Source organism: Paenibacillus sp. R-74696 (assembly GCF_055814915.1).
Window position 1 is genome coordinate 1 of sequence record NZ_JBPULM010000050.1, and the last position, 57,671, is coordinate 57,671.

Annotated in this window: 48 protein-coding genes (1 of these 48 running past the window's edge); 13 read left to right on the forward strand and 35 right to left on the reverse strand. The window is 49.1% G+C overall.

Features of this window, described 5'->3' with window-relative positions; all coding sequences use genetic code 11:
- Positions 1-48: 48 nt before the first annotated feature.
- Complete coding sequence (locus ACSR9A_RS28505) at positions 49-1,119, reverse strand: BMP family lipoprotein (RefSeq protein WP_473761603.1); 1,071 nt, start codon at positions 1,117-1,119, stop codon at positions 49-51.
- A gap of 238 nt (positions 1,120-1,357) precedes the next feature.
- On the opposite strand from ACSR9A_RS28505, the gene ACSR9A_RS28510 reads away from it, so the two are divergent.
- Complete coding sequence (locus ACSR9A_RS28510) at positions 1,358-2,740, forward strand: hypothetical protein (protein ID WP_473761605.1); 1,383 nt, start codon at positions 1,358-1,360, stop codon at positions 2,738-2,740.
- A gap of 236 nt (positions 2,741-2,976) precedes the next feature.
- Here ACSR9A_RS28510 and ACSR9A_RS28515 read toward each other — a convergent pair whose 3' ends face one another.
- Complete coding sequence (locus tag ACSR9A_RS28515; RefSeq protein ID WP_341281829.1) at positions 2,977-3,447, reverse strand: MarR family winged helix-turn-helix transcriptional regulator; 471 nt, start codon at positions 3,445-3,447, stop codon at positions 2,977-2,979.
- 191 nt (positions 3,448-3,638) lie between these two features.
- Between ACSR9A_RS28515 and ilvD the strand changes: the two genes are divergently transcribed.
- Positions 3,639-5,324 carry a dihydroxy-acid dehydratase gene (gene ilvD / locus ACSR9A_RS28520; protein ID WP_341281828.1) on the forward strand — a complete coding sequence of 562 codons (1,686 nt, stop codon included), beginning with the start codon at positions 3,639-3,641 and terminating at the stop codon, positions 5,322-5,324.
- Between the two features lie 616 nt (positions 5,325-5,940).
- Here the strand turns inward: ilvD and ACSR9A_RS28525 are convergent.
- From ACSR9A_RS28525 to ACSR9A_RS28535, 3 genes are all read right to left on the reverse strand, one after another.
- Positions 5,941-6,948, reverse strand: coding sequence for an anti-sigma factor domain-containing protein (locus ACSR9A_RS28525; RefSeq protein WP_473761607.1), 1,008 nt, complete (start codon positions 6,946-6,948; stop codon positions 5,941-5,943).
- Entirely contained in the window at positions 6,945-7,523 is a 579-nt protein-coding gene (locus tag ACSR9A_RS28530; protein WP_473761610.1) for an RNA polymerase sigma factor, read from the reverse strand. The genes ACSR9A_RS28525 and ACSR9A_RS28530 overlap by 4 nt, the downstream gene beginning before the upstream one ends.
- A gap of 118 nt (positions 7,524-7,641) precedes the next feature.
- Positions 7,642-9,036, reverse strand: a complete 1,395-nt coding sequence (locus tag ACSR9A_RS28535) for a polysaccharide deacetylase family protein (protein ID WP_473761613.1) — start codon at positions 9,034-9,036, stop codon at positions 7,642-7,644.
- A 168-nt stretch (positions 9,037-9,204) separates the two neighbouring features.
- Between ACSR9A_RS28535 and ytvI the strand changes: the two genes are divergently transcribed.
- Positions 9,205-10,353 carry a sporulation integral membrane protein YtvI gene (ytvI, locus tag ACSR9A_RS28540; protein WP_473761616.1) on the forward strand — a complete coding sequence of 383 codons (1,149 nt, stop codon included), beginning with the start codon at positions 9,205-9,207 and terminating at the stop codon, positions 10,351-10,353.
- A 23-nt stretch (positions 10,354-10,376) separates the two neighbouring features.
- Here ytvI and ACSR9A_RS28545 read toward each other — a convergent pair whose 3' ends face one another.
- Positions 10,377-12,209, reverse strand: coding sequence for a peptidoglycan D,D-transpeptidase FtsI family protein (locus ACSR9A_RS28545; RefSeq protein ID WP_473761619.1), 1,833 nt, complete (start codon positions 12,207-12,209; stop codon positions 10,377-10,379).
- A gap of 176 nt (positions 12,210-12,385) precedes the next feature.
- Here ACSR9A_RS28545 and ACSR9A_RS28550 point away from each other — a divergent pair, with 176 nt between their 5' ends.
- Positions 12,386-13,345, forward strand: a complete 960-nt coding sequence (locus ACSR9A_RS28550; protein WP_473761621.1) for a phosphodiester glycosidase family protein — start codon at positions 12,386-12,388, stop codon at positions 13,343-13,345.
- 6 nt (positions 13,346-13,351) lie between these two features.
- Positions 13,352-14,365, forward strand: a complete 1,014-nt coding sequence (locus tag ACSR9A_RS28555) for a GtrA family protein (protein WP_473761624.1) — start codon at positions 13,352-13,354, stop codon at positions 14,363-14,365.
- 156 nt (positions 14,366-14,521) lie between these two features.
- On the opposite strand, the gene ACSR9A_RS28560 is transcribed toward ACSR9A_RS28555, so the two are convergent.
- The 11 genes from ACSR9A_RS28560 to ACSR9A_RS28610 form a co-directional block, all read right to left on the reverse strand.
- Positions 14,522-16,573, reverse strand: a complete 2,052-nt coding sequence (locus ACSR9A_RS28560) for a methyl-accepting chemotaxis protein (protein WP_473762368.1) — start codon at positions 16,571-16,573, stop codon at positions 14,522-14,524.
- Between the two features lie 377 nt (positions 16,574-16,950).
- Positions 16,951-18,237 carry a peptidase U32 family protein gene (locus ACSR9A_RS28565; protein ID WP_473761627.1) on the reverse strand — a complete coding sequence of 429 codons (1,287 nt, stop codon included), beginning with the start codon at positions 18,235-18,237 and terminating at the stop codon, positions 16,951-16,953.
- Positions 18,238-18,264: 27 nt separating this feature from the next.
- Positions 18,265-19,197, reverse strand: coding sequence for a peptidase U32 family protein (locus tag ACSR9A_RS28570; protein ID WP_473761630.1), 933 nt, complete (start codon positions 19,195-19,197; stop codon positions 18,265-18,267).
- A 14-nt stretch (positions 19,198-19,211) separates the two neighbouring features.
- Positions 19,212-20,309 carry an endolytic transglycosylase MltG gene (gene mltG / locus ACSR9A_RS28575; protein WP_473761633.1) on the reverse strand — a complete coding sequence of 366 codons (1,098 nt, stop codon included), beginning with the start codon at positions 20,307-20,309 and terminating at the stop codon, positions 19,212-19,214.
- 89 nt (positions 20,310-20,398) lie between these two features.
- The gene (locus tag ACSR9A_RS28580; RefSeq protein ID WP_473761637.1) at positions 20,399-20,713 is read right to left on the reverse strand and encodes a DUF1292 domain-containing protein; all 315 of its coding nucleotides are present in this window, start codon (positions 20,711-20,713) and stop codon (positions 20,399-20,401) included.
- Positions 20,713-21,009: a DUF1292 domain-containing protein gene (locus ACSR9A_RS28585; RefSeq protein WP_338555341.1), complete on the reverse strand. Its 297-nt coding sequence runs from the start codon at positions 21,007-21,009 to the stop codon at positions 20,713-20,715. Before ACSR9A_RS28585 ends, ACSR9A_RS28580 begins: the two co-directional genes overlap by 1 nt.
- Positions 21,010-21,063: 54 nt before the next feature.
- Entirely contained in the window at positions 21,064-21,480 is a 417-nt protein-coding gene (ruvX, locus tag ACSR9A_RS28590; RefSeq protein ID WP_341281815.1) for a Holliday junction resolvase RuvX, read from the reverse strand.
- A gap of 21 nt (positions 21,481-21,501) precedes the next feature.
- A complete protein-coding gene (locus ACSR9A_RS28595) occupies positions 21,502-21,765 on the reverse strand; it encodes an IreB family regulatory phosphoprotein (protein ID WP_056040153.1) in 264 nt (87 codons plus the stop codon).
- Positions 21,766-21,824: 59 nt separating this feature from the next.
- Positions 21,825-24,458 carry an alanine--tRNA ligase gene (gene alaS / locus ACSR9A_RS28600; RefSeq protein ID WP_473761641.1) on the reverse strand — a complete coding sequence of 878 codons (2,634 nt, stop codon included), beginning with the start codon at positions 24,456-24,458 and terminating at the stop codon, positions 21,825-21,827.
- Between the two features lie 496 nt (positions 24,459-24,954).
- Positions 24,955-26,025 carry an AI-2E family transporter gene (locus ACSR9A_RS28605; RefSeq protein WP_473761644.1) on the reverse strand — a complete coding sequence of 357 codons (1,071 nt, stop codon included), beginning with the start codon at positions 26,023-26,025 and terminating at the stop codon, positions 24,955-24,957.
- Positions 26,026-26,223: 198 nt separating this feature from the next.
- Entirely contained in the window at positions 26,224-28,203 is a 1,980-nt protein-coding gene (locus tag ACSR9A_RS28610; RefSeq protein WP_473761647.1) for a methyl-accepting chemotaxis protein, read from the reverse strand.
- A 329-nt stretch (positions 28,204-28,532) separates the two neighbouring features.
- Here ACSR9A_RS28610 and ACSR9A_RS28615 point away from each other — a divergent pair, with 329 nt between their 5' ends.
- On the forward strand, positions 28,533-29,891 hold the full coding sequence (locus tag ACSR9A_RS28615; protein WP_473761650.1) for an Nramp family divalent metal transporter: 1,359 nt from the start codon (positions 28,533-28,535) through the stop codon (positions 29,889-29,891).
- Positions 29,892-29,918: 27 nt separating this feature from the next.
- Here ACSR9A_RS28615 and ACSR9A_RS28620 read toward each other — a convergent pair whose 3' ends face one another.
- From ACSR9A_RS28620 to cymR, 6 genes are all read right to left on the reverse strand, one after another.
- The gene (locus tag ACSR9A_RS28620) at positions 29,919-30,434 is read right to left on the reverse strand and encodes a HEAT repeat domain-containing protein (RefSeq protein WP_473761653.1); all 516 of its coding nucleotides are present in this window, start codon (positions 30,432-30,434) and stop codon (positions 29,919-29,921) included.
- A 96-nt stretch (positions 30,435-30,530) separates the two neighbouring features.
- Positions 30,531-30,728: a hypothetical protein gene (locus ACSR9A_RS28625; RefSeq protein WP_046234401.1), complete on the reverse strand. Its 198-nt coding sequence runs from the start codon at positions 30,726-30,728 to the stop codon at positions 30,531-30,533.
- A gap of 3 nt (positions 30,729-30,731) precedes the next feature.
- On the reverse strand, positions 30,732-31,277 hold the full coding sequence (locus ACSR9A_RS28630) for a PRC-barrel domain-containing protein (protein ID WP_473761655.1): 546 nt from the start codon (positions 31,275-31,277) through the stop codon (positions 30,732-30,734).
- Between the two features lie 14 nt (positions 31,278-31,291).
- Positions 31,292-32,437, reverse strand: a complete 1,146-nt coding sequence (locus ACSR9A_RS28635) for a cysteine desulfurase family protein (RefSeq protein ID WP_473761657.1) — start codon at positions 32,435-32,437, stop codon at positions 31,292-31,294.
- Positions 32,438-32,632: 195 nt separating this feature from the next.
- Positions 32,633-33,904, reverse strand: a complete 1,272-nt coding sequence (locus ACSR9A_RS28640; RefSeq protein ID WP_473761660.1) for a Kelch repeat-containing protein — start codon at positions 33,902-33,904, stop codon at positions 32,633-32,635.
- 197 nt (positions 33,905-34,101) lie between these two features.
- Positions 34,102-34,521 carry a cysteine metabolism transcriptional regulator CymR gene (cymR, locus tag ACSR9A_RS28645; RefSeq protein WP_341281803.1) on the reverse strand — a complete coding sequence of 140 codons (420 nt, stop codon included), beginning with the start codon at positions 34,519-34,521 and terminating at the stop codon, positions 34,102-34,104.
- 218 nt (positions 34,522-34,739) lie between these two features.
- Here cymR and mnmA point away from each other — a divergent pair, with 218 nt between their 5' ends.
- Entirely contained in the window at positions 34,740-35,876 is a 1,137-nt protein-coding gene (mnmA, locus tag ACSR9A_RS28650; protein ID WP_473761662.1) for a tRNA 2-thiouridine(34) synthase MnmA, read from the forward strand.
- Positions 35,877-36,029: 153 nt separating this feature from the next.
- On the opposite strand, the gene ACSR9A_RS28655 is transcribed toward mnmA, so the two are convergent.
- Positions 36,030-37,412 (reverse strand): hemolysin family protein, encoded by a 1,383-nt coding sequence (locus ACSR9A_RS28655; RefSeq protein WP_473761663.1) that lies wholly within the window; start codon positions 37,410-37,412, stop codon positions 36,030-36,032.
- 270 nt (positions 37,413-37,682) lie between these two features.
- On the opposite strand from ACSR9A_RS28655, the gene ACSR9A_RS28660 reads away from it, so the two are divergent.
- Both ACSR9A_RS28660 and ACSR9A_RS28665 read left to right on the forward strand, forming a co-directional pair.
- Positions 37,683-38,285, forward strand: a complete 603-nt coding sequence (locus ACSR9A_RS28660; RefSeq protein WP_473761665.1) for a copper resistance CopC family protein — start codon at positions 37,683-37,685, stop codon at positions 38,283-38,285.
- The gene (locus ACSR9A_RS28665; RefSeq protein WP_473761667.1) at positions 38,282-39,367 is read left to right on the forward strand and encodes a copper resistance D family protein; all 1,086 of its coding nucleotides are present in this window, start codon (positions 38,282-38,284) and stop codon (positions 39,365-39,367) included. The genes ACSR9A_RS28660 and ACSR9A_RS28665 overlap by 4 nt, the downstream gene beginning before the upstream one ends.
- A 93-nt stretch (positions 39,368-39,460) precedes the next feature.
- On the opposite strand, the gene ACSR9A_RS28670 is transcribed toward ACSR9A_RS28665, so the two are convergent.
- Positions 39,461-40,366 (reverse strand): fumarylacetoacetate hydrolase family protein, encoded by a 906-nt coding sequence (locus tag ACSR9A_RS28670; RefSeq protein WP_473761670.1) that lies wholly within the window; start codon positions 40,364-40,366, stop codon positions 39,461-39,463.
- Positions 40,367-41,059: 693 nt separating this feature from the next.
- On the reverse strand, positions 41,060-42,379 hold the full coding sequence (locus tag ACSR9A_RS28675; RefSeq protein ID WP_473761672.1) for a replication-associated recombination protein A: 1,320 nt from the start codon (positions 42,377-42,379) through the stop codon (positions 41,060-41,062).
- A 318-nt stretch (positions 42,380-42,697) separates the two neighbouring features.
- Between ACSR9A_RS28675 and ACSR9A_RS28680 the strand changes: the two genes are divergently transcribed.
- Entirely contained in the window at positions 42,698-43,351 is a 654-nt protein-coding gene (locus ACSR9A_RS28680; protein WP_473761674.1) for a FusB/FusC family EF-G-binding protein, read from the forward strand.
- 374 nt (positions 43,352-43,725) lie between these two features.
- Positions 43,726-44,490, forward strand: coding sequence for a response regulator transcription factor (locus ACSR9A_RS28685; RefSeq protein WP_473761676.1), 765 nt, complete (start codon positions 43,726-43,728; stop codon positions 44,488-44,490).
- Positions 44,491-44,580: 90 nt separating this feature from the next.
- On the opposite strand, the gene ACSR9A_RS28690 is transcribed toward ACSR9A_RS28685, so the two are convergent.
- From ACSR9A_RS28690 to ACSR9A_RS28705, 4 genes are all read right to left on the reverse strand, one after another.
- Positions 44,581-45,336: a tRNA threonylcarbamoyladenosine dehydratase gene (locus tag ACSR9A_RS28690; protein WP_473761678.1), complete on the reverse strand. Its 756-nt coding sequence runs from the start codon at positions 45,334-45,336 to the stop codon at positions 44,581-44,583.
- A 78-nt stretch (positions 45,337-45,414) separates the two neighbouring features.
- Positions 45,415-47,235, reverse strand: a complete 1,821-nt coding sequence (gene aspS / locus ACSR9A_RS28695) for an aspartate--tRNA ligase (protein WP_341281793.1) — start codon at positions 47,233-47,235, stop codon at positions 45,415-45,417.
- A 93-nt stretch (positions 47,236-47,328) separates the two neighbouring features.
- Positions 47,329-48,579 (reverse strand): histidine--tRNA ligase, encoded by a 1,251-nt coding sequence (gene hisS / locus ACSR9A_RS28700; RefSeq protein ID WP_473761680.1) that lies wholly within the window; start codon positions 48,577-48,579, stop codon positions 47,329-47,331.
- An 847-nt stretch (positions 48,580-49,426) separates the two neighbouring features.
- The gene (locus tag ACSR9A_RS28705) at positions 49,427-49,600 is read right to left on the reverse strand and encodes a hypothetical protein (protein ID WP_473761683.1); all 174 of its coding nucleotides are present in this window, start codon (positions 49,598-49,600) and stop codon (positions 49,427-49,429) included.
- A 357-nt stretch (positions 49,601-49,957) separates the two neighbouring features.
- On the opposite strand from ACSR9A_RS28705, the gene ACSR9A_RS28710 reads away from it, so the two are divergent.
- Positions 49,958-50,515, forward strand: coding sequence for a M57 family metalloprotease (locus ACSR9A_RS28710; protein ID WP_473761685.1), 558 nt, complete (start codon positions 49,958-49,960; stop codon positions 50,513-50,515).
- 18 nt (positions 50,516-50,533) lie between these two features.
- A complete protein-coding gene (locus ACSR9A_RS28715) occupies positions 50,534-51,214 on the forward strand; it encodes a hypothetical protein (RefSeq protein ID WP_473761688.1) in 681 nt (226 codons plus the stop codon).
- 36 nt (positions 51,215-51,250) lie between these two features.
- On the opposite strand, the gene dtd is transcribed toward ACSR9A_RS28715, so the two are convergent.
- From dtd to ACSR9A_RS28740, 5 genes are all read right to left on the reverse strand, one after another.
- Complete coding sequence (dtd, locus tag ACSR9A_RS28720; protein WP_473761690.1) at positions 51,251-51,697, reverse strand: D-aminoacyl-tRNA deacylase; 447 nt, start codon at positions 51,695-51,697, stop codon at positions 51,251-51,253.
- 425 nt (positions 51,698-52,122) lie between these two features.
- Positions 52,123-54,303: a RelA/SpoT family protein gene (locus tag ACSR9A_RS28725; protein WP_473761692.1), complete on the reverse strand. Its 2,181-nt coding sequence runs from the start codon at positions 54,301-54,303 to the stop codon at positions 52,123-52,125.
- A 241-nt stretch (positions 54,304-54,544) separates the two neighbouring features.
- Positions 54,545-55,057, reverse strand: a complete 513-nt coding sequence (locus ACSR9A_RS28730) for an adenine phosphoribosyltransferase (protein WP_338556641.1) — start codon at positions 55,055-55,057, stop codon at positions 54,545-54,547.
- A gap of 55 nt (positions 55,058-55,112) precedes the next feature.
- Positions 55,113-57,146: a single-stranded-DNA-specific exonuclease RecJ gene (recJ, locus tag ACSR9A_RS28735; protein WP_473761695.1), complete on the reverse strand. Its 2,034-nt coding sequence runs from the start codon at positions 57,144-57,146 to the stop codon at positions 55,113-55,115.
- 31 nt (positions 57,147-57,177) lie between these two features.
- Positions 57,178-57,671, reverse strand: the 3' portion of a protein-coding gene (locus ACSR9A_RS28740) for a cation diffusion facilitator family transporter (RefSeq protein ID WP_473761698.1). It continues 436 nt past the right edge of the window; only the last 494 of its 930 coding nucleotides appear in the window; the start codon falls outside the window, past its right edge; its stop codon occupies positions 57,178-57,180.

The following is a 57,671-nucleotide window of genomic DNA, read 5'->3' on the forward strand; positions in this document are numbered from 1 at the left end:
TTTCAAAAACAAGCAAACCGGCTGCCCGCTGGCAGCCGGTGCATCTTCTTATTTCGCCGCTGGAAGCTCTACGACGACTTTGCCTGAAATAATATCTTCAGCAATGGCTTTCACTTTAGTAATTGTGTCTTCGCCAACAAATGGGCTAAGTGCTGATTTGCTGTCTTGGGTTACGAATGTAAGACCTACACCTTTTTCCTTCAAGCCGTAGTCAGTTGCTGTAAAGTCGAATTGGTCGTTTGCGAATGCTTTAACGGTTTCATACGCTACTGCATCTGTACCTTTCAATTGGGAGAGGACGATGTGCTCAGGATCAAGCTCCGTACGGTCAACGTCTTGACCCGAAGCGTACAGGCCTTTTTCCTTCGCTGCTTCAAATACGCCAAGATCGCCTACTGCCGACATGCCGGCTACAAAATCTGCACCTTGCGAGTATTGCAGCAGTGCAAGCTCCTTGCCTTTTGCCGAATCATTGAAATTACCTACATAGTTAGTCAAAAATTTTGCATCTGGGTTTGTGCTTTTAAGCCCTTGCTCAAAACCAAATGTGTATTTCTTAAGCAGCGGTGTATCCATCGCTACTACTGCGCCAACTACATTCGTTTTAGTGGAAAGGCCAGCTGCTGCGCCTAGCAGGTACGCTGCTTCCTGTTCACGGAACACGACGCTGCGAACGTTCGGCTGATTCACGATTGTATCGATAATCGCGAACGGCTTGTCCGGATTTTCTGGAGCTACTTTATTAAGTGCATCCTCCGCTTGGAAGGTTGCTGTAATGATCAGATCGTAATTGTCTGCTACCGCTGCGCGCAGGTTTTGCTCGAATGCAGCAGGGTCTGTAGACTCAATCGTTTTCACTTCTACATTAAATTCTTCACCAGCTCTTTTGAAGCCTTCATCCATCGATGCGAAAAACGGGTTAACACCGATTTGCTCAGGAAGCACGAGCGCAACGCGTTTTTGCTTTTCATTTTCAGGAGCAGCTGTTGCCGTTCCAGCATTTGTAGCCGTACCGCCATTCGTACCGGTGCTGCTGTTATTTGTTCCATTCGAGCCGCAGGCCGCCAGTATAACGACAACCATCAATAATGAAATTGTTAACGCCAGTGTCTTTTTCATCTGTGTACGTTTCTCTCCCTTAAATAGCTTGTATTTTTCTCTTTATCCTAGTAAGCTTATCGGATTTTGTCAATAGTGAATATTCGACAAAACTCTCGTTTATTCTACATTATTTTCATGAAAGTTAGTTATAAAAATACGATGTTGACACAAAATTGTAACAATGCTAGTATAATCGTACTATTCCGAGTCATTTAATATGTTTTGGAAAATAATATCCAATACCGGAGGGAACTTTATGAGCACAAAATATCCTGCACTAACCAGATCCTTATTGTCCGCATCTCTGGCCCTATCCATCGCTTTATCATCGGCTGTTCCTATTTATGCAGCTACTTCTACTACTACAGCAACAAGCACGGCAACGACTGCCGCTTCATCCGAAGCTAAGCTGTTCCTTAAAGAGAAGTTCGGCATCACCTTCACTACCAGCACGATTACAAAAGGACAATTCATTCAAGCTGTAGCGGGTGCGCTTAAGCTGGAGCAGCCGGAAGAGCTTCCTGCCTTCACCGATTTGACGGAGACCAGTCCTTATTATACCGCAGCAGCTGCCCTTCATAAACAAGGAATTCTCACATCAACAACCGTAAACGCCGAGCAAAAGCTGACAGCAGCTTCCGCTTTGTATATCGCCGTTAAAGCAGCTGGACTGCAAGAGCTGGCCCATACATACCCGCAGGCGAAAATTACAGCTGGACTGAAGAAGCTGAATATCCCTGCGTCCTCTCTTGGAACAGCAGCAGCGCAAGAGCTCGCTGCAGCCGTTGATACAGGCTTGCTGCCAGCCTCCCAGTACAATGCCATTAAAGGCAAAGGACTGACGCCGCAGCTTGCCGAAACACTGATCGTGCAAATTCTTTCCTTTAAAGGAGAATACAAGCACTTCATCGGCAACATCAGCGACAGCACTATTTACGCCCAATTGAATGATGCTTTCAAAACGTCCAACATTATTCAAGCACCTGAGCTGCAAACGATTGTAGATGCGGCGCTCAAAAATAATTTGGTGACGGGCTACAACCTGAAGGACGCGCGATTTGACGCCAACTTCACGCCATCGCTATCCCTTACTTATGGACATAGTGACCTCAAGCATGTCATCCAGCTTATCGGGCTGCTGCGCAGCGAAGGCATTGACGCCAAAGTTCAACTGGAGCCTAAAACATCCGCCTTCGTCTTCATGAAGGAATGGGGCGAGCCGCCGACAAAGGATACTGAAAATTATAAAGTTGTCCAAATCGAGAACGGCAACTATATTACGTATGCGAAGGAATTCGACATCGCCTTTGAATTCAAGAATTCAGCGGATAAAGCCCGCTTCCAGCCTATTATTTTGCAATATGCGAAAAAAGATAAAGACGATCAGCCTGGCCTCATCTATGGCTCATGGTTCCAGCCGCTTTATTATTCCTCGACTAAGCTCGATGAATACGAGGTCATTACGAATAATAAAATTACAGGCAGCGGCTATTTTTATGCCCAGTCCTTCTCGCTGAATGATCAATCGAAAGACATTGTAGAAGGCTTCCGCAAGCTCGATCCAGCGGTCAACATTGATTCCTATACGTTCTGGGTAGACAAGCCATTCCATAACTACTTGAATGGCGAAGGTCTATAAGCTTTAGAACAAACCAGCTATTGTTAAAAAAGGGATTCCTTCGTGCAAACGAAGCGAATCCCTTTTTTTGAAATATAGGAAAGGATATAATTTTCTCATCCTTTCTCTATATTTCTCTATATTTCTCGGACTGAAACGCGCCTCGCCACCAAAGGACGGCGATAGCCGTTTCACCTTGATATGAACGCATTGGAAGCTTACTGGGCAAAGGCAGCACCAAGGGCCAGTAAGCAGGACTAAGCCTCGCTGTTGTCCTCGCGCTTGCGTTCCAAATTTTCGCTCATTCTCGTGAACATGCTCACGGTAATATCCATATCCTCCAGCGAAAATCCTTCATAGAGCCTGAGCATGAGATCTTCGCGAACACGCATAATGCCATCCACCAATTTGCGCCCCTCATCCGTGATTGTGAGCAGCACAATACGGCGGTCCTCTTCACTGCGCTCGCGGTCAATGTAGCCAAAATTAATTAATCGGTCTGCGATGCCAGTGACCGCGCCGCTCGTGATTTGCAGCAGCTCCGCCATAACCGACGCTTTCTGTGGGCCATGCTCCGATAGCAGCAAAACCATCTTTGCATCTGTCATGCCGAGCCCTTGAACATTAAACCGATTCCATTCAGCATGGATTAGACGTCTGAGCTGGCGAAAGGCCTCGTCCATCTCACGCATTTTTTCTATTCTTTTCTCCGTATTTTCCTGATTCATTTATACCCCTCGCGATACTGGATTTCTTCACGGCACGATAATTATACTTTTCCTACTACTATACCGTGTTTTTCCTTGATAGCCAAGCCAGAAGCCGTATTAAGCATATAAGTCCATCAACATTACTAGCCAATGCTTGTCCTCTGTGTTAAACTCAAAGGTATCGACTTTTCATACTGGAGGGATTTTTAATGGCACCTAAGAAGATGCGTTCCGACATGATAAAAAAAGGATTTGACCGTGCACCGCACCGCAGCTTGCTGCGTGCAGCAGGAGTTGCGGAGGAAGATTTCGACAAGCCCTTCATTGCTGTTTGTAATTCCTATATTGATATTGTACCTGGTCACGTTCATTTGCAGGAGTTTGGCAAGCTGGTTAAGCAAGCAATTCGCGATGCTGGCGGCGTTCCTTTCGAATTCAATACCATTGGTGTTGATGATGGGATTGCAATGGGACATATCGGCATGCGCTACTCGCTGGCGAGCCGTGAAATTATCGCCGACTCCGTAGAAACCGTTGTAAATGCGCACTGGTTCGACGGTATGGTTTGCATACCAAACTGTGACAAAATTACTCCGGGCATGATGATGGGCGCCCTGCGCGTCAACATTCCGACGCTGTTCGTCAGCGGCGGACCAATGAAGGCGGGTAAAACATCTGACGGCCGCTCGATCTCGCTCTCCAGCGTTTTTGAAGGTGTCGGCGCTTACCAAGCAGGCATCATCGATGATAAAGACTTGCTGGAGCTTGAACAGTTCGGCTGTCCGACTTGCGGCTCATGCTCAGGCATGTTCACTGCCAACTCGATGAACTGTCTTGCTGAAGGCCTTGGCCTCGCGCTTCCAGGCAACGGCACGATTCTTGCCGTAGCACCTGAGCGTAGAGAATTCGTTAAGCAATCGGCTACCCAGCTGATGAAGCTGATTGAGCTTGGCATCAAGCCTCGCGACATCGTAACGAAAGATACGATTGATAATGCTTTTGCCCTCGATATGGCAATGGGTGGTTCCACAAATACCGTTCTGCATACGCTGGCACTTGCACATGAAGCAGGCATTGACTACCCAATCGAGCGCATCAATGAAATTGCTGAGCGCGTGCCGCATTTGGCTAAAATCGCCCCGGCTTCCGATTACCACATCGAAGATGTGCATCTGGCTGGCGGCGTAAGTGCCGTACTGAATGAAATGTTCAAAAAAGAAGGCACTCTGCATGGCGATTGCATCACCGTAACAGGCAAGACGCTGCGTGAAAACGTAGAGGGCTGTGAAATTCAAAATACCGACGTTATCCGGACGATTGACAATCCGCATAGTGAGCGTGGCGGACTTGCTGTACTGTTCGGCAACCTTGCTCCAGGCGGCGCAATCATCAAAGTCGGCGCGATCGACAAATCGGTTAACGGCTATCATAAAGGTCCTGCTATTTGCTTTGATTCCCAGGATGAAGCTCTTGCGGGCATCGCTAACGGCAAAGTTAAAGAAGGACATGTTGTCATCATTCGTTATGAAGGACCTAAAGGCGGTCCAGGCATGCCAGAAATGCTTGCTCCTACTTCGCAAATCGCTGGTATGGGCCTAGGCGCTAAAGTCGGTCTCGTAACCGATGGACGCTTCTCCGGCGCATCCCGCGGAATCAGTATCGGCCACGTTTCACCGGAAGCGGCTGAAGGCGGTCCAATCGCTTTCGTACAAGACGGCGACATCGTTGAGCTGGATATGAACAACCGTGGAATGAACGTTTTAATCAGCGACGAGGAGTTCGAGAAACGCCGTGCCGCATGGCCAGGCTTCGAACCAAAAATCAAACGCGGTTATCTCGCGCGTTATTCCCACCTCGTTACTAACGCCAGCCGTGGCGGCGTAATGAAAATGTAGTCTAACATCAAGCAGCGCTTCGGCGCTGCTTTTCTTTTTGCCCTAGGTGTTTATTCTAATCAGAATCGAGCTGCTTGTTCTTACATTACGTTAATCCTAAGCCAAGCCAATCTAATCTGACGTTTCAAGGCTCATGGAGCCGCGGCATGCGAGTGGTGCAGGAACAACACAGCTCGACGCGCTGCCTCCTTTTTGAAGGACTGAGGTTCCGCTATTGTGTCATTTTAGACGATTTGAGGCTGTACGCGGACAGGAAATTCGCTATCGTCCTCATTATCCCCCGCAAAATAACGTTTGGCGGCAATTAGTGTCTCCGGAGTCCGCCGACTCTACCATAACCCGTGATTCGAATGAAATAGCGGCTGCTGTGTCCACCAAGCTTAAAGACCTTGCACGAAGCGACCTTTCAGTAAGCAAGCTCCTTTACTTGTGCGCTAAATTCAATCAGAAACAGCAGCTGGCTAGACTAGCGGGTGAATGAAAGAAGAAAAAGCACGCTCAACCGCGTTAACCGCGAGCAAGCGTGCTTTTTTGCATGGTCTTTCCTATCTACCGCTAAAATGAGTTAATAACAAGCAGATTAGCAAACAGGCTTGCCAGCAAGCTAAACATGCAATTAAGAGTTTGATTTCACGCTTTGGCTTAATGCCCCGGCAAGCACCATCGAGCCTCTTGGCTCTACCCCATTGGCATCCGGCTCTTGCGTAATGGCTATTTGATCGTAGTCATCCGGATTAAATGTAAAATACAGCGCTCCTACGCCTTCATTTGGTAGGAACGTCCCTGCATTAACCGGCTTGCCATCTTTAAGCAGCCACACCTGAAAGGCTTCATCGCCTTGAAGCTTAGGCAGCTGCTCGACCTGAACGATCAAATGCATGCCTTTGCTGTCTACGCTAATCGTTGCGCGGCCCTCGGCTACAATGCCTGCTTCCGCCGGCTTAAGCGATACAACACCGTTTACCTGTGAAGCAGCAGCTGGACTGTCGGAGGCCGCAATCTGCTGCTGCAGCTGCTCCAGCTGGCTCGTTAAATCAGCCGTTTCATTGCTAAGCTGGTTAACCTGCTGCAATAAAAAGCCGGAAAGAATAACAAACGAAGCCGCAACACCCGTCATCACACGAGCAACCCAGCGTTTGCGCAGCTGAGCCTGTAGAGCTGCTGTCCGCTGCTCTGTTTGGCTTGGAGACGAATTCTTGTCCGCCGCGCCTGCTTCCCCTGCTGCTGCTAGTAATGGGACTACCCCCGGGCGATGAGCGGATTTTTCACTGCCAGCCTTGTTTTCACTGTTAGAATCGTTAGGACTGCTCGCCTGATTATCGCTGCTCTCTTGGCGTTCTGGGCGAATGCTTTCATCAGCGGCTGTTAATGTCGACATCGGTACAGGCGTTGGCGCAGACTGCAATACAGCAGCCAGTATACGCTGCTTCATACCAGCTGGCGGTTCTACCGAATCAACTGCAAGGGGAAAACGAGTGATAATAGGCTGCAACTCTTCCACCATCTCTCTGCACTGCTGGCAATGCGACAAATGATGTTCAAATTGCTGCGTTGCTTCAGCATCAAGGCCTCCAAGTGAATACATCTCCACGTCATCACAAAGTGAATCATTAGGTTTAATCATTGCCGCACTCCCTCCTTCCATGTATGCTCGAATCGTTTGCGCAGCTGGCCTAGCGCAAGCCTTACCCTGCTTTTAACGGTACCAAGCGGAATTTGATGCTTGTCCGCCACCTCCTGCTGCGTATAACCCATATAATAGATCCATTCAACAATCTGCTTCTGGTCATCACTCAGCTGTCCAATGGCCTCTTTCATCTGTTCGCCGAGCATTCGGTCCTCCACAACCTTCTCAGTTGTATGCGGATCGACCGTTCGCTCTAAGATCATCTCTGCCTGAACCTGCTGCGGACGTCTGCCCTGCTTTCTGATCCAATCAATGGCAAGGTTGCGGGCAATTGCAAAAATCCAGGTGCTAATTTTTCCTGAGGCTTCTTCGGTTTCAACTCTAGAAGCCGCATTCCATATCCGCACAAACAGCTCCTGCACCACTTCCTCCGATGCCATCTCATCTTTCAGCATTCGATAAACGAATGAGTAGACGGGCCGTTCATAGCGATCGTACAGCTGCTCAAGCGCCGATGCATCCTGCCGTGCGATCAGTTGAATTAAATATTCATCAGATGTCGGTTCCCCCATGCTGGGATAGCCTCCTCTATAATTAAGTGATCTTTATTATGATAGCAATGCTGTCCTTTGAATGCCTTTTTTTCTATTTTAAAACTCCGGCCGCCTGTAAACAGACGCCGGAGTTCGATTATATGGTGGAAGTACTGCCCTCCATCGGAACAGCATCCACAGCACCTGCTGGCGCCGCCTGCAAGCTCGCCTCTTGTCCTATGCTTACCCTCAGCAGTGCTGCTTGCGTATTTTGAAAAGCTTGTATTTTGCTCATGGGATATAGCAGCATACATGGATCAATCGCTTTCCTGCGCTCCTTGCTTTTCGCATTCCTCGGTTTCTTCGTCAACACGCGCATAAGCAGCCGCAAGTAAATTCGGGTCGTACGAGCAAATAAGCCGTCCGGCAATGGGATCACCTCAAAGCCAAACCGATCCGCTCCTCGATGAATCATTGTAACGCCGTATAATGCTTTCGCATCAGCCGCCGCAGGATCATGCGCCAATTGATGGGCAAGCATAGGCAATGCCGCTTCTACTTCCCGCAGCATTCTAATTCCAGCAGCTAATGGCGATGCCGCTTCTGCCGCAATGCCAGACAGCTTGCGGTTGTCAAAATGCAGCTCCACCACCCGGTCTCCCTTGCTTAAACGTTCGCCCTCTGCCAGCTCGATTGGCTGGCCGCTGTAGGAAATCATTCGATAATGCAGCGCCGGCGACTCCACTCCTACCTGCTTAAGCTGAAAAGCGAGATGGAACAAACGCTCATACTGCAGCCATAGCGTTATAAGTGATTTTTTAAACCATGACAGCTGGCGTTCCTTGGCTCGCTCTGTCAGCTTTATCATCTCTTCTATCGTAACAAAACGATAGCCTTGCCTTACGCCTTCCTGCAAATAAGCCTCAAGTGCGATTAGCATATTAGCAGGAGCATCCTGATGGGCGCCAGGCGTTTGCCCGCAATCATGAAGCAGCAGCACCTCGCCGGGGCGGAGCTTCTTCAGCATTTTTCGCTTAAGGCGCTCCGCCCCCAGCCTCTTGTTCCAATCTCCGAACATTGACGACCATAATACGATTTGCAAATGGCCAATGCCAGCAAAATCAAACACATTGATAATGCCCCAAGGAGGCCGATAATAATTGGAACGGCTCCCCGTCGCCTCTCGTATTATTTCGCATGTACGCTCGATCTGACGCTTGACGGACCTTGGCCGCATGAACCAATTGGTCTTGTGAACATAATTGTGTATGCCAAGCGTATGGCCTTCCTCATGTATTTTGCTCAATAGCTCCGGCTGCGCTTCGCCATGTGCACCAACGATGAAAAAAGTCGCTTTCGCATCATAGCGAGCCAGCAACTCAAGCAGCTTTGGCGTATAGACAGCATCCGGGCCATCGTCAAAGGTAAGAGCAATTTCCTTCTTTACCAGGCCTTTCTTAAAAACCCTAAATCCGAAAGTACGACTGATAAACGCAGGGAGGAAAGCGTAGAACGAGAAAAAATAAAGAGTCCAGACAACTAAGTTCTCCATTTATGTTTTCCCCACCGTTATTAAAATTTTTAGCTGGATGTAATCGGCGATAAACAAACAACGATAACTTTAATTGTATCATATGGCTACAAAAAATAGGCAGCAAAATTAAAATTATAGTACAATCAAAACGAGATATACGAAATTGGAAAAGAGAGGTTTTCAGCTATGCTACCCTTTTATAAAAAATATTGGCGAACCGCATTTGACATTGCACTGATCGCGCTAACGGTTTATTTAATTATGTTTGCCTTTAGTCATTTTTATCAATTGGCTACACCTATCATTTTCTCCTTTGTTATTTTCATGTGCATTGAGCCGCTGGCACGAAGGCTGAACAAGATTGGCATTAAAAAATCCATCGCGTCAGGCATATCGATTTTATTGTTTTCCATCCTTATTCTATCCGCCTTCTCCGGGCTCGGTTACATTATTTCGAAGCAGGGCTCCGAGTTTCTGGACAAGCTGCCGGAATATCAGGCTATTCTCGTGGAGCAGGTGGAGCTTAGCACGTCACAGGTGCAAAATAAAATTCAGGCCCTCCCGCCTGAGCTCGTCGCGCAAATTACGGAATACATCCAGGGTGCTGCCGAATATGTGCCGAATTTGGTCAAAATGATTTTTGCTGGAACCGTCGGCTACGTGTCCTCGTTCTCCAGCTTTATGTTTAACTTTCTGGTCGGTATTATATTAGCTTATTTCCTAAGTATTGAAATTAATGACTGGAAAAAAACAGCGGCGGATAAAACGCCCAAAACGTTTAAAAAAGCCTTTTTCTTCTTGCGTGAAAATGTATTAAAGGGCATTTCCGGCTACCTGAAGGCGCAAGCCAAGATGATTACGATTACGTTTTTCGTCATCTTCATCTCGCTGCTGCTGCTCGGTGTCAAAAATGCCCTTGTAGTCGCCGTCATCTCGGCTATTTTTGATGTGCTGCCGCTGCTTGGGGTAGGAACGATCTTTATCCCTTGGATCATTTATTTGTTTATCGTGGGGCATACTTCCCTTGCGGTATGGCTGTCCGTATTGTATATCGTCGTCGTATTGGCCAGACAGCTATTGGAGCCAAAAATTACCGGAGACACGCTCGGCGTATCTGCATTTACGATGCTGGCATTTATGATTATTTCGCTCAAGCTGTTCGGCATTGCCGGCGTCATCTTATCGCCCGTGCTCATCATTTTGCTCAAAACCTTGTATGACCAAGGTTTTTTCCATCGCTGGATCAGAGCGCCGCAAGGCGAATTCGACAGCCAGGTGCCTCCTCCAGGTGCCGGAGAAGGCACAGGCAACCCGCCAGCTCCTCCAAGCGTATAAATCTGCTTTCGTTTAAAGCTGTTTTATCGCTTCGCTATAATATCCATGACGCCGCGAAACAGCTTCGTCGCCTGATTGCTTGTACCGGGACTCCTGCTCTCGGCAAGCACGGCGACGGCGTATCGCGGCGTATTTGTCGGTCCGTAGCCGATGAACCATTGGTGAACGCGCTCCTTGCCGCTGACCAGCGTCTGCGCCGTACCGGACTTACCGGCAATCGGCCATATGCCATCACGAATGGAGCGTCCCGTTCCGTACTCAGTGACCGCCTTCATCCCTGCCAGCAGCGTGCCAGCGGTTCTCGCATGTATCGGCGTTCCCGCCTGCCGGGCTTGCTGGGGCTCCAGCTCCACCATCAGCTGTCCGTTCGCATAACGAATTTCACTTACGATTCGCGGCTCCAGCCGTTGACCGCCATGTAAAATCGTCACGACCAAATTCGCCGCCTGCAGCGGCGTCATCCTGACATCCCGTTGGCCGATACCGCTTTGAGCCATAATTCCCCCGTCTACGTCAAGAGTAGGCTTGTCCTGCAATTGCTGCCAAATGCTCGCAGCAAACAACTGTCCGCCTTCTTCCTCGCCAAGCAGCCGCAAACGTCCGGCAAACGGGCCAAATGCTGATTCGGCATGCCAGCCAGATCGATCACCAATGCCAAGCGCCGTAGCAGTCTGATACAGCTCATAGCCGCTCAACCGCTCCGCAAGCGTTGCAAACACAATGTTGCAGGACTGAGCTAATCCTTCCTCAAGCGTCAGACTTCCATGGCCATCCTGCTTCCAGCATGTTAAACCATATTTTCCGTATTGCCCCCTGCATGTGAACACTTCTTTTTCGTCTACAACACCAGCCTCAAGCGCCGCCGCTTCTGTTACAAGCTTAAAAATCGAACCTGGGGCAACCGCTTGGAGCGCATGATTTGACCAATCGGTTTCTTCATTCCGATCCAGCTGCTGCGGGTTCATCTGCGGTCTGGACACCATGCTGACGATATCCGCATTTTGCGCATCCAGCACGACGATTGCTCCAGCTTTCAAGCCATTTGCATCTGCGTACAGCTCAAGCTGCTGCTGGAGCTGTACATCCAGCGTCGTCTTTACTTTCAGCGGATAGTAGGCGCTATCCGGCTGAAAAACCCGCAGACCCAGCCCCTGAAGCGGATGCCGCTGCCCATCAACATAAAAAGATACCGACGTTGGCCCATTGCCTCTTAGCAGCGTATCCAGCGATTTCTCAAGTCCAGCACCGCCGATTTCATCTGTCAGCTTGCGCTTGCCTGACGCCAGATCCGCTCCATAAGCCTGCTCCAGCCATTCCGGATGCTGGCTTATAAAACCAATGGCTTGCCTGGCATTAAGCTGCGGCAAATACCGGTTGTGATAGGGCAGCACCTTGACTCCATTTATATGGAGCTGCGAAAGTCCTGCCAACTGGCTCGCAGAAAGGCTCAAGGGTGCCTTCTGCCTTTCCTCCCGCCAAAAATCAGCACTCTTGAGCGCATCCCATTTTTCCACCAGCTGCTCGTAAGACACCTGCAGAAGCTTCGCCAGCTTGCGCAGCTCCGTCGTCTCTCCCCGTGCCTTGCTCTCTACTGGAAATAGTGCCAATGCTGAATAGCTTTCCCCCGTAATGGCTCTCCCGTAACGATCAATAAAATCGCCGCGCCCTGAATCCAGCACCAAATTTCGCTGCCGCTGAATAGCTGCCTTATGCTGCCAGTCGATATGCTTGCTGAGCATCTGGGCAGCGGGCTGACCCAAGCTTGGCATCAGCTGCAGCGTCGCCAGCCTAATCAAATAACCTGCCATTATAACCGTTAAAAGTATTGCTACAATTGCTGCACGCCGCCTGATCATTTCAGCTAGCCTCCTTCCCCTCAGTATGGCCTTAATGCCAACGTATAAACCGCGTCGCCCTTCCCTTAAGCCCTTCAACACTCGTTCCAGCTGCCCAAAAAATAGTTCAGTTTCATTTAAGGTAGCCCAAGTATGATAACCCTCAAGAACCTATATGAAGAGGTGATGCTTCCATTATGAAGACGCACAAGAAGGCAGCCAAAAAAACGAAACGGATATGGATGATTGCAACGATCGCAACGCTCTTAGGCCTTGGCTCATTGACATATGGTCTCGCAGACCGTTATTTGATCAAGCACGTCGAAGTCGTCGTAACTGACCAAGCGGCAACGTCCAACAGCTCAAGCGATACAGCTGCTTCAACTGCTGAAGTTCAAGCAGCATCAGATGATTGGAACTACAGCAGCGACGATATACAAATTAAAATTGAGCAGGTTCAGACAGGATCTGGCTCAGATCTGATCAACTATTTTGTCGCAGATGTCACAGTTAAAGATGCCAGCAGCCTGCGCTCTGCATTCGCCGAAAACAGTTTTGGAACGAATATTATAGAGGATACCTCAGTCATCGCTTCCAGCAATAATGCCATTTTTGCAATCAACGGCGATTATTATGGCTTCCGTGATGATGGCGTCATTATTCGCAACGGTACCGTATACCGCGATGATCCGGTGCGGAATGCGCTGGCACTGTTCGATGACGGAACGCTCCAAACGTATGATGAAACAGAGATTTCCTCCTCCGATCTGCTTGCTGACGGCGTCACCAATACGTTGTCATTCGGCCCCATACTGATACAAGATGGCAAAATCACAAGTGATTTCAGCAGTGTCAAAATCGATACTAATTTCGGAAACCGCTCGATCCAAAATGCGAATCCGAGAACCGCGATCGGAATGATTGCTCCAAACCATTATGTATTTGTCGTAGTAGACGGGCGGAAGGAAGGCTACAGCCGCGGAATGACACTGACCGAGCTTGCCGATGTCATGGCTGGCCTCGGAGCTACAGAAGCCTACAATTTGGACGGCGGAGGCTCATCGACGATGTATTTCATGGGCAGAGTTGTCAATAATCCGCTTGGTAAAAATCAAGAACGCGGCGTCAGCGACATCTTATATATTGGGGAGGAGTAATTCATCATGACTATATTAGTTCCGGCCTATGAGCCTGATAATCGGCTGCTTGATTTGATCCAGCAGCTGCATGCGTTCCAGCTTGAGCCCATCGTCATTGTCGATGACGGAAGCGGGCCAAGCTACCGTGACATTTTTGAAGCGGCTGAAGCCTCCGGCTGCACCGTTCTGACCCACGAGGTCAACCTCGGGAAAGGACGTGCCTTAAAAACGGGGTTTGGCTATATACAAAAAGCCGGTATGCCGGGCCACGTCGTCTGTGCAGATAGTGACGGGCAGCATCTGCCCCATGACATAAAGCGGATTTTCGAGAAGCTGCTCAGCCAGACAACGCCAGGCATTGTGCTGGGCAGCCGCCGTTTTAGCGGAACCATCCCACTGCGAAGCCGCTTTGGCAACTCGGTCACTCGGTCAGTCTTCTCTCTCACTACGGGCACTAAAATTTATGATACGCAAACCGGTTTGCGCGGCTTTTCACTTTCCATGCTGGACTGGCTGTGCCAAATTCCTGGCGAGCGGTTCGAATATGAAATGAACATGCTGCTGACCGCTCACCGGGATGGCTTTAAGATTACCGAGGAATATATTGATACCGTCTATTTGGATCATAATAAATCATCCCATTTTCGCCCGCTGATCGACTCTTTCCGCATTTATTTGCCGATTATAATGTTCAGCACCTCTTCCCTGCTGTCAGCAATACTAGACTTCACGCTATTATTCCTTATTCAAAGCATTAGCCACAACCTGTTCTTGTCCGTAGTAGCCGCAAGATTGTGCAGCTCCATCTTCAACTATACAATGAACAGAAAGTACGTGTTCACGGGCGGCAAAGTATCCAGGGTACACCAATCGCTGCCAAAATATTTCTCGCTGGTCATTCTTGTGCTGCTCTTAAATTATGGACTTCTGTACTTTTACAATGAAACCCTTATCCTTCCCCTTGTTATCGCCAAATTGCTGACCGAGGCATCCATCTTTCTTTTCAGTTATTGGGCCCAGCGCAAATATGTGTATTAGGGTGAAATATGGCTTCACTGCATGAAAAGCTTGGCTTCCGATCGCCATTAATCCAGCACAAGCTTTTCATTTTCGTTACGCATTTTTCACCATGTTTGAAAAAAAGCCGTTTGAACGGGGAAGTACCCCGTTCAAACGGCTGAATGAAAGTCGATATTATTCGATTTTAAATTTCGAAAGAGAATCTTTCAGCTCACGCGATACGCTGCCCAGCTCTTCCGACAGGCTGACGAGACCGTCACTTATGCTAAGCTGCTCGCTGCTGAGGGAAGCTACCTCTTCTGATGTTGCCGAGGATTGCTGTGCTACTGCGCTGACATTCGTCATTGCCTCGGACAACACTTCCTGCGACTTGTCCAGCTCGCCGATGGAGTCCGTTACTGAATCCAGCTTGTGTACAAACTGTACCATCTGCTCCTGAACACCTACGAAAATATCCGTCGCCTGCTTCACAGAAACAATTTGCTCTTGGAATAAAGGATAAGCATCCGACAATACGCTAACCGTATTGTCAATTTCCTCTTGGATTTTTTCCGTGATTTGTCCTACCACATCAATCGATTGACGGGATTGATCGGCCAGCTTGCGAATTTCATCGGCCACGACCATAAAGCCTTTGCCCGCTGCACCTGCACGCGCTGCTTCAATCGCCGCATTCAGGGAAAGAATGTTGGTCTGCTTCGTCAAATTGTTCAATACATCCAATATTTTAACGATAGAGCCTGTGCTGTCTTTAAGGCTGTCTACCTTTTCAACCATAGAGCGTGTCATTTGCTCGGTCTGTCCCGTTTTGTGGCTCAGCTCGCCCATGTAGGCCGCTCCACGCTCACTCGCTTTCTCTACCTCTCCAGCTGCACGTACAATTTCCGCATTCGCCTGCTTCACTGTTTCCATTTGGGTCGAAATATTGCCGCTCAAGTCGCTGCCGCGCTCTGCTTCAACAGCAAGGCTTGAAGCTCCATTTGCGATTTCTTCAGTTGCGACTGATATTTCCCGTGAGGAAATGGCTGTTTTCCGCGATACATCCGTCAGCTCGCCTGCCGTATGCAGCACAGTATCCGCAGATTGTGTAGCCTGCTTCGCCAAATTGGTAATTTGCGTCATCATATCGTTAAAGCTGTCGCTCAGCTCACCGATTTCATCGGAACGTTTCTGAATCGTAGAACGCACCGTCAAATTGCCCCGTTGTCCCTCGTTCATTAAATTGCGCAGGTTCGTCAGTGGCTGTGCAATCGTTCTAATGACAAGGAAGCCAATCGCAATTGCAATGAATACAGCTACAATCGCTGTAATAATGGTCATATTGCGAATAACTTTTGCATCCTCGACCAACGTATCTACCGGAATAAGACCGAGCAGCTTCCAATCTACGGAATCAAATGATTTATAGACCGTCAGCATGGATTCGCCATCGCTAGTATTCAGCTTTTCCGATCCTTCTATTGCAGCGTCTCCTTCAGTCGGAAGAGCTACTGGAGCCGGCTGACCAATCAGGTCATTGTTAGGAGGCAAAATATAGTTGTTTTGACCATCTACGATCGAAAGCTCACTGCCTAGTCCCAAGGATACATCCTTTATTGAATCTTGGAGGCTAGCCAAATTAATTTCAATTAGCAGCATATAGGAAACTTCATTCAGCGTGCTGTCCTTCAGAAGACGGCTGATACCAACCGTTGGCGCACCGTTCGCACCGCCGAAGCCCTTCGGCTGGGTCCCAATCCATAGCGCCTTGCCATTTGCTTCTTGCACCTTGCTGAACCACTCTTCCTGCTTCATCGCAGCGGTTGCAACAGAAGAAGCATTTCCTGCTGTTACGACTGGCAGCTTGTCGTCCAACGGCAGCAAATAGATTGCCTTAATGCTGGAGTTGCCTAGCGCGTAATCCTGCATTTTGCTAGACAGCTCGCGGCTTGCTTCAAACCGGGTATAATCGTCCTCGCCGTCACGCATTTTACCGATCAACGTATGTAAGTCTTTATTAATTAAAATTTGCATCGTCATTTCTTCATAGTTGTCCAAAATAATGTTCAAATTCGTCGTTACTTGGCTGACTGTCTGAAAGCTAGCCCCGGAAACTTTGCGCTCGACAATCGTTTTCGTCTGTGAATATGAAATGAGACCTACTGCCAAAACACAGGTTACGATGCTGGCAAAAATAATTAAAAACAGCTTCGTACCTACCGATTTATTGACCTGGTTCAGCTTCATTTCCTTCGTCAGCGCGAGCAGCTGCTTGGAGGAGCTTTTCCCGTATTTGCCCGTATTAGAGGCGATTTTTTTTATAATCGGTTTAGAGCTGCCCCAAAGTCCAGAAAGGGCTTTCATAGATTTCCCTGCTTCTGTTTTTTTCATCGTAATTTTCTTCGACTGAGTTTTGTCCTCATTTTTTTTCAATGATGACACCGCCTTTTTTATTTGTTACAGACTAGGTCTCTAGAAGCGTTCAATATGTTGTCAATGAATCCTTGTACTCTCTTTTCTTATGTAGCCCCTAATTCTATATATCGGTTTTCAACTCACAAATAATTAATAAATAATAAAAAAAACACTGTTATCGAAAAACGAAAACAGTGTCGTGGTCCTAGTTATTTTTTTATCATTAGTTTACGCAGCATATCCATTGGTTCAACAGGTGCAAAAGTCTTAATGTGGATGCGCTGAAGCGGGTGTCTTGCTGCATCCAGCTCTTGTCCCTTGTCATCGGTCATCCGCGTAATCGTCTGCTTGAAGAAGCGGCCGCCGGGTCCTACAAACTCAACTTCTTGTCCCAATTTGAAGTGGTTGCGCTGTTGTACAACCGCAATGCCCGTCTCTTCATTGTATTCCAGAACAACTCCGGCAAAATCATAAGGAGCTGGCTTATCTTCCGGCTCATAAATATGATCCTCTGCACCCGGTGTATCGAGGAAAAATCCCGTGTTGAGCGGACGGTTCGCCGCTTTGAAAATTTCATCCAGCCATTCTTGCTTCAGTACAAAATTTTCCGGGTCCTCAAAATAGGAATCAATCGCTTGACGATACACATTCACAACAGTAGCAACATAGTGAATACTCTTCATGCGGCCTTCAATTTTGAAGCTATCTACGCCAACATCAATCAGCTCTGGCAAATATTCAATCATACACAGGTCTTTAGACCCCATCGTGAATTGATCTTCGCCTTCGGTGTACATTGGCATATCATCAACGAACAAATCGTATTTCCAGCGACACGACTGCGAGCAGCCCCCACGGTTGGAGTCCCGATCGGTAAAGTGATTGCTGAGTACACAGCGGCCAGAAAATGAAGAACACATCGCGCCATGAATAAACGCTTCAATTTCAATATCTACATGCTTTTTAATTTCGGCGATTTCTTCAAAGCTTGTTTCTCTGGCCAGAACGACGCGTGGCAGTCCTTCTTCCTTCCAAAACTGTACCGCCTGCCAGTTGAGCGTGGATTGCTGGGTGCTCAAATGCGCTTCCAGCTTAGGAGCTACTCGCGCAGCCGTCTCTATAATAATCGGATCTGCGACAATAATCGCTGAAATGCCGACTTCCTCCAGATTGCGCAAATACTCCTCAAGCCCGCCGATATCCTCATTATGCGCGTAAATATTCGTAGCCACGAATACCTTAGCGCCATAACGATTGGCAAACTCGACGCCTTCTCGCATTTCCTCAAAGCTGAAATTGCCTGCGTTGGAACGAAGGCCGTATTTTTGTCCGCCAATGTATACGGCGTCAGCGCCATAATGGATGGCGAATTTCAGCTTTTCCAAATTGCCTGCCGGGGCAAGCAGCTCGGGACGATCGAGTCTATGGCGTTTTCCCTGATAGCGGGTTTTCACCGGGCTCGTCGCCCCTGAATACGTGTTTTCTGCAACTGTCATAGTTGCTGCACCTCCTGCTCCCATACCTCAATACACCTGTTCTTTATAAAAGAAACCAAAGCTCAGCTCACGCTGCGGATCTTGCGCTTCTTGAATCGGCTCCAGCCACTCATCCTGAAAACGGTAGCCCTCCGGATCAGCCATATAAGCGTCAATGACATTGCGATAAGCCCTTACTATGATTTCATTGTATTCTATCGACTTGAGCAGCCCTTCAATCTTCAAGCTCTCCACGCCGATTTCCATCAGCTCATGCAGGTTTTCCAGCATGCAAATATCATCCGAGCTCAAAATATGCGTGCCGTTGGCATCCTCAAAAATAGGGAAACGCTCATCTTTACGCTCAGCTTCCATTACGTATAGCCCTTGCTCCTTGCTGGCGCTGCCAAGCTTGCCGGAGTCTTCCTGATGATCCAAATAGCTGTTCACAAGCGAACGCTTGGAATGATAAATATTCGTCAAGCCATGAACCTGCACCTCGATTGGCATCGTGGAGTTTTCTTTGATTTCAATGACCTGATCCATATTCAGCTCGCGGGCAAGCACAAACCGCGTAGCCCCGCGCTTTCTCCAATATTCAGCTGTCGCATAATTCGTTGAAGTCATCTCGGCATTCCAATGCAGCGGCATGTCAGGAGCGGCACTCCGTGCAGCCATCAATACAGCGGGGTCACCGAACATTACGCCGTTTACACCAGCTTCGGCCAGTGCCTGCAAATAGCCTGGCAAAGATTCCACGACTTTGTTTTCGATCAAATTATTTACCGATACATAAATGTTTACGCCGTGAGGCGCCGCCAGCTCCACCGCTTGCCTGATCATTTCCAGATCAAATTGTCCAGCAAGACGCATGCCGTAGCGTGCTTCTCCAATTAGGAAAGCATCAGCCCCGGCAGCAATTAGGCGCTCCAGCTCCTCCAAAGATGAAGCTGTCGTTAATAATTCTGGCTTTACTGCCATGCTCCTTACACTCCTTACTTAGACTGCGCAGTCTTGTTGCTGTTAGCAATATTATTGTTATGCTCGCTAAAGGTTTTAGCAAACAGATGCTGTCCCGTTCCATCTTTCTTGGTTACATAGAAAAAATATTCCGTTTCCTGCGGATAAAGTGCCGCTTTGATCGAGCTAAGGCTTGGGGCTGCAATCGGTCCCGGCGGGAGCCCATCTACCAAATAGGTGTTATAAGGGCTATCTATCTTGAGATCCTTATTATATAAACGTTCCTTTGGCTTATCGAGTGCATATTGCACTGTTGCATCTATTTGAAGCTTCATCGGCTTGTTCAAGCGATTATATATAACGCTCGCAACGATCGGACGCTCCTCGTCAACGACCACCTCGCGCTCAACCAGGGATGCAATCGTAAGCAGCTGATGAATCGTCAGCTTGCGTTTTTCCAGCTGAATCGTCCAATCATTGGGAAGCTGGGCAAGCTTGACATCAAGTTCAGAAATCATACGGTTCAATATTTCCTGCTCCGAACTGCCCTTCTTCATTTCATAGGTTTCAGGAAACAAATACCCTTCTAGCCGGTGATGCAGCTTAGCATCAGCGGAAATCTCATTGACCGCATCCGCATTGCTCCACGTTTGCTGCTTATCGGCAAGCTCCAAAAATTTATCCTTGTCGATCAGCTTCTCTTCCGCCAGCTTATCGGCAATTTGCAGTACCGTAAGCCCCTCTGGAATCGTAAACCGGATCGTCTCCTGCTTGACGGTGCTGCCGCTATTCAGCATAGCAATGACATCTGCCTTATCCATGCCGGGATTCATCGAATACGTGCCCGCTTGGAATTTGCCGCCTTCTTTTTCCAGCTTCAAATAATATTTAAAGATCAGGGCATTTTTAATAATCCCTTCCTCTTGAAGCACATCGGAAATTTGGCTCGCTGAGGCGCTGTTTGGAATGACAATCTGCTTGGCCTCTGCCGTCTTGGTTGGCTCTAATTGAAGCCACAAATAAATAAATGCGCCGCCCACCACTGTAGTGATGACGCCTAAAATGCTTAAAAATACGTAAAAAGCGATACGAACCTTGCTAGGCTTAGATGACTGCCTCTTTGCGTTGTCCAACCTGCTTTCCTCCTAATTCCCCAATACGTCGAGAAAAAGAGCGGTGTGCACCGCTCTTTTTCTCGATGTATACGTATAATAAAGCTTGCTTAAGGTCGCTCATCGCCAGCAAATAACAAATCGTCATAAGCTTCGGACGCCAGTTCCCATTCTTCATCATCCTCAATCGTTTCCAGCTCCGGCTCTTCGCCAAGCTCGCCAATGACGCGGAAAAGCTCCACTTCATCCTCGCCCTTCATCGCTTCCGACTGGAGCGCCGCATAGACGTAGGAGCCGAGTCTAAACTCAGCCTTGATGTCGAATGTTTCCATAACGCCGCCGCCCGCAAGCAGCTCGATTTGAGGACCGAAGGCTTCCCGCAGCCGCTCAAGCGGCTGCGGGATTAGTACCTCGCCTTGATCCATTAATTTTCTTCCTCCAACTCGCCGAGCAGCGTATTAAACGTCTCCTCCACGATGTTCCATTCTTCTTCGTCTTCAATCGTGTACAGCTGGAGATCATCGCCATCTTCCTCGTAGCGGAAGGCGTAAACCTCATCTTCCTCTTCGCTCTCGCCAACGAGCGGAACGACCATCATATATTTCTGATCAGAGCCATCCACTTCAAACTTCATGATGACTTCGAATTCTTCTTCATTGCCGTCTTCATCCGGAATATAAATAATTTCCGGCTCTTCGAACTGCATATCATCCTTTGTCATCTTAACCCTCACCTTTTCGTTTTGTAATTTGCGCCAAAATAGCTTTCGCTCCTGTTAACGCAAGCCCTTAGAATCGAGATAATTTTGTAAAATGAGCGTTGCCGCCATTTTGTCCACTACCAGCTTTCGCTTCTTACGGCTGACATCCGCTTCTATGAGAGTACGCTCTGCGGCTACAGTAGTCAACCGTTCGTCCCAAAGGTGAACAGGCAAGTGTAGTTTCTGTCGAAGCTGCTCTGCGAATTCAATACTAATTTCGCCTCGCGGACCGATGGTGTTATTCATGTTTTTCGGCAGTCCCAAGACGATTTCACTAACCTCATACTGCTGCGCAATTTCAGCGAGCCGATCCAATTCGCCATTGTCCCGGCGCTTCTTCACGACCTCAAGCCCTTGCGCAGTCCAGCCAAAAGGATCGCTTACCGCAACACCAATGTTGCGATCGCCGTAATCGAGTCCCATTGTTCTCATTGCTTGTCCGGCTCCTGACTATTATGTTTTCTTATTGTTCAAATAAAACCGGACAAGCTCTTCAATGAGTTCATCGCGTTCCTTCTTGCGAATCAGGCTCCTGGCGTTGTTGTGCCGCGGAATATACGCGGGATCACCGGAGAGCAAATAGCCTACAATCTGATTGATCGGATTGTACTCTTTCTCCAGAAGTGCCTCATGCACAGACAGCAAAATGTCCTGTGAGGAGGTTTCCAAACTTTCCGGCAACACATCAAACTTCATCGTTTTGTCCATGGAACTCATCGCCAGCACCTCGCTTTCCAACTACATTTCAATGAGATTACTATCGATACACATTCCTATCATATCACATTTGCTTGGGCGAGAACCAGTTCTTCCGCAAGTTTCAGTGCTTCTTCCAATTTGGAAGCGTCCTTGCCGCCAGCCTGCGCCATATCAGGACGGCCACCGCCGCTTCCGCCGCACACAGCTGCTGCTTCTTTAATAATTTTGCCAGCGTGAAGACCCTTCTTCACCAAATCGGCCGATACCGACGCTACAAGGCTGACTTTATCCTCTTGAACAGCGCCGAGAATAATAACCGCAGAAGGCAGCTTAAGCTTCAGCTCATCAGAAATGCCGCGCAGCGCGTCTATGGATGGCGCATTTACTTGAGCGCTAAGCACCGTAATTTCGCCGATCTGCTTCGCCTGCTGCTCAAGCGAGCCTGCTTCGATCCGGCTCAGCTTCGCTTGCAGCGATTCATTCTCACGGCCAAGCTCCTTCACCTGTGCATGCAGCGCTTCAATACGCTTAGGCACATCTCCATTGCTCGATTTCAGCAATGCTGCTGCTTGCCCCAGCAAATCAAGCTGGCTTTCAGTGTAGCTGTAAGCATGGCGGCCTGTAACGGCTTCAATCCGGCGCACGCCGGAGCCAATTCCGCTTTCGCTGATCAGCTTGAACACGCCGATTTGCGAAGTGCTGGCTACGTGACAGCCGCCGCAAAGCTCAAGGCTGTAGTCGCCGACTTGCACGACGCGGACGACATCGCCATATTTTTCACCGAATAAGGCCATTGCTCCCATTTCCTTCGCTTCTGCAAGCGACTTGTTCGTAATGGTCACATCGGTGCTGTTCCAAATTTGCTCATTGACACGGCGCTCGATTTCTACAAGCTCCTCATCGGTAATGCTGCCAAAGTGGGAGAAGTCAAAACGCAGACGCTCCGCCTCAACAAGGGAACCGGCTTGATTAACATGTGTGCCCAGTACTTCCTTGAGCGCTTTGTGCAGCAAATGGGTTGCGGTATGGTTTTTAATGACATCCTCACGAACCGCTTTCGCAACAGCCGCCTGTACTTTCTCGCCCGTCTTCACGGTACCTGATACAACGAGCGCATGATGCACGCTTTGGCCATGCGGCGCTTTCGTCACATCTTTCACCTGCAAGGAGAAGCCTTGGCCCGAAATGATGCCGCGGTCGCCAATTTGTCCGCCGCTCTCCGCATAGAACGGAGTACGGTCAAGCAGCACAAACACTTCGCTGCCTTCGCTTGCGCTATCAATCAGCGCATCCTCTTGCACAATCGCCGTAATGGCCGATTCAATTACCAATTCATTATAGCCAACAAATTCGCTTTTAACCGTGAATTCGCCGAGTGCGCCACCTTGAATCTTCATGCCGCCCGTATCCTGACGAGCTGCCCGTGCGCGCTCGCGCTGCGCTTCCATTGCTGCGTCAAAGCCTGCACGGTCAACGGTCAAGCCGTTTTCCGCTGCAAAGTCCTCCGTCAGGTCAAACGGGAAGCCGTACGTGTCATACAGGCGGAATGCATCCTCGCCGCCGATTTCCTTGCCGCCTGCTGCGCGAGCGGAATCTACCAGCGTCGTGAGCAAAGCCAGGCCGTCGGATAGCGTCTCGTGGAAACGCTCTTCCTCTGTACGAATAACCTTCTCAATAAATTCGCGCTTGGACACAACCTCATCATAGTACACGCCCATCACTTCGCCGACAGTAGCTGTCAGCTCATGAAGGAATGGACGGTCGATGCCGATCGATTTTCCGTAACGAACCGCTCTGCGGAGCAAACGGCGAATAATGTAGCCGCGTCCTTCATTAGAAGGCATAACGCCGTCGCCGACAGCGAAAGCAACCGTACGAATGTGGTCAGCGATAACTTTCAGCGCCACATCGTGCTCAGCGTTCACATGATATTTCACGCCAGCAAGCTCACACGTACGCTCGATAATTGGCATGAACAGGTCCGTATCAAAGTTCGAATCTACATCCTGCAAAATCGAAGCGAAACGCTCCAGACCTGCGCCTGTATCGATGTTTTTGTTAGGAAGCGGCGTATAGCTGCCGTCTTTGTTATGGTTGAATTGCGAGAATACGAGGTTCCACACTTCCAGAAAACGCTCGTTTTCGCCGCCCGGCCAGCATTCCGAATCATTCAAATCGCCGTATTTGTCGCCGCGGTCATAGAAAATTTCCGTACATGGCCCGCATGGACCTTCGCCGATATCCCAGAAGTTTTCATCCAGCTTGTAGATGCGCTCCTCTGGCAGGCCGATTTTTTTATTCCAGAACTCGTATGCTTCTTCATCCTCCGGGTAAACGGTAACCGATAGGCGCTCTGGATCGAAGCCGATCCACTCCTTGCCCGTTAGAAACTCCCAAGCCCATGTAATCGCTTCTTCCTTGAAATAATCGCCGATGGAGAAATTTCCGAGCATTTCAAAAAAAGTATGGTGGCGGCGCGTTTTGCCGACATTTTCGATATCGTTGGTGCGAATGCACTTCTGGGAATTCGTAATCCGTGGATTTTCCGGAATGACGCGTCCGTCAAAATAAGCTTTCAACGGCGCCATGCCTGCGTTAATCCATAGCAGCGATGGATCGTTGTGCGGCACGAGCGATGCGCTCGGCTCGATTGTATGTCCTTTGCTTTCAAAAAAAGCAAGCCATTTTGCCCGAATTTCACTAGCCTTCATAGTTGATACGCCTCCAATAGGTTTCATTATTTACGCCTGCATTTTGCAGCCAAACCTGCTTTAAAACATCAAAAAGTCCCTGTCAGTTATGACAGGGACGAAAACTCGCGGTACCACCCTGGTTATCGCCAGCTTCAGCCTTGCGCTATTTCTAGCGGCACAGCCTTACGCAGCAATCTCCTCGTATGGACAATAACGGGTCCTCCCGGTGAAGTTCATTCACACTCCGAAAGCAGCTTTCAGCCATCCTTCGCCATAAAAGCTCTTGCAGCCAACGCCGGATAACGGCGAAGAAGCTTCCTCTCTGATTGACGGTCTATAGCTTACTTCTTTTTCATCAACGATTTCCATTTAAAATATAAGAACTTATAAGTTTTGCACTTATAAATGGGCTTATATTTCTCCGACAAAGCTCTTCGCTCGTCCCAGAAGGACGACGAAGTCGTTTTTGCTTGAGTTGTACTAAAAATGAGTATATCGGCAGCAAGGCCCGCTGTCAAATAATCTTTCGCCGCACATAATAGGCAAACATATGCTGGACGATGACCTTCAGCGCCGCGAAAATCGGAACGGCGAGAATCATCCCCGCGACGCCCGCTACCTCTCCTCCGACCAGCAGGGCAAAAATAATCGCCAGCGGATGCATATGCAGCGTCCTCCCCACCACCTGCGGAGAAATGATATTGCCCTCTAAAATTTGGCATAGCGTATTGATTACCGCGACGAGAATCATCATTTTGACCGATATGGTCGAGGCCATCAGAATTGCTGGAATCGCCCCCAGAAACGGGCCCAAGTAGGGAATAATGTTCGTAATCGCTACAATGCCGGCAAGCAGCAGCGCATATTCCATTCCGATAATCGTGTAGCCGATATAGGCAAGCACACCGACGATCAGACAGACGAGAAACTGCCCGCGTATGTAGCTGCCGAGCGCCGAGTCAATATCCTTCATCAGCCGGACGGTATTTTGACGATGCGACTTGGGCACGTACGTAATGATCGTCCGCTCAAACACCTCAAAATCCTTCAAAATGTAGAATGCCAGAAACGGCACAATAAAGGCAATAAACACCGTATTCAGCACCGAACCAATATTGTTGATAAAATGGATCAGCGTTTCCGACAGCTTCCGCTCCATATGAAGCAGCGACTGGTTCATCCCATCGCGCAGGCTGTCCGGCAGAAACGATGTATTGTTGATATCCGTCACCAAATTTTGCGCCTTCATCGTCAGGTCTGGCACCCGCTCGTTGAGCTCCTGCACCTGCATGGCAAGCATTGGAATGACATTGACGAGCAAGACGGTCAGCGCTGTGAAAAATACCGTATAAATGAGCAGCACCGCCATCGTACGCGGAACTTTACGTTCATGCAGCATCGTCACTACAGGATTCAGCACGTAGGAAATAATCATGGCAACGATAAATGGCGCAAGAATCGCCTTGAGGAAAAAATAAATATTCATAAACATTGGTTTGACCAATATAAGCAAATACAGCGCCAGCAAACCTAGAATAATGTAGACCAGCCATACAAACAAACGGCTTTTTGTGAACCGCTCCACTTTCCCTCACCCCCGCTCGCTTACCAAGGTGAAACGGCTGTCGCCGTCCTTTGACGGCGGCTGCGCGTTTCAGTCCGAGAAATATAAGTCCATTTATAAGTGTGAAGCTTATAAATTCTTATATTTCAAAAGAGGCCCCTAGGCCAATCTGCTACAGTATATGTACAAGCGGGGAAAATCATCCATGCTGCTGGCCAGTTATTGTTTACGAGTGTTAAAACGGCTAATTTCCTTCAGCAGCTGATCCGCATGATCGGACAATTCTCTGGCCGCATCGGAAATATTTTCAATCGATAGCGACTGCTCCATTGTGGAGGATGCCGCTTCTTCCGTCGAAGCCGCACTTTCCTCTGCAACTGCCGCAAGCCCCGTAATCACATCAGAGACCTGTGCAGCACCCGATTTCAGCTCCGTAATGCCTGAAGTCACCGAATTAATTTTTAGAATAATTTCATCTACAGATTCCCGAATGCGGTCAAAAGAAGCCGCTGTCTCCTCCATAGAATCCAGCTGGGCTGCACTGTTCCGGCGGAACTGCTCAAGCTCAGCTGTACTTTGCTCACCCGCTGCATGCAACTCACTCAGCAGTTGATCGATTCCGCTCACCGATTGCGAGGACTGCTCGGCGAGCTTGCGGACCTCAGTGGCAACTACAGCAAAACCTTTGCCATTCTCGCCAGCGCGGGCCGCCTCAATAGCTGCATTGAGCGCCAGCAAATTCGTTTGTGCGGCAATGGCCTGAATGCTGCCGGTAATTTTAGAAATTTCACCGATTTTACTCAGCAGCAGCTCATTGGACTCTTCCACCCGCTCGGTAGATTCCTTCCCAGCCTCCGAAAGATCCGTCTGACGGGCAATCGCGCCTTTACCGCTTTCCATCGCTTGATTAACATCCAAAATCGTTACCGACGCTTGGCGGGTCTCATCCGCGATTTGGTCAATGACCGTATTAATTTCGGATACCATCTCGGCACCCGATTGCACAGATTGTGCCTGATCACCAGCTCCCTTGGCAATTTCCTCAATGACGGTCGATATTTGCCCAGCAATTTCATTGCTGCCCGAAGCATCCTTGTACATCGTCTTGGAGGATGTTTGTACGAGCTGCGCAGATTGATCAACCTGCTGAATAAGCTGATTGAGGGAAGCGCTCATTGCATTAAACGAAGAACCCAGCTGGGCAATTTCGTCCTTGCCCTTAACAGGCACCTGCACCGTAAGATCGCCGGCGGCCAGCAGCTGTGCACTCTTTTTCATATTAAGCAATGGCTTCAGCGCTTTAAGGGATATCAAATAGGCGACAGCAGCCAGCAGTAAGGTGAACACGACGATAAAGCTTATATAAAGCTGCTTGGAGCTCGTAAGCTCAGCAAAGGCCGCTGATTTGGAAATGGAGGTCGCTACTACCCAATTGGTGTTTGGAACCTTTTCAAAATACAACAGCTGCGTGTCATTGTTATACGTATATTCTGCCCGGCCGGAAGGTTCACCGAGCATTTGCTCTACCACATTTTTATAGTCATTTTGCTCCGCAAGCTGCGTGTTCAGCAGGCTTTGATCAGGGTGGGAAAGAACGACGCCCGTCCGGTCCAGCAAAAAGGTAAAGCCGTCTTCCGTTTTAATCGAGCTGATTTTTTCCTTAATGGAATCGAGAGAAATATTTTCTGAAATGGCGCCTTGGAAAGCTCCATTCTGGTCATGCAGCGGCACGCCGATAAAAATAGCCTGTACTCCCGCCTTCGTAATATACGCATCGCTATAAGTGAGCTTGCCTGATTCCTTAATCGCTAAATACCACGGACGCTGGCGAGCATCGAACGTAGCATCCGGAATAAAGCCCGCGCCATCCATATAGGTGCCGTCTTCCAGACCAAAATAGATCGTATCGATATCCTCTTTATTATCAGGCAGTTGAAAGGCCATCAAATGGTCCATGCCGATTTCGTTCAGCGGTACGGTATCCTCAATCACTTTGCCTACGGTCTCGATTACTTTGGCCTGTTTTTGCGCCCAGCCATCTACTTCAGCAACCGCTTTTTGGACGGAGCTTTGAATTTCTCCATTTACCGAACTCGTTGCCTGCTTTTCAATTACATACAGTGCAAAATAACTGAGCGGAGTTGCGAGCAGAATACAAATAGCCGTTACAAACACAATAATTTTCACTTTAAGCGTCATTCCTACGCCTCTTTTCTCATTTTGTATAGCCCTTAAAAATTCAATTAAACATGAAGGGACTATAAATATATCGACAATTTCTCCAGTACCTTTATAGCTGAGAATTGGAAAATCAAAATAACTGTTGAATGCTTGCTCGGACTTGTATTTGCAGGAAAAACAAGCACTTTCATTTCCAAAATACCCGATTTTCTTTAATGAAATTACCAGCAATGAACAAGGGATACTCAAATCCATTGACAAAAATGTTTCCCAGGCGCAATATTGTTTCATAGCACAAACAAATGCAACAGCCAACACATCTGAGCGTAAACGAAAGAAGGGTTTTTATGAGCACACAGTCCGATCAACTGGATAAAAAATCCGGCTGGCTCCGCGCGAGTGGAAATGTCAGCCTTGAAGAAGTGAACTCCTCTATTCATATACCGAAAAATGCAAGCGGCTTTCGAAAATTTCTCGCCTTCGCTGGCCCCGGCATGCTGGTCGCCGTCGGCTATATCGATCCCGGCAACTGGGCAACATCCATTGCGGGCGGCGCAAGGTTCGGCTATACGCTGCTGGCCGTTATTCTGATCGCCAATTTAATTGCGATTTTGCTGCAAAATCTGTCGGCAAGGCTCGGCATCGTTACCGGCCGCGACCTTGCCCAAGCAACCCGCGACTCCGTCGGCATGAAAGGCGCTGTCATCCTCTGGCTGCTGGCCGAGCTTGCCATTATTGCAACCGATCTTGCCGAGGTTATCGGCTCCGCCATTGCCCTAAATTTATTGTTTGGCCTCCCCTTAATAGGCGGTATTCTTATTACGACGCTAGATGTATTTTTGCTGCTGCTGCTGCAGAAGAAAGGCTTTCGGCTTATTGAATCCCTTATTATTGTGCTGATGGCTACGATATTCGGGGTATTTGTATTCGAGGTCATTATTTCGCGTCCGGATATATCAGCGGTGCTTTCCGGCTATGTTCCGAAGTTTGAAATCGTAAGCAGCCCCGCCATGCTGTTCGTATCTCTTGGCATCCTTGGGGCAACGGTTATGCCGCATAATCTGTATTTGCATTCCTCCATCATTCAGACGAGAAAATATGAGCGGACGGAGGAGGGACGGCGGGAAGCGATTAAGTATTCCCAATGGGATTCCGGCGTTTCGCTGACCATCGCTTTTCTGATTAATTCAAGCATCTTGATTCTGGGAGCTGCGGCCTTTTATGGAACGGGCCTGAATGTAACGGAAATCGAAGGCGCCTATCAACTGCTTAGCCCAACGCTTGGCGTCAGCATTGCCAGCACCTTATTCGCTGTTGCCTTGCTCGCTTCTGGCCAAAGCTCGACAATTACGGGGACTTTAACGGGGCAAATCGTTATGGAGGGTTTTATTAAATTTTCGATTCCGCCTTGGCTGCGCCGTATTGTGACACGATTGCTTGCTGTCATTCCAGCGCTCATCGTCACCTGGCTGTTCGGCACGCGCGGAACGGGCGAGCTGCTGCTGTGGAGCCAAGTCGTCCTGAGCTTGCAGCTTCCGTTCGCCATTATTCCGCTTGTGCTGTTCACAAGCAGCCAAGCCAAAATGGGTATGTTCGCCAACAAGCCTTGGGTCAAAGTGCTTGCCTGGCTATGCGTAGGGGTTATTACAGCGCTAAACCTGTTCCTTGTGCTGTATTTGTTCGCCACTGGGCATGAGCTAGGGTAATGAGCCGCTATGCCCAGCAGCTTTAAATTATTCAGACTCCACTTGATTAGCCGCTATCCAGTCTAGCGCTTCCTTTGCTGCGGAAGCCTCTACCGGGGTATCCGGCTTTTTTTGTACCTGCTTCAGTCTTTCGATTACGGAGTCCTCCACTAATGCCGGGTTAATAATCGATATCGCCCAGGCTGCCCAGAAGCTCGGCTTCTCCTGATTTTGCTCGGCAGTCCAGATCTGCTGGAGCGGTTTAACACTTTCACTGCCTATTCTAACCAAGGTCAATGCGGCGGCCATACGAAGCTTCTCATTGTCTGCATCAAGCAGCGCCGCAACCTGTTCAGCCGCAGCTCCAGACAGCGGGCCCAGCTCGCCGAGCACAATAACCAGCATCGTCCGCACAGGATCTTTTGCAGCCCGCAGCTGCACAAGCAACTCGGGTACGATTTTTCCGCCTTCGTTTTTCAGCGCCTGGATCGCTGCAAGCGCATCTAGCGGATTTTCGCTTGCAAGCTTCGCTATTTGGGCCTGCACCTCATTTAATTCGGCCACTTTAACCCCTCCTCGCCCTTCTATATCATTAAAAAAGAGAACAGCCACATGACTGTTCCCTTCTAATTGTATGTCAGTATGTAACCATGCATAACACTAGGTTGCATGGATTTGTGGCATTTCATCTTCAAAAAACAGATCATCAAGTGAACTAAGCGTCCCATCTTCCTCCACTTGGTACACGGACATCTTCTCTCCGTTGACAGTCAGTTCAATGAAGCAGCCCCAGCAATAAAATTGATGGGAACCTATTTTTCCTATATCTTTCGAATTGCAGTTGGGACATCTCATCATCTTTCATTTCTCCCTATTTTTCGAATTGGAAGCTGCGACAGGCTCCAATTCTGCTTCACTGACAGCAGGAACGATAATCGCGTCTTCCCCGAGCAGCACGGCATCTGAATCTTCAGGAGCTCTGAGCCACTTGCGCCCTTCCATTAGATCCGATATAAAACCGTCCGTAAGCTCAAAGCCTACTATTGGTGTACCCATAAATGGATGAAAATAAACGTCCGATACTTGTCCAAGCATCACGCCGTGTACCGTCACCATAGGCATACCCTTGAGCTGGACTTTACTGGTGCAAAAGGTTCTGCCCAGCTGCTCAAGCTTTGTTTTCTGCACAGCTGCTTCGTCGGAAATAATTATCGCGTCTACGCCGCATGTCAGCACCGCATTCCAGTCCACTGTCTTGACGACATTAGCAAACCAGCCGTTGCTTTCGAGCACGAGTCCTGTAACTTTCCAGTGGGAGTCGAAAATCGCATCCTTGATCGTGCCTTCGCGCTTGCCGGAATGAATAACCAGCACGGGCAGACCGATCAATTGCTGTAGTTTAATCACGGCCGGGAAGCCTCCTAGGCGTTATTACGGATGCGCTGCACAATCGTTGCAACTTTTTGCGCTGCGGCACCCAGTTCCTCCTTAGTATTCCCCAAACCGAAGCTGAATCTTACGGCGGAAGCCAGCCTTTCCTCCGGCAGCTTCATCGACCGCAGCACATGGGAGCGCTCCAGCGCCCCTGACGTGCAGGCCGAGCCGCTTGCGGCTGCAATGCCTGCCATATCGAGATTCATCAGCATCGTCTCGGTATCGATCCCGATAAAGCTGATATTGACGATATGCGGAAGTGCCTGCTCCGCCGCGCCATTGATGACTATATCTATATCCACATTTTTCCTGAGCAGCTCTACCCATACCATACGAAGCTCGCTCAGAAAAAGTTGCTTGTTTTGCGCTTCTTTCACACAAATTTCAACAGCTTTGGCGAAGCCGACGATGCCGGCGACATTTTCGGTGCCTGCACGGCGCTTGCGTTCTTGCGAGCCGCCCTGCGAGCTCGCCTCAAATGGCGTGCCAGCAGCGATATATAACGCGCCAACCCCTTGCGGGCCATTGATTTTGTGGGCGGAAAAGCTCATTAAATCGATTGGCAGCCCATTGAGCTGATAGCTCGCTGTACCCAGTGCCTGAACGGCATCGACATGAAAAATAACGCCTCGCTCATGCGCCAGGCGCCCGATGTCTTCAATCGGCTGCATACTTCCTACCTCATTATTGCCGTGCATAATGCTAATCAGCGCCGTATTTGGCTTTATTGCCGCCGCTACATCAGCAAGCGACACTTGACCTTGCTCATCAACGGGCAGCAGCGTCAGCTCAAAGCCTTCGCGCTCAAGCGCTTCGCAGGGATGCAGCACCGCATGGTGCTCAGCCTCCGCTGTAATGATATGGTTTTTGCCTAGCAGCGCCTGCGCGCGGGCAACACCCTTGAGCGCCATATTGTTGCTCTCTGTGCCGCCAGACGTAAATACGAGCTCAGCAGGCTTGCAGCCGACAGCTGCCGCGATCTGGTCGCGGGAGCGATTAATATGCTGCCGCGCCGCGCGTCCGAAGGCATGCATGCTCGATGCATTGCCTCCCGGACCCTGCATCACTTCCAGCATCGCGCGCGCGACTTCTGGATGCATTGGCGTCGTTGCGGCATGATCGAAATAGTGCATAGCTTGTCTAGCTCCTTCTATTATAAAAGTAGAAATTATCATCGTATCCTCAAAAGTATAGCACAAGGCGAATCAACAAGCACTACCGCTCGCACTGAAAAAGAAAGCAAAACCTTTGTTTCGTTTTATGCAGACGACAATGGCTCTAACAACACAACACGCCAGCCTCTCGGCTGGCGTGCATAGAATTGAAAATCAATATTCATTCACTTCGAAGAAAAGGATTTTATCAAAAATAACGTAATCCGTTCTGCTTTTATAGGGCCCCATATTCCAGGTTTTATTGAAGGTGTAGCGTTCTTTTCCAATGCCGCGATCCTTCCCGTCATACCAGTCAATAAAAGCATTCACCTCAGCCATGGACAGGTCATACTCTTTTTCGAGACCACTGGTCATCGTAATGATTAGAATAGCTCTGCCGTTTATATCCGGGGTTGGAGTAGGCGTCGGTGTCACTACAGGTGTCGGAGTAGGTGTTGGCTCCGGCGTTGGCGTCACCTCTGGCGTTGGAGTAGGAGTAGGCTCCGGGGTGTGAATGGAAAGCATTTCAACAACTTTTGATGGCGATTGATTTGAGACACCACCAATAACATAAATGTTGTTGTTTACAACAGCTGATACGTACTGCGTTCTTGTGCTATTCATATTGGTTACAGATTCTAAAATATTGGTCTCAAAGTTGTATTTACTCACCTTATTGTTGGACAGAACATAAACTTCACCATTCACAGCTACAACATTATTGTATGAATTCGAAACGTCTATCGTTGCTAATTTATTATAACTATCCGTTACGACATCATATTCGTATACAGCCTTGCCAGAGAACAGATATACTTTCCCATTTACTTGGACAACATCCATACCAGAAAGAGCCGCTGGAAGAGGATTTTTGTTGATCCATTTGTTAGTTTCAGGATTGAACATATGGACATGTGTCTGGAAAACATCATTATTATCAGATCCGCCAAATACGTAAAGATGATTATCAATTACTGCCGTCGCCGACCATGATCTCATACTAGGCATTTCTACTCCTGAGCTCCAGCTATTGGTAAGCGGATTATAAATCTCAACCGCTCTCGTTCTAACCGTATCACTACCATTATAAGCATAGCCGCCAATCACATATATTTTATCTTGGTACACAGTTGCTGAAAAAGCGGCTCTTGCAGTATTCATATCGGCCAGCCTTGTCCAGCTATCGTTAACAGGATCATATTTATATGTATGATTACTTGCTGTCCCGAAATAAGATTCCTTCCCAGTACCCGCCCCGCCAAAAACATAAATTTCTCCGTTATACTCTACAACAGCAGGCGACGATCTCGGTGAAGTAATGCTTTCTTTAATAGTCCACTCATAAGTCGTTTCTGCTGCTTCTGCTTTAGGGTTCAAGACCACACTTGTAACTACCATACTTAAAACCATTAAAAATAAACCTATTTTTTTGAATTTCCCAACCACATTCTCAGCTCCTAATTTTATTTTTATTAATTATATTATAAATAATTAAATATTAATAGTCTTTAATTAAAGAAAATAATGTAATATAATTAAGATTTTCAGATTTAATCACCCTTTTTAAGCAACAAAAAAAAGACCGGCGAATTAAATTTCAACCAGTCTGTCTAAATAGATGTTGAGTATAAAGTTTTCGGTATTTAAATATAAAACATATAGCTGTCTGCCTTACCCGGATCTTGGAAGCTGACCATGTCCTGAAGTGTGGTCGAATCTAATACGGAGGCGATGCCGTCGCGAATACGCAGCCACAGATCGCGCTTCGCCGGATCATCCTCTTCGGTAAAATCGACTGGGGAGATTGGCCCTTCCAGCACGCGGATCACATCACCAGCTGTAATATGCTCAGGCTCCTTGGACAAAATGTAGCCGCCATAGGCTCCACGAATACTTTTTACAAGTCCAGCGTTGCGAAGCGGCGCAACGAGCTGCTCCAAATAATGCTCGGACAAGCTATTGCGTTCAGCTATGCTTTTCAAAGAGATCGGTCCCTCGCCAAATTTCCCCGCAAGCTCCATCATTATCGTTAGGCCGTAACGGCCTTTGGTTGATATTTTCATAAAAGGGCACCTCGTTTTCATTAGTTGTGTTGCCTTGCGCACCCATGACTCGGTTTAAATCATGGTATTCCCATATAGCTTCTATGTTAGCATATAGTGCGTTCAACATGCGAGAAAAGCTTGTTATTCTTCTTAAAAAAGTTTTTTGTGCAGCGATAAATATATGCTACAATGAGAGATACTCGTTTTAGAGTTTGAATACAAGGCGGTGTAAGCAAATGGAAAAATCCAAACAAGAAACTAGAGTCGTTGTCGGCATGTCCGGCGGTGTAGACTCTTCCGTAACCGCACTGCTGCTTAAGCAGGAAGGTTATGATGTTGTCGGCATTTTCATGAAAAACTGGGATGATACCGATGAATTTGGTCACTGCACAGCAGAGGAAGACGCGGAAGACGTTCGCCGCGTATGCGACCAGATCGGCATTCCGTATTATACGGTTAATTTTGAGAAGCAATATTTCGATAAAGTATTCACTTATTTTCTAGATGAATACAAGCGCGGCCGTACGCCGAATCCCGACGTCATGTGCAACCGGGAAATCAAGTTCGGCGATTTTCTCAAAAAAGCGAATGAGCTAGGCGCCGACTATTTGGCGACAGGCCATTACGCGCGCGTAGAACGAACGCCGGATGGCGAAACGAAGCTGCTGCGCGGCGTGGACAGCAATAAAGACCAGACTTACTTCCTCAGTGCGCTGAACCAGAAGCAGCTCGCGAAGGCAATGTTCCCGATTGGCCATCTGCCGAAGCCAGAGGTAAGACGGATTGCTGAAGAGGCAGGCTTGTACACCGCGAAGAAAAAAGACAGCACCGGCGTCTGCTTCATCGGCGAGCGCAACTTCAAGGAATTTCTGAGCGGCTATTTGCCAGCCCAGAAAGGCGACATGGTCGACATTCGCAGCGGTGAAGTCAAGGGCAAGCATGACGGCCTGATGTATTATACGCTCGGACAGCGCCAAGGCCTTGGCATTGGCGGCTCCGGCAATGGCGAGCCTTGGTTCGTTGCGGACAAAGACCTTGAGCGCAACATTTTGTATGTGGTGCAAGGCGAGCAGCATCCGAGCATGTATTCGACTGGTCTAATCGCCAGCGGCATGAACTGGATTTCACCTCAGCAGCCGGAAGGTCCTTTTCGCTGCACGGCCAAGTTCCGCTACCGCCAAGCAGATCAGGGCGTTACCGTGACACCTGGCGCTGACGGAACAGCACATATTGTGTTCGATCAGCCGCAAAAGGCGATCACGCCAGGCCAAGCCGTCGTTCTCTATGATGGCGATGTTTGTCTTGCAGGCGGCACAATCGATATCGTAGAGAAGATTGAAGTCGACGAAGCGGCTTTCCTTGCCGCTCGTTAAGTATTTTTCAATTTGAATGGCTAGCAGTCAGCAGTCTTTGAAACATGAACTTCAGTCCCAAGCAAGCAGGGCAAGTTAAGGCAAGGCAAGGAACCTTTTCACTGATGGGCAGCGCCCGGAGGAGAAGGTTCCATTTTTATATGCACAGCGCCCTTATGTCCCTGTCCCCTTGCCGTCAGCATTTCCAGCGTCTCCCTTCAAATCCTCTTGCTCCTTGTCTGAAGGATAAGCAGCGAGCCGGCTCACGCGAATACGGGAAATGCGGTAATGATCCGTTTCCTCGATGACAAACTCGAAATGATTGGCTTCTTTTACACGATTGCCTTTGCGGGGCAGGTTTTCCAGTTGGGAATACATCCAGCCGCCAATCGTATCAAAGTTGTCACAGCTAATATTCGTGCCGAGGCAGCTGTTTACCTCCTCAATCAGCATCATCCCGCTAATCGAGTGGCTCCCTTCGCCGAGCTGCTCAATCATCGCTCGCTCCTCGTCAAACTCATCCTGAATTTCACCAACAATTTCCTCCATAATGTCTTCCAGCGTTACGATGCCTGATGTACCGCCATATTCATCTATTAAAATCGCAATTTGCGTTTTGCTCTCCTGCATTTGCCCAAGCAGCTCCCGTATGAAAATCGACTCCGGCACCGTCATAATTGGGCGCAAAATTTGCTCGATGTCGGTCAGCGTATGCTGCGCATCCTTCCATAAATCTTTGATATGGACAAAGCCGATAATATCATCCTTGTCGCTTTCACAGACGGGATAACGCGTATGCATTTCGGCAAGCGCCATCTGTTTATTTTCCGCAAGCGACAGCTGGGTGTACAAGCAGATGATCTCTCGCCTTGGAATCATAATTTCTCTCGCATGCGTTTCTGTAAATTTGAAAATATTATCAACAAGCAGCAGCTCCGTATGATGAATGTGTCCGAAACGCTGGCTTTCCTTGAGCAGCAGTCGAATGTCTTGACTGGAATATGCATGGGCTGTACCTGCGCCCACCCGGGCCTCACCATCCTGAACCATCCAGCTGGACAGTACGTCCAGCAGACGTGCCAACGGATACATGATTTTATGAAAATAAAACAGTGGTGCGGCCGCGAGCGCAACGACCCGCTTCGCACGATGTCCCGCAATGGCTTTCGGAACGAGTACGCCGCAAACGCTGTGCAGCACGGCAGCCAGCAGCAAAGCGGCTGCGACAGCGCACACTTCCGCTACGATTGGAGCGATGGGGACTCGCCCACTCATTCCAGTCAGCCATGAATCGAAGAGCAGGCGGAATGCCGGAATCCCCATCCAGCCCATCCCCAGCGACGCGAGTGTTATTCCAAGCTGGCATATGGTTAAATAAGTTTGAGGCTCACGCAGCATCGCAGCAGAAGCAGTTGCCCTTTTTGTTGAACGGCGCCCGCTCTGCAGCTTATGCAGCTGATCAGGCCGCAAACGCAGCATAGCCGTCTCCGCCGCTGTGAAAAAACCGTTAGCGAGCAATAACCCTGCAAACAGCACAAACTGAATCGTTTCACCCAATGCGGCTTCGCCTGCCCTGCCCCAGAATATGCTCCGGTGACGGTAGGCGCACCCCCTCGTCCATCTCTCGCCGTTTTTAAGTGACGGTAATTATGTTTATTCATCGTAGTCCGTACATTATTCAGCATAGACCTAGCGTTTTTTTGCAAAAGTTCATAAAGTCGCCTATAATTTGCCGCAGAGCAGGCCGTTTGTCACACCCCAATATCTGATATAATGCTAACAGCTTGCTACAACATACTTAAGCTTCAGCTTACAAGGAGGAACAATATGAAACGTTTTATTCTAATTATGCTGGCTGTTATTTGGCTAGTTCCCGGTGCCGTTTTTGCCCATTCCAAAATCGAGCAGGCCACACCTGCCGTAGACGAGACGGTAACCGCATCACCTGCTCAAATCTCACTTTCTTTCAATACGGATATCGAAAAGCTCAGTACATTCAAGCTTTTGAACGCGGCTGGCGAGCAAATTGCCACCGATGAAGTAACTGTAGACGGAAAAACGATGAGCGGTGCGGTTCCAACGGCGCTGGAGAACGGGATATACACGGTAAAATGGGCGATTATCGGCGCTGATGGCCATGCGATTGAGGGCGACTACAGCTTCACCGTCAACGCGCCGGAAGCTGCTGCAAGCGAGCAGCCTGCATCGGCATCCCCTTCGCCTGAAAGCACATCAACGCCTGAAGCTGCGGCAACCGAGTCGCCTGTCCTTGAAACGGCAAGCCCTGCGGCAAGCGTTGCTCCAACAGCAGATCCTGCAGCCCCTACGGAAGGAAAGGATAGCAGCTCCACAACGAGCGTGATCATTATTGTCGTTGTCATTCTGCTTATTGCCGTTATCGCTGCCGCTGCGAGAAGACGTAAAAAATGATTTATTTGAGCGAGACGCTTCTGTATGTTTGCTTTGCGTTGTTAATGGGCGCATTTACTTTGCGTCTCGTGCCGGAGGGCAAGCGTCCGCAGGTTGTTGTCCCTGATCGCTTGCTGCTGGCCTGCACGCTTGCTATCCCTGTGCTTTCGTTTGTTCCGCTTGATCAAACGGCACGTACTTTCGCCGCCGACTTTGAACTTAGCTATATGCAAATGATGAAAAGCCTGCTGCTTGATGCCGTAGCAGGCAAAGCCTTCGTGTGGACGCTGCTTAGCTCCCTCGGCCTGTCCGTCCTGCTCGCAATGAAATCCTTCCGGCAGGACCGCCATATGCCGAAGGTTGGGCTGTTCATAGCCTTGCTGCTGGCTGTATGGCTCGGTTATGCCAGCCATGCCTCAGCGCTCTATGGGCTGAAAGGGGTCGTCATTCACAGCGCCCATTTTATAGCCGTCACCATTTGGCTGGGCATTGTCGTTACGATAAGCTGGTTTTCGAAGGACGAAAACCATTGGGAGCCGTTTTTATCATGGTTTTCAACGCTCGCCTTCGGCTGTTTTTTCGTAACGATATCAGCGGGCATTACATTAATGACCTTTACGACACCAGAATATGTTAACGCCTGGATGCTGCCGTACGGGCAAATGCTGTTGATTAAGCATTTATTGCTGCTGCCGCTGCTGCTGCTCGCGTATACGAACAGCTTTGGCTACAAAAACAAGCTCAAGCAAGATGCCGCTTTCCGCCCGCTCCCTTGGTTAAAGGCAGAAAGCCTGATCGCCTTGCTGATTTTTATCGCCACAAGCGTGCTGGGCCAGCAGGCCCCGCCGCATGAGGTGAAGGAAACGCTGCAAACAACAGCACCATCTTCTTTGTTCACAACGATTTATAAAGGAAGCTTCAGCCCTGATATTACGCTTCATTTTTCGCTTGGACTTGATAGCTGGCTGCTGCTTGCATCAGCTGCTATTATGATTGTCGGCTTTTTCCGGATGTACCGCAGCAATTCGCTGATGCCTGCTTTTGCGATGGGAATGCTGGCTGCCGCATTTGGCTACGGCGCACTCATGTTTGCCATTGCGTAGAGCGATGGATCTCTGAAGCACTTATCGGTTTTATTGAAAAAAAGCAAGGACGCTGGCGGCATTAGCCTCGGCTTCCTTGCTTTTTTATACTGGTTATGATTCCAGAACCATTAGATTTGTCAAGCTACCAAGCTTTTCGATTTCGATCGTAACATGGTCCCCTGCCTTGAGATAGCTTTGCTTGTCCACCGGATAACCGAGCATGACGCCTTCAGGCGTACCCGTCAAGATGACATCGCCCGGCGACAGCGTCATATGGCGCGAAACATAGCTGACGATTTCCTTGCAGTTAAAAATCATATCGCTCGTGTTCGAGTGCTGGCGCACCTCGCCGTTTACGAAACATTTCATCTCCAGCTCATTCGGATTGCCTACCTCGTCCGCTGTTACGAGATAAGGGCCGAGCGGCGCAAATTTGTCGCACGTTTTGCCCAGCAGCCACTGGCCTGTCCGCATTTGCAAATCGCGAGCCGACAAATCATTGGCAGCGCAGTAGCCGAATACGTAGCTGAGCGCTTCCTCCTCCGTCACATGCTTCGCTTCTTTGCCAATGACAATCGCTAGCTCTGCCTCGTAATCCACCTTCTCGGAGGCAATAGGAAGCGGTACTTCTTCTCCATGGGCGGCGAGCGTATTGCTAAATTTGCTGAACAGAATCGGCACCTCGGGAATGGCCGCATTGGACTCCTCCGCATGCTTGCGGTAATTGAGGCCTATGCAAAGGATTTTGCCAGGGCTTGTCACAGCAGGGGCAAACACAAGCTCCGCTTCATCGAGAAATACCGGGCCAAGCTCAGCGGCACGGCTTAACGCTTCGTCCGCCAGACGGTGAAGGGCTTCAACGGCCTCCGCCCCGCCTTCAATGACCTGATGGATATTTTGAGGTACGGATGCACTGCCTTTACAAGCTACACTGGCTGCCGCCACATCGAGAATGCCTTGCTCCGTCTTTACTCCCAAACGCTCTGCACCTTGCTCCGTAAATGTTAACAGCTTCATAGGTTTATACAGCTCCTTTGTTTGGTGTTATTTTGTGGGATCCGGGTCGGCGGCCCAGAAAAAGGTTTCTGCCGTGTCATCTTGGTCGCACCCGCGTAAAGTGTAGACCTCATCCCCACGATCCGTCTGCTTCGTTCCTATTCCTTCGCAGATCGTGCTTGGCCTGCCTAAATCGGAGCCAAACGCTTTTTTAAGTACAGTGAAATAAAAAAATGAATGATGGATAGCGATGAGCACACAATAGAAATGGCTATATTCAAAAAGATATTCGAATAACTAGTAATAAAAGATATGACCACTATATTCAGGATATAGAATATAATCGCTATTGGAGCTATTGCCTCTGCTTTTTTCACTATTAATAGCAATAGTTGTACGAGTATAGAATAAAACATAAGAAAGAAACCAGGTAAAAAAAACAATATGGTTGTAATATCAGTAAAAAGCACGAACTCATTGTCATTGTAATTCGGGTAAAAAGACACCAGCCATAAAGAAACTAAAAAAGATACAAACAACCACATATAATATATTTTAAACACCTCAATATAATAATAAACCAAAGAGAAAAGAACAGGGAACGGGATACAACAGAGTCCACTCGACAAAGAGTTGTGGTTATCGCTTTGCAATTTGCCTGAGCCTCCATACGAAGGCCGGCATTAGAAGGTTTCCATCCTATCCTTCAAACGGCTATTTCTTCCCCTTCGGACGTTTCCGCAGCTCTTGGTTTTGCCGGATTTTATCCTCCATGCCCTGCTCGGATGCCTGATAAAAGCTCATTTCCCGCAGCTTGTCTGGCAAATATTGCTGCTGCACATAATGCCCCGGATAATCATGCGGGTACTTGTAGCCTTCGTGACCAAGCTGCGCCGAGCCTTTATAATGCGTATCGCGCAAATGCAGCGGCACTTCGGCTGCGCCCAGCCCCTCCATCATCGTCATCGCCTTGCCGATGGCCATCGCCGTTGCATTTGATTTTGGGCTTTCTACCGCGAACAAAATCGCTTGTGACACATTGTATTTCGCCTCCGGCCAGCCGATTTTGTGATAAGCATCCATCGCCGTTACCGCCTGCACCATCGCTTGCGGATTCGCAAGGCCAATGTCCTCGCTGCAAGCGACGATCAGCCGGCGGATAAACGTCATCGGGTCCATGCCAAGCTTCTCCACCGCGTACAAAAACCAGAACAGCGCTGCATCGCTGGAGCCGCGAATGCTTTTATGAAACGCTGACAGCACATCATATTGCGTCGATTGATCCGCTTTGACCGCACGGTTGCGTATCGATTCCTGCGCCACCTCCAGCGTAATATGTACCGAGCCGTCCGGCTCAGAAGGCGTTGTCACTGCGGCCAGCTCCAGTGCGTTCAAAGCGCGGCGAATGTCGCCGCCTGCCATATTCGCGATATGCGCCAGCGCCTCCTCGTCGCAGTGCAGCTCCATAAAGCCCAGCCCGCGGCTTTTATCCGCCAGCGCCCGCTTCATGGACTCCAGCGCATGCTGCGGACCGAGCGGCTCCAATTGAAACAGTGTCGAGCGTGACAGAAGCGCCCCATTTACATGGTGAAATGGATTTTCCGTCGTCGCGCCAATAAAAATGATGATGCCCTGCTCAACCGCTGGCAGCAGCGCATCTTGTCTTGCCGTGTTAAAGCGATGCACCTCGTCGAGGAACAAAATTGTTTTTTTGCCATACATCGTCTTGCTCAGACGGGCTTGCTCAATAACTTCGCGCACATCCTTCACCGAAGCGTCAACGGCGTTCAGCTTGACGAACTCGCCCGCTGTCCGCTTGGAAATAATGTTGGCAAGCGTCGTCTTGCCGCAGCCCGGCGGGCCGTACAGCAAAATGGACGACACCTGATCCCCTTCAATCGCCCGGCGCAGCAGCTTGTCCTCTCCAATGATATGCTCTTGCCCAATATATTCATCCAGCGTCTGCGGCCGCATGCGGTCGGCTAGCAGCCTCGCCCGCGGCGTCTCCGCTTCCTGATAAGAAAATAAATCCATATGCCTCACAACCTTCTTTTCTATTCCTATCGATCATAGCATATTCGCTTTTTATTGCGCCATGGGATTGGCTGTTGAGAAAGAAGGTTTTTTTGATTATAATAAACGGTAATTCATTGAAAAGGGGGTCGGTATGGATGGCAATACGAGATTGCCGGATTGGCACAGCCCACTGCAGAGCTTGTTTTAGAAGCGATACTTTGCAAGGGCGTACTCATAACTGATACGTTTTCTCCCAGCCACGCTTATGTCGTTTCTAATACTTGGCTTTGCACCTTATTTTCTGCATGATCAAAACAAATAAGGGGCTGAACCTAAATGCGTGAACCATTTATTAGAAACCATCAATATAATGAGATAAAAAAACAAGCCGGTATTTTGCAGCATGCGCTTGGCACGGTTGTCGATTTGAAAATTTTGGAGTCCGTTAAATATACGGCAGAATCTAAAATTATGGAGATGTTCCCAGGCGCCACCGCCGAGCAGAAGCAAATGCTTGAGGCCGTTTCAACGCTAAGGACGAAAGAGGATTTTGCCAAGTATTTGCGGGATCTGGAAGCCTATTTGACGGAGTTTCCAGCCATTACGGCCAAACAGATACAGAAGCTTTTTCCCAAAAATAAAAAGCTCAGGCTGCCCGATCTAGCCGCTATCGACTATCGCTATGTCACTTATTTAAGCTGGATTGATATTGCGAGCAATAAGCTGTTTATCGTTTATCCGGTAAATGGGCAGTTTGTTGGCGTCGAAGGCCGCTACAACCGGGCGAACAAGAAAAACTATTGCTTTGTGTGCAATCGGTTCGAGGAGCTTGCTTTATTTTCCGCCATAACGAAAAAAAGGCCCGCGGGCACATCACCCGACTACTACAAAGCCATCGGAAATTATATGTGCGCCAAAAGCGATGATTGCAATAAAAACATTACAGATACGACCGCACTGGAAAAGTTCATTGATGCGGTAATCGGATAATTTAAAGACGGGTTTACCTAAAGCGTGTATCGATATTCAATCGGTATGCGCTTTTTCATTTTGCTCATTACTGAAAAGCTGGCACAAAATAGGCTCCACCACAGGCACGGCTTTTGTCATATCGCTCCCCTATAGGGATGAATGCACTGCTGGATTTTAACACTTGCCAGTTTTTTGTGAAGCGCTTACAAAAAGTCTTTGACAAAACGTCCGCCTAGCAGCAAAATGAAAGCAGCAACGGTGCGCGTGAACTGCTGGATTTATTTTATTAGTCGTATGGCATACCTTTGGTCCTCAACTTTACAATTGCTCTGAAGGCGGGGCCGCTATTAGAATTGGTGGCAAACAAAACCGGCAAAGGGAGGCATTCGCTCATGGCTCAAGCAAACGTCATTAAAGTTGTTATTGCCGAAGACGAAGATATCATCCGAGGTACGCTGGTGCGCAAGCTCGAAGGTCTGGATCAGGCCATTCGAATTGTCGGCTCCGCCCAGGATGGCAAAGAAGCGCTCGAGCTTGTGAAGCGGGAGCAGCCGGATCTGCTCATTACCGATATTCGGATGCCCGTCATGGATGGCATTGAGCTCATTGGGTCCATCCACCGCTATTATCCACGCATGCGCAAAATTATTACAAGCGGCTTTGCGGATTTTGAATACGCGCGGCAAGCGATTCAGTACAATGTCATTGAATATTTGCTGAAACCGATTGCAACCTCTGAGCTTGCGCGGGTATACAATCGCGTAAAGACGCTAATTGAGGCGGAACGGACTGATTATAACCCCCCGGTGAAAAGCCTCCAGCCAAGCGGAGCGGACACGGATACGGATGAATTGGTGCAAATGGTGCAAGGCTTCATGCGCGAGCATTACAGGGAAAATCTCAGCCTGGAGCAAATTGCCCGCAGCTTCAATTTTACCGCCTCCCACTTGAGCAAAGTTTTTATGAAGCATACGGAGGAGTCCCCTTCCCGCTATTTGATGTCGCTGCGTATCCACGAAGCGAAATATTTGCTTCGCAATCATGCTCACCTGTCCGTTAAGGAAGTCGGGGAGCAGGTCGGCTATTGCGACCCGTTTTATTTCAGCCGCATCTTCAAGCAGATGACGGGCTTTACGCCGAAGGAGTTTCAGAAATAAGCATGCTTATTCAACAAAAAAACCAGAGCCCATGATATGCCTGTGCATATCCGCTCTGGTTTATTTTATTTGGCTGTAAGCCGGGCTTGCCTAGACTGTAATATCTGCCTTCGCCAGCAGATCCTGTACGACGACACTGACCATAATCAGTCCCGCCACTGGAGGAACAAATGCATTGCTCGCTGGCGGCTGCTGTGCCTTGCGAATTTCCGGCGCGTTCTCGGGCACGATGCGCTGCGTCACATCTTGACGCGGCTTCTTCGGCGTCTCCGAGGAGAACACAACCTTCACGCCTTTATGAATGCCTTCCTTGCGCAGTCTTTGCCGCACAACGCGGGCAATGGGATCGGTGTGGGTTTTGGAAATATCCACAACTTCAAATTTCGTCGGGTCCATTTTGTTAGCGGCGCCCATGCTCGAAATAATCGGAATTTTGCGCTCCAGGCACTGCTTGATCAAATGGATTTTGTACGAAATCGTATCGGAAGCATCGACCACATAATCAATCGGATATTCAAAAAATTTATCGAACGTCTCTTCCGTATAAAACATGCGCAGAGATACCGCGTCGCACTCTGGGTTAATGAGCTTAATGCGGTCGCGCATCAAGTCTGCCTTCGGCTCGCCAACGGTCGTCGTAAGCGCATGGATCTGGCGATTGACGTTTGTAATATCGACAACATCTTTATCGACCAAAATAATACGGCCTATGCCTGTACGGGCAAGCGCCTCAGCAGCAATGCCGCCCACGCCGCCGATACCAAGCACCGCTACCGTACTCCCTTTCATCAGCTCGAGGCCTTCCGGCCCGATTGCCAGCTCCGTGCGTGAAAATTGGTGCAGCATCTAAAAATCGCCGTCCCTTCCGTTATCTATTCCATGCATCTAGGGTGAGAAGGCGGGCAATTTCGCCCGCCCATTCCATTAAGCCTGTGGTGCTTGTGGCGCTTCTGGTGCTGCTCCTACTGGTGCAGGCTGTTTTGCAGGCTTAGGCACTGTACGGATATGAAGCTGCTCTAATTGGGATAGCTCAACCTCGGACGGCGCATTGCACAGCAGATCGGTTGCGTTCGCTGTTTTCGGGAATGCAATCGTTTCACGCAGGTTCGTGCGGCCAGCCAGCAGCATGATGAGACGGTCGAAGCCGAAAGCGATGCCGCCATGCGGAGGCGTACCGTATTCAAAAGCATCCAGCAGGTAACCGAAGTTCTGCTGTGCTGTTTCTGGCGACAAACCAAGCGCATTGAACATTTTCTCCTGTACTTCACGCTTGTAAATACGCATCGAGCCTCCGCCTACTTCATAGCCGTTCAGGACTATATCATAAGCTTGTGCGCGGATTTTGCCTGGATCTGTATCAAACAGGTGCAAATCATCCTCATGCGGACGTGTGAATGGATGATGCTCGGCTACATAACGCTGCGCATCCTCGTCCCAGCCAAGAAGCGGGAAGTCTACGACCCATACGAACTTAAATTTAGTGTCGTCGATCAAGCCAAGCTCGCGGCCCACTTTCAGGCGCAGATTGCCCATGACATCAACAACAACTTTTTGCTTGTCAGCAGAGAATGTAAGCAAGTCGCCATCTTCAACTTGAAGACGCTCAGTCAATGCCGCGATTTCCTCCGGTTTCAGGAACTTCACGATTGGACCGCGCCATTCGCCATCCTTCACCGTAATCCAAGCTAGGCCTTTACCGCCATAACGAGCAGCGAACGGCTGCAGATCGTCAAGCTCTTTACGGCTCCAGCCGCCACAGCCTTTAGCGTTGAATGCCTTCACGACGCCGCCGGATGCTGCTACGCTTGCGAATACCTTCACTTCGCTTGTCGCTACAATATCGGTAATATCTTGAATTTCCATGCCGAAGCGTAGGTCAGGCTTATCGGAGCCATATTTATTGATGGCATCTTCATACGTAATGCGTTGGAACGGAAGCGCAAGCTCCACGCCTACTGTCTCGCGGAACAATCTTGCAGCAAGCTGCTCCATCATGCCCAGCAATTGATCCTGCGACAGGAAGGAAGTTTCAATATCGACTTGTGTGAACTCAGGCTGACGGTCTGCGCGAAGATCCTCATCGCGGAAGCAGCGAGCGATTTGATAATAACGCTCAATGCCGCCGACCATTAGCAATTGCTTGAAAATTTGCGGCGATTGCGGCAGGGCAAAAAATTCGCCTTCATGCACGCGGCTTGGTACCAAATAATCACGGGCACCTTCTGGTGAGCTCTTGGTCAAAATTGGCGTTTCAACGTCAATAAAGCCTTCTCCGTCAAGGAAGTCGCGGAAAATCTTCGCTGCTTTCGAACGGAGCAGCAATGTTTTTTGCATTTCCGGACGACGCAGATCAAGGTAACGGTATTTCAAGCGCAGCGACTCGTCAACTTCGACGCCGTCTTCGATTGGGAATGGCGGTGTTTTTGCCGCGTTCATAATTTCGATTTTTTCAACGCGCACTTCGATTTCGCCTGTTTCCAGGTTCGCGTTAACGGTCTCTGGGTCACGCTCAACAACTGTGCCTTGAACAGCAAGTACAAACTCGTTGCGGGCACGGTCAGCAATCGCCAGCGCATCGCCGGAAAAATCAGGGTTAAATACCGTTTGCACAATACCTGTACGGTCGCGAAGATCAATAAACAATACGCCGCCTAGGTCACGACGACGCTGTACCCAGCCGTTCAAAATGACCGTTTGTCCAATATCGCTTTTCGTTAATTTTCCACATGGGTGTGTTTTCAACATAATGGTTATGCTCCTTTTATTTAAAAGATTTAGTAAACTCAGGAGCTGAGAGGAAATTAGTACCCGGTGCGGTACTTTATTTCGTCGCAGTCTCTAAGCTTGAATCGCTGCTGCAAGCTCGCTGATTGCTACGGTGCGCTGCTCGCCGCTTTCCATATTTTTCAGGGCAATTTCGCCGCGCTCCAGCTCGTCATCGCCGAGAATGGCGGTAAAACGTGCCTTGAAGCGATCCGCTGACTTCATCTGCGCCTTCATCTTGCGATCTGTGTAGTCACGGTCAGCGCGCAAGCCTGCTGCACGCAGGTCATGTACGATCTTAGTCGCCTCACGCTCTGCTGCCTCGCCAAGGCTGATGACGTAAACGTCGACCTGGCTCGTTTCCTTGATGCCTTCCGTCTTCTGGTGCTCAAGGAGCAATATCGTCCGCTCCAGCCCGAGGCCAAGACCGACGCCCGGCTGATCCGGTCCGCCAATATCGGCAACGAGCCCATTGTAGCGTCCGCCGCCGCCAATCGTATCGATGGCACCGATACCTTCCGCTTTATATTCAAAAGCGGTATGCGTGTAATAATCAAGCCCGCGCACCAGCTTCGAATTGACATCGAACGGAATATTCATCGCCGTCAAATACGCTTTAACCTTTTCAAAATGCGTTGAGCATTCCTCATCCAAACTATCCAAAATCGACGGAGCACCTTCAAAATGCTTCTGGTCGACTTTGCAGTCCAGCACGCGCAGCGGGTTGCGGTCCATCCGCGACTGGCAATCTTTGCACAGCAGCTCGCGCTTCGGCTCAAGGAACGCAAGCAGGCGCTCGCGGAAGGCAAGCCTTACTTCCGGCGTTCCGACGGAATTGATCTCGACGCGTACCCCTTTAAGGCCAACCTCGGTATAAAACGTGTAGCCCAAAGCGATAACCTCGGCATCAAGCGCCGGATTCACCGAGCCCATCGCCTCAACGCCGAACTGGTGAAACTGGCGGTAACGCCCCGCTTGCTGGCGCTCATAGCGGAACATAGGACCGATGTAATACAGCTTCGTCAGATCAGGCTCGCCATACAGTTTATTTTCAACGAACGCCCGAACGACACCGGCTGTGCCCTCTGGACGCAGCGTCACGCTGCGATTGCCGCGATCCGTGAACGTATACATCTCTTTCTCTACAACGTCCGTTGTTTCGCCTACGCCGCGCTGGAACAGCTCGGTCGCTTCGAAGATCGGCGTGCGAATTTCACGAAAATTAAAGCGGCGGCATATTTCGCGCGCCTTCTGCTCGACGAACTGCCAGCTGTCGATTGAGCCCGGCAGCATGTCCTGCGTTCCCGGTAATTTTTGAAATGCCATGTCATTTTCCTCCTGACCTGCTGCTGAAAAACATGAAAACAAGCAAAACAGCACTCGCCGTGTGATGACGGCAGGGCTCATTTTGCGGTGAAATATAAGCCAGTGGTAAGTGTAAAACTTATAAAGTCTTATATTTAAAGCAAAAAACTCCCGCCCCTGAACAGCAAATATTGCTGTCAGGGACGAGAGTATAGCTCCCGTGGTACCACCCACATTCCGAGACAGCTGCCCTAAGGCAGAAGCTCGCTTGAAGACGGTTAACGCCCGTCACCCGCAGTACGGCTACTGAAACAATCGCTTGCCTAGGGCTTAAACCCCAGCAGGCTGACGTTCACCGTCTGTTCTCCGGAAAGTCTGTTCATCCCGCCATTATAAGAATGCTTGCAGCCTAAGGCATTCCTCTCTGCATATATGCGCATGGATTACTTTGTTCCATCATGAAATCATTATAGTGAATGGTGCTGATGCTTCATTTTACTTGGGCGTCGTCAGAAAGTCAAGATGCGATTCAGCTGTAATCAGCCCGATTGTATAGAAACAGTCGTATGCCCGCCAGAAGACAGAAAAAAACCTGCAATCACATTGCAGGTCCAAAAGTAAATTATATTTTAAAAAAGGGGGTCGAGGTCTATTATAGGCTTGCGATGTTAAAATAGCGTTATCGTTTGATTACAGTAACATTACAGTTTAGAAAGCGTTTTATTTCCTGCTATTTCGACCTTTCCCCTGCTTTTGCGCCAGCGTATGCGGACAAGCGTTAGCCTATGTCATATGGCTTATGGCATCGTATTGTATCCTGCTTCCAGTTCTTTGCCGCGCGGGTACCCTATCTGCATTCGGCTCCATATTATGTGTCCCTAATGTCGCTCCGCTTGCCAGCAGTAGTTGGAAAGCCTGCCCATTCCTCTGCCGCCTCCATGTCTTCCTCCAGCTGTGACAGCCTGATGGCTTCATGCCGATCTGCATGAAGCAGCTTGCGGCTAATCCGCTCCAGCCCTTGCTCCTTGCGGGATTGATGCATGCGTTCATTCGCCTCCGGTACAAAATAAATAGGCGCTCAGCCACGGCCAATCGCTGCCGAATGCTTTAAGCGCGCCCATTCTCTCCCCTATTGTATCCAGAAGGTCTCCCCACTAATCTTCATCCCTGCATGATTGCTTGTCCAATTGCCATTCATGCTGCTGGAAAAGATACACCTCGAACCTTTCATCTTTTATTTATTTGAAATAAAATCCAAAATATGAAACATATTCTGTTTTTTGATCGTCATAAAGTTACGTCCAATTCGTACGCAATCGTATCCTTAAAGCGCTTAGTCGTGCAAAGAAAATGGTATACAGAGATTTATCAGTAAGAAAAATCAAAAAAGGGGCATGAAATGATGAGGAAAAAATCTTTGCTGACCGCTACAACCTTACTACTATCGGCTCTCATTTTTACGTCAACCGCTTTCGCCTATACGTTTACCGGTCACAAATGGCCCAAGTCCGTTAATAATACTTACAACGTTTATGTAAAATACGCTACCACTAATACGACTTATAAAGCTGCTTTTGATTCCGCCGTCTCTGATTGGAATAGTGCCCAAAGTAAAATAAAATTTAATCTTTCGGCACTCAACACTTCAACATTCAGCACCGTTGGCACTCAAAGTGTCGATGATCCTTCGATGTATGGGGTATGCATTACTTATGTGAGCCCAGGTACAGCTTCAACTAGCTACTTTACCGCGGATATCAATATAGGGAACCCAAGTGTTGTAAATTATCCCCAAACAAGAAGGAGCACTGCTGGACATGAATTAGGGCACGCCCTTGGTCTGGGTCATAGCTCTGTTCCTGTGACGGCCCTTATGAATTCAAGCAGAGACAGGGAAAACATATACTTGCCGCAAATCGATGATAAAAATGGAATAAATGCCCTTTATCCAAAATAATTAAAGGAGGAAATCATAATGACGATACGATGGAATCTTCGTATGACCCTAATTACAGTGTTATGCGCAGCGCTCATGACCGCAGTGGTTTTACTTATAACAAAAGAGCAGGAAATGCCAGCTACGTATAATGTAAATTATGCTCCGGATTATGCAGTAAGCGGGGATATTGCAGGATTAGTTCATCATTCCGATTATGTGGTATCCGGCCGCTACGAGAAATTTATTGAGAATTGGAACATGGGAGAAAACCATTTTAGTGAGGTGTATTCGTTTGTAGTCGAGGAAGCCTTGTTAGGCGAGATTGGAGGCACCATTCATATTTCCATTCCACATAACATTTTATTAAAGCATACGGTAGATGAAGTGGAATATGAAGCGGTGCTCAATTCGCCCAACTACAGCAAACCTGATTTTGATCAAACTTATGTCTTGTTTTTGAAAAAAGCACAGACTAAGGATGTGTTCGGCCCCTCTTCAGTACCCTTTCAAGTGGAAGTGGATTCTTTTGGCAGCGTTGCTTTGAAAGTGAATACAGAAAACAAGGAGCTTTCCTTAACAACTGAGCAAAACGATACGATCCATTTCCAAACGGAACAGATTGAGCTAGCCTCTATTGATAAAATAACCGGTTTGACTAAAGAAGGATTATTTACAGAAATTAAAACGGAGGTTGCTGCCAAAGAGGAAATGAATTAAGGAATCCCTCTGCGAATGCAATTCTTCTTTACGGCTCTATTCCTTGCTGTCCAAAATCAATGTAACAGGACCCCAGTTGACGAACGATACATCCATCATAGCGCCAAAACGCCCCGTCTCCACTTGCAGCCCATGCTGCTGGCGAAGATAGGCATTAAACTGCTCGTAGAGCGGCTCAGCCTGTTCTGGGCGCGCAGCAGCCATAAAGTTAGGTCGTCGGCCTTTGCGACTGTCTCCATACAATGTAAACTGCGATACGGACAAAATAGCGCCACCGGTTTCGACGATGGAAAAATTCATTTTGCCAGCCTCATCTTCAAAAATGCGCAGGCCCGCGATTTTATCGGCCATCCATTTGATGTCTGCTACTGTATCTTCATGGGTAATCCCAACAAGCAGCACGTATCCGAAGTTGATTGCTCCTGTTATTTCACCTTCGACGGTCACGCTCGCCTGCTTGCTTCTCTGTATCACAACCTTCATGCTTTCCCATCCTCCCTTAAAAAAGAAGAAGGCGGCTAAGTACGCCGCCATCCCTCTGTCATTCATCCCTGCTTCGCGCATGCGAAGCAGGTGTAATCAATGTATGCCTGTTGAACTACACAATAACAGTCAACTAAGTGTAGTCATTATCTTTTGACTTTATCTTTATCTTTATCTTTATCTTTTATCTTTAGCTTGTTGCCTACTGGCAATAGCAAAACTTGCTTTTAAAACCTTTTTGGGGAAGAGGAGGGGGAGAGAGTGAAGTGAAAGGTTTGGAATTGAGGAGCGGAGCGTTCGCTTTTGCTGATGGATTTTAACCGCTACGGTTATATTCCAAAAATCCATCAGCAATGGCGACCGAAACCCAAACCTTTCACGCAGCGTCCCCCGCCCTTCCCCAACTAAAGGCTTTTGCAGCAAAATCAGCTATTCATAATCCTTTGGACGGAATATATATCCTGCACCCGTTTAATCTTCTCCACCACAGATGAGAGATGCTCAACGTTCTTAATCAGCACGGTCATATGAATCATGACCATTTTATTTTTCACGGAACGCCCGGTCACTGCTGAAATATTCGTCTTGCTTCCGGATACGACTTGCAGCACTTCATTGAGCAGACCATTACGGTCATGACCGGTAATTTCAATATCGACGCTGTAATTTGCCTCGACAGATTCTTCCCACTCCACCTCAATGACGCGATCAGCTTCCTCTCCGTCCATGCCAAACGGAATGTTCTGGCAATCCATACGATGCACCGAGACGCCGCGTCCACGCGTAATGTAGCCAATAATAGCGTCGCCAGGCACCGGATTGCAGCAGCGAGCAAAGCGAATGAGCAAATTATCAATACCTCGTACCGTAACGCCATGGTGCTGGCGATTTTTGCGGCTGACTCCCGATTTCGCATCTTTATCCGTACCGAGCTCAATCGTATTGTTTTTCTCAGCTTCCTTGCGCAGCTTCTCCGTTAGACGGGTACAAATCTGTGCAGCGGTCACGCCGCCAAAGTTAACGCCCGACAGCATGTCCTCCACATCGTTAAATGAGAACTTGGACGCAACCTCCTGCAGCTTGTCCTCGGTCAGCCAAGCCGAAGGCTCTAGACCAAGGCGCTTGAGCTCACGCTCGACAGCCTCACGGCCCTTCGCCACATTTTCCTCGCGCTGCTCCTTCTTAAACCACTGCCTGATTTTGCTGCGCGCATGCGAAGATTGTGCGATTTTCACCCAATCCTGGCTCGGTCCGTACGAATGCTTGGAGGTGAGAATTTCAATAATATCGCCGGTTTTGAGCTTACAATCAAGCGGCACAATACGGCCGTTCACCTTGGCGCCAATCGTGCGGTTGCCAACCTCCGTGTGAATGCGGTAAGCAAAATCCAGCGGCACAGAGCCGGCTGGCAGCTCAATGACTTCACCGCTCGGCGTAAATACAAATACAAGATCGGAGAAAAAATCCATTTTCAGCGATTCCATAAACTCCGATGCGTCGCGAGCGTCATTTTGCAGCTCCAATATTTCGCGGAACCAAGACATTTTATCTTCAAAATTGCGGTTTGGCACGACCGTGCCTTCCTTGTACGCCCAATGCGCCGCAATCCCGTATTCTGATGTACGATGCATATCCCATGTCCGAATTTGCACTTCGGTCGGCTCGCCATTCGGCCCTACAACCGTCGTATGCAGCGACTGGTACATATTCGCCTTCGGCATCGCGATATAATCCTTGAACCTTCCCGGCATCGGCTTCCACAGCGTGTGGATAATGCCGAGCGTCGCATAACAATCTTTAATATTTTCGACAATAATCCGAATCGCCATGAGATCATAAATCTCATTAAACTGCTTGTTGCGGTCGGTCATTTTTTTGTAAATGCTGTACAAATGCTTCGGGCGCCCGGAAATATCGCCTTCAATGCCCATTTCGCCAAGCTTCTCTTCAATACGCTCAATAACATCGGCAATAAACTGCTCGCGCTCTGCCCGTTTTTTCTTCATCAAGTTGGCGATGCGATAATATTGCTGCGGATTTAAATACCGAAGTGCAATATCCTCCATCTCCCATTTAATCGCGGAAATACCTAGCCGATGCGCAATGGGGCAAAAAATTTCCAGCGTCTCATACGCAATCCGCCGCTGGGCTTCCTCTGACTGGAATTTCAGCGTCCGCATATTGTGCAGGCGATCGGCAAGCTTAATCAAAATAACGCGAATATCCTGCGCCATCGCCACAAACATTTTTCGATAATTTTCGTTTTGCTGCTCTTCCTTGGAACGAAAACGGATTTTCTCCAGCTTCGTCAGTCCGTCAACCAGCATCGCGCAGGTTTCACCGAATTTCGCCCGAACCGTCTCTAGATCGACTGTCGTATCTTCAACCACGTCATGCAGCAAAGCTGTAATAATGGACAGCACATCCATCTGCATATCCACCAATATATCTGCTACGGCAATCGGATGTAAAATGTAAGGTTCGCCTGATTTCCGCACTTGTCCATGATGAGCCTGATCTGCAAAATGATAGGCTTCCCTTATGCGTAATAAGTCCTGTTCCTTCATATAGGCCGATGCCTTTTCAATTAACTGCTCTATGCCCATGAACATCCCTTTCCGAAATGAGCCCTGCTTCGGCTCCCCTTCGCGCATTTTCCGAGTTTTCTAATATTATGCCTGTAAGCATAGCATGACGTCAACTACGCTGTCGATTGAAGTGTCGATTTAAGTCATGGAAATTTAAATTTTTCAACCGGTAACGCGGACTTTATAGTGCAAAAGCCAACCAGCAGCAGCTGGTTGGCTTAAACGCTCAAACGATTTTATTTCATCCTTCAAGATATTTCTAGTAAGTAACGAGTGAAACGACGTCCATATCGCCAAGCTTCTCGCGGCCTGTCAAATACGACAGCTCGATGAGAAAAGCCGAACCGACAATTTCCCCGCCAAGCTGACGAATCAAATTAATGGAGGTTGCGATCGTGCCGCCCGTTGCAAGTAGATCATCAGCAATCAAAACGCGCTGTCCCGGCTGGATGGAGTCCTTGTGCATAGCGAGCACATCTTTGCCATACTCCAGGTCATAGCTCGCTTCAATCGTTTCGCCGGGCAGTTTGCCGCTTTTGCGAATGGGCGCAAAACCTACGCCTAGTGCAAGGGCAAGCGGAGCGCCGATAACGAAGCCGCGTGCTTCCGGTCCTGCAACGATATCAATTTTCAAATGCTCAACCGCTTTGCGCATTTCTTCAATGGCAGCACGGTAAGCTGGGCCGTCCTTCAGCAAAGTAGTAATATCCTTAAAGCGAATGCCTGGCTGTGGGAAATCGGGAATGACCCGAATGTAATCTTTAAAATTAATTTGTGACTCGCTCATCAATTATTCGTCCCTTCTGTCTATCGCCATTGCGGTGCTGTCAAACCAATATTGTAGCTGCAAAGAGTGGAGATTGCAATTGCTCTGCTTTACTTTTTGCCTCCTGATAGGAAGGCGCTGTGCTTAGCTCTCGCTTCTCCGGTGCTTCTGCTACGATTGCAAATCCATCCTCAATGCGGATAAACGCAAGCTCGGTAAACACGCGCAGCATAACCTCGGTCATTTCCTGCGGCCATCCGCTCAGCTCCGCGAGGCGCTTCGCAAGCCCCTCAAGCGGTGCCTGCTTCATTCTCCGAAGCAGTTGATACACTTGACCGAAATGCTCACGTTCAGGAAATTTAGCATACGCGCCTCCGCTGAACAGGTCATGAATATGCAGCTGCGGCTTGCGCTGGCCGTTCCATTCATTAATAGACAGCGCGCCTACCAGATCGACCGTGCTGCTCGCAATTAGCCGGTCGGCGATGGCTCCCATGCTGAAGCCTACCGCTTCCAGCACAGCCTGCCCACTCTTCACTGTCAGCTTGAGATGCTTCGCTTCCTTGCCCATCGTTCGCTTGTCTGCAAGCGCGGCGCCCTGAAAGAGCAATCGTGGCGATGGATTACCCGCCCCGAACGGCTCCAACTGCGCTAGCTCATTGATCGTTTGCAAATTAGCTTCTTCAACCTTGCACTCCAGATCAATGCCCGTTTTTGGAATCCAATCCTGCTCGCTGAGCCATTCCAAAGCAAGCTCGCTCAGCTGGCGTTCAAAATCAGCCAGCTGGTCACGATGCAGGCTCATGCCTGCCGCCGCCTGATGGCCCCCGTAATGGTCCAGCAGCTTCTCGCAGGCGGTAAGTGCTGCATGCAGGTCGTAGCCGTCAATGGAGCGCGCAGACCCCTTGCACATGCCGCTCTCTCCATCTATGCCTAGAATAATGACGGGCTTGTAATGGCGTTCCAGCAGCTTGGAGGCAACAATGCCGATAACGCCCACATTCCAGCCTTCGCCCGCAAGCACTATGACTGCCGGCTCTGCTTCGCCCGCTTCCAAAGCTTGTGCTTGCTTCTGCGCCCACAGCTCCTCCGCCTCTTTGACGATGCCTTCCACAATGCGCTGCCGCTCGCGGTTCAGCATATCGAGCGAGGTCGCCGCCAGTATAGCCTCATCGTAGTTATCGCTTATGAGCAGCTCGACAGCGCGCCGCGCATGATCAAGCCTGCCAGCCGCATTAATGCGCGGCGCCATGCCGAAGGCGACAGTCGTAGATGTAATCGACGGCAGCTCTATGCCCGTCGACTCGGCAAGCGCAAGAAATCCGGTATTCGTCGTCTGGCGAAGCCGTTCCAGCCCGCTTTTGACTAAAATCCGGTTTTCGCCAGTCAGAGGCATTAAATCAGCAATCGTTCCCAGACAAACGATGTCCGTCAGTTCCATAGGCGGGCGTTCCAGCAGCGCTTGCGCCAGCTTGAATGCGACACCAACGCCTGCCAGCCCTTCAAATGGATAAGTGCAATCATGCCGCTTCGGGTTAACAACGGCGCAGGCATCCGGAATACGTGCTGGCGGTTCGTGATGGTCGGTGACAACGACATCAAGCCCAAGCTCCTTGGCGTAAGCAATTTCATCGTAAGCGCTAATGCCGGTATCAACGGTCACAATTAAGCCAACGCCCTCAGCGGCCGCCTTCTCCAGTGCCGCCTTGTTTAATCCATAACCCTCGAGCGCCCGATGGGGAATATAATAATCAAAATGAAGGCCGAGCTCGCGAAACACATGCACGAGCAGCGAGGTGCTGGATACGCCGTCGGCATCATAATCGCCATAAATACGTACTTTTTCGCCAGCTGAGGCCGCCTCCCGAATACGGGTGACAGCCTCCCTCATATCTTTTAGCAAATACGGGTCATGCAAATGCTCAGAGCCGCCTCTTAAAAACTGCTCCGCCTGTGCGACCTCCCTATAGCCGCGCTGCACCAAAAGCTTGGCGGCAAGTGGCGACAGGCGCAAAGCTGTCGAAAGCTCCTGCGCCGCCGCGTCTGCCTGCTCGTCCCAAGGTGCAAGATTCCAACGTGTTTTAGCTTGAATCACGCCGACTTCAACTCCTTTCTGCCTTGCTGCGCTATTGCAGCAGCGTAGGCATATGTTCCTGATTCGGATCGTGATTGGATTTATAAGGATAACCGGGGTCATACGGCTCGACATGAACGGTTGCGTCCGTTAGGTGGGTAAAGCGTGTCAGCAGCAGTCGTTTCACCCTTTTTGCCACTTCATGGCCCTCAAGTACGGTCACGCGCGGATTAACGCTGATAACGGTCTCCGCAACGACATAATGGCCCCGCTCGCGAGCGTGCAGCGACTGTACCGTTACGACGCCTTCCACCCGTTGAACGAGCTGCATGAGCTCCTCGGTATTTTCGCTATATACCTCTGTTGATGCTTCCTCCTTGCGAGAGGATGGCACAATAATGCGGTAGCCGCCGTTCATGACGATAACCGAAATGACGATAGCTGCTGCCGAATCAAAATAATAAAGCACCGGAAGCGAAATCAGCTTGCCCAGCCACGCGGTCCCTGCACCAATGAATACCGCAAGTGTCGCGTACAAGCTGCTGC

Excerpts from the sequence above, each read along its gene's own strand:
- ACSR9A_RS28555 (WP_473761624.1), top strand. The coding sequence starts at position 13,352 with ATGACTATATTAGTTCCGGCCTATGAGCCTGATAATCGGCTGCTTGAT.
- ACSR9A_RS28525 (WP_473761607.1), bottom strand. The coding sequence starts at position 6,948 with ATGATTAAACCTAATGATTCACTTTGTGATGACGTGGAGATGTATTCA.
- ytvI (WP_473761616.1), top strand. The coding sequence starts at position 9,205 with ATGCTACCCTTTTATAAAAAATATTGGCGAACCGCATTTGACATTGCA.
- ACSR9A_RS28615 (WP_473761650.1), top strand. The coding sequence starts at position 28,533 with ATGAGCACACAGTCCGATCAACTGGATAAAAAATCCGGCTGGCTCCGC.
- ACSR9A_RS28665 (WP_473761667.1), top strand. The coding sequence starts at position 38,282 with ATGATTTATTTGAGCGAGACGCTTCTGTATGTTTGCTTTGCGTTGTTA.
- dtd (WP_473761690.1), bottom strand. The coding sequence starts at position 51,697 with ATGAAGGTTGTGATACAGAGAAGCAAGCAGGCGAGCGTGACCGTCGAA.
- ACSR9A_RS28550 (WP_473761621.1), top strand. The coding sequence starts at position 12,386 with ATGAAGACGCACAAGAAGGCAGCCAAAAAAACGAAACGGATATGGATG.
- ACSR9A_RS28680 (WP_473761674.1), top strand. The coding sequence starts at position 42,698 with ATGCGTGAACCATTTATTAGAAACCATCAATATAATGAGATAAAAAAA.
- ilvD (WP_341281828.1), top strand. The coding sequence starts at position 3,639 with ATGGCACCTAAGAAGATGCGTTCCGACATGATAAAAAAAGGATTTGAC.
- ACSR9A_RS28705 (WP_473761683.1), bottom strand. The coding sequence starts at position 49,600 with ATGCATCAATCCCGCAAGGAGCAAGGGCTGGAGCGGATTAGCCGCAAG.
- ACSR9A_RS28545 (WP_473761619.1), bottom strand. The coding sequence starts at position 12,209 with ATGATCAGGCGGCGTGCAGCAATTGTAGCAATACTTTTAACGGTTATA.
- ACSR9A_RS28585 (WP_338555341.1), bottom strand. The coding sequence starts at position 21,009 with ATGACAAAGGATGATATGCAGTTCGAAGAGCCGGAAATTATTTATATT.
- ACSR9A_RS28505 (WP_473761603.1), bottom strand. The coding sequence starts at position 1,119 with ATGAAAAAGACACTGGCGTTAACAATTTCATTATTGATGGTTGTCGTT.
- ACSR9A_RS28515 (WP_341281829.1), bottom strand. The coding sequence starts at position 3,447 with ATGAATCAGGAAAATACGGAGAAAAGAATAGAAAAAATGCGTGAGATG.
- ACSR9A_RS28725 (WP_473761692.1), bottom strand. The coding sequence starts at position 54,303 with ATGGGCATAGAGCAGTTAATTGAAAAGGCATCGGCCTATATGAAGGAA.
- ACSR9A_RS28690 (WP_473761678.1), bottom strand. The coding sequence starts at position 45,336 with ATGCTGCACCAATTTTCACGCACGGAGCTGGCAATCGGGCCGGAAGGC.
- aspS (WP_341281793.1), bottom strand. The coding sequence starts at position 47,235 with ATGTTGAAAACACACCCATGTGGAAAATTAACGAAAAGCGATATTGGA.
- mnmA (WP_473761662.1), top strand. The coding sequence starts at position 34,740 with ATGGAAAAATCCAAACAAGAAACTAGAGTCGTTGTCGGCATGTCCGGC.
- ACSR9A_RS28710 (WP_473761685.1), top strand. The coding sequence starts at position 49,958 with ATGATGAGGAAAAAATCTTTGCTGACCGCTACAACCTTACTACTATCG.
- ACSR9A_RS28675 (WP_473761672.1), bottom strand. The coding sequence starts at position 42,379 with ATGGATTTATTTTCTTATCAGGAAGCGGAGACGCCGCGGGCGAGGCTG.
- ACSR9A_RS28565 (WP_473761627.1), bottom strand. The coding sequence starts at position 18,237 with ATGACAGTTGCAGAAAACACGTATTCAGGGGCGACGAGCCCGGTGAAA.
- cymR (WP_341281803.1), bottom strand. The coding sequence starts at position 34,521 with ATGAAAATATCAACCAAAGGCCGTTACGGCCTAACGATAATGATGGAG.
- ACSR9A_RS28560 (WP_473762368.1), bottom strand. The coding sequence starts at position 16,573 with ATGAAGCTGAACCAGGTCAATAAATCGGTAGGTACGAAGCTGTTTTTA.
- ACSR9A_RS28635 (WP_473761657.1), bottom strand. The coding sequence starts at position 32,437 with ATGCACTATTTCGATCATGCCGCAACGACGCCAATGCATCCAGAAGTC.
- ACSR9A_RS28510 (WP_473761605.1), top strand. The coding sequence starts at position 1,358 with ATGAGCACAAAATATCCTGCACTAACCAGATCCTTATTGTCCGCATCT.
- ACSR9A_RS28580 (WP_473761637.1), bottom strand. The coding sequence starts at position 20,713 with ATGGATCAAGGCGAGGTACTAATCCCGCAGCCGCTTGAGCGGCTGCGG.
- ACSR9A_RS28625 (WP_046234401.1), bottom strand. The coding sequence starts at position 30,728 with ATGATGAGATGTCCCAACTGCAATTCGAAAGATATAGGAAAAATAGGT.
- ACSR9A_RS28570 (WP_473761630.1), bottom strand. The coding sequence starts at position 19,197 with ATGGCAGTAAAGCCAGAATTATTAACGACAGCTTCATCTTTGGAGGAG.
- ACSR9A_RS28530 (WP_473761610.1), bottom strand. The coding sequence starts at position 7,523 with ATGGGGGAACCGACATCTGATGAATATTTAATTCAACTGATCGCACGG.
- ruvX (WP_341281815.1), bottom strand. The coding sequence starts at position 21,480 with ATGAGAACAATGGGACTCGATTACGGCGATCGCAACATTGGTGTTGCG.
- ACSR9A_RS28610 (WP_473761647.1), bottom strand. The coding sequence starts at position 28,203 with ATGACGCTTAAAGTGAAAATTATTGTGTTTGTAACGGCTATTTGTATT.
- ACSR9A_RS28535 (WP_473761613.1), bottom strand. The coding sequence starts at position 9,036 with ATGGAGAACTTAGTTGTCTGGACTCTTTATTTTTTCTCGTTCTACGCT.
- ACSR9A_RS28715 (WP_473761688.1), top strand. The coding sequence starts at position 50,534 with ATGACGATACGATGGAATCTTCGTATGACCCTAATTACAGTGTTATGC.
- ACSR9A_RS28660 (WP_473761665.1), top strand. The coding sequence starts at position 37,683 with ATGAAACGTTTTATTCTAATTATGCTGGCTGTTATTTGGCTAGTTCCC.
- ACSR9A_RS28595 (WP_056040153.1), bottom strand. The coding sequence starts at position 21,765 with ATGAGTTCCATGGACAAAACGATGAAGTTTGATGTGTTGCCGGAAAGT.
- hisS (WP_473761680.1), bottom strand. The coding sequence starts at position 48,579 with ATGGCATTTCAAAAATTACCGGGAACGCAGGACATGCTGCCGGGCTCA.
- alaS (WP_473761641.1), bottom strand. The coding sequence starts at position 24,458 with ATGAAGGCTAGTGAAATTCGGGCAAAATGGCTTGCTTTTTTTGAAAGC.
- ACSR9A_RS28670 (WP_473761670.1), bottom strand. The coding sequence starts at position 40,366 with ATGAAGCTGTTAACATTTACGGAGCAAGGTGCAGAGCGTTTGGGAGTA.
- ACSR9A_RS28685 (WP_473761676.1), top strand. The coding sequence starts at position 43,726 with ATGGCTCAAGCAAACGTCATTAAAGTTGTTATTGCCGAAGACGAAGAT.